Source organism: Micromonospora sp. L5, assembly GCF_000177655.2.
Classification (GTDB): Bacteria; Actinomycetota; Actinomycetes; order Mycobacteriales; family Micromonosporaceae; genus Micromonospora; species Micromonospora aurantiaca.
The window spans coordinates 2722740-2779129 of the sequence record NC_014815.1 but is presented as its reverse complement, the minus strand read 5'-3'; the positions used below and the strand labels follow the sequence as shown (position 1 = coordinate 2779129).

At 73.4% G+C, this 56390-nt stretch carries 53 protein-coding genes (2 of these 53 cut by a window edge); 20 read left to right on the top strand and 33 right to left on the bottom strand.

The features are described from left to right. The 4 genes from ML5_RS13245 to disA form a co-directional block, all read left to right on the top strand. A protein-coding gene (locus ML5_RS13245; protein ID WP_013288943.1) for a UbiA family prenyltransferase crosses the window boundary here: on the top strand, positions 1–257 show its final stretch. 574 nt of this gene lie to the left of the window's left edge; 257 of the gene's 831 nt are visible here — the last part of the coding sequence; the start codon falls outside the window, past its left edge; it ends in the stop codon at positions 255–257. A 141-nt stretch (positions 258–398) separates the two neighbouring features. Further along, positions 399–1148: a hypothetical protein gene (locus ML5_RS13240; protein WP_013475021.1), complete on the top strand. Its 750-nt coding sequence runs from the start codon at positions 399–401 to the stop codon at positions 1146–1148. A 104-nt stretch (positions 1149–1252) separates the two neighbouring features. Continuing rightward, the gene (radA, locus tag ML5_RS13235) at positions 1253–2701 is read left to right on the top strand and encodes a DNA repair protein RadA (protein WP_030272015.1); all 1449 of its coding nucleotides are present in this window, start codon (positions 1253–1255) and stop codon (positions 2699–2701) included. A gap of 138 nt (positions 2702–2839) precedes the next feature. Further along, complete coding sequence (gene disA / locus ML5_RS13230) at positions 2840–4030, top strand: DNA integrity scanning diadenylate cyclase DisA (protein WP_013288946.1); 1191 nt, start codon at positions 2840–2842, stop codon at positions 4028–4030. 8 nt (positions 4031–4038) lie between these two features. Here disA and ML5_RS13225 read toward each other — a convergent pair whose 3' ends face one another. The 3 genes from ML5_RS13225 to ML5_RS13215 form a co-directional block, all read right to left on the bottom strand. Further along, on the bottom strand, positions 4039–4809 hold the full coding sequence (locus tag ML5_RS13225; RefSeq protein ID WP_013475019.1) for a hypothetical protein: 771 nt from the start codon (positions 4807–4809) through the stop codon (positions 4039–4041). Positions 4810–4914: 105 nt separating this feature from the next. Next, the gene (locus ML5_RS13220; RefSeq protein WP_013288948.1) at positions 4915–5478 is read right to left on the bottom strand and encodes a peptide deformylase; all 564 of its coding nucleotides are present in this window, start codon (positions 5476–5478) and stop codon (positions 4915–4917) included. Beyond that, positions 5475–5987 carry a glycine cleavage system protein R gene (locus tag ML5_RS13215; protein ID WP_013288949.1) on the bottom strand — a complete coding sequence of 171 codons (513 nt, stop codon included), beginning with the start codon at positions 5985–5987 and terminating at the stop codon, positions 5475–5477. The genes ML5_RS13220 and ML5_RS13215 overlap by 4 nt, the downstream gene beginning before the upstream one ends. A 96-nt stretch (positions 5988–6083) precedes the next feature. On the opposite strand from ML5_RS13215, the gene ML5_RS13210 reads away from it, so the two are divergent. Beyond that, entirely contained in the window at positions 6084–6983 is a 900-nt protein-coding gene (locus ML5_RS13210; protein WP_041784511.1) for an A/G-specific adenine glycosylase, read from the top strand. A gap of 310 nt (positions 6984–7293) precedes the next feature. Here the strand turns inward: ML5_RS13210 and ML5_RS13205 are convergent, their stop codons facing one another. The 3 genes from ML5_RS13205 to lysS all read right to left on the bottom strand — a co-directional run bounded on the left by ML5_RS13205 (position 7294) and on the right by lysS (position 12328). Further along, positions 7294–9831: an ATP-dependent Clp protease ATP-binding subunit gene (locus tag ML5_RS13205; protein ID WP_013288951.1), complete on the bottom strand. Its 2538-nt coding sequence runs from the start codon at positions 9829–9831 to the stop codon at positions 7294–7296. Positions 9832–10348: 517 nt separating this feature from the next. After that, a complete protein-coding gene (locus ML5_RS13200; protein WP_013288952.1) occupies positions 10349–10699 on the bottom strand; it encodes an Lsr2 family protein in 351 nt (116 codons plus the stop codon). 120 nt (positions 10700–10819) lie between these two features. Further along, positions 10820–12328, bottom strand: coding sequence for a lysine--tRNA ligase (lysS, locus tag ML5_RS13195; protein ID WP_013475017.1), 1509 nt, complete (start codon positions 12326–12328; stop codon positions 10820–10822). A 93-nt stretch (positions 12329–12421) separates the two neighbouring features. Here lysS and ML5_RS13190 point away from each other — a divergent pair, with 93 nt between their 5' ends. Beyond that, positions 12422–13168 (top strand): class I SAM-dependent methyltransferase, encoded by a 747-nt coding sequence (locus ML5_RS13190; RefSeq protein WP_013475016.1) that lies wholly within the window; start codon positions 12422–12424, stop codon positions 13166–13168. 52 nt (positions 13169–13220) lie between these two features. On the opposite strand, the gene ML5_RS13185 is transcribed toward ML5_RS13190, so the two are convergent. The 8 genes from ML5_RS13185 to ML5_RS13150 all read right to left on the bottom strand — a co-directional run bounded on the left by ML5_RS13185 (position 13221) and on the right by ML5_RS13150 (position 21316). Next, on the bottom strand, positions 13221–13979 hold the full coding sequence (locus tag ML5_RS13185; protein ID WP_013288955.1) for a type III pantothenate kinase: 759 nt from the start codon (positions 13977–13979) through the stop codon (positions 13221–13223). Positions 13980–13988: 9 nt separating this feature from the next. Continuing rightward, positions 13989–14885, bottom strand: a complete 897-nt coding sequence (gene nadC, locus ML5_RS13180) for a carboxylating nicotinate-nucleotide diphosphorylase (protein ID WP_013288956.1) — start codon at positions 14883–14885, stop codon at positions 13989–13991. Beyond that, a complete protein-coding gene (locus ML5_RS13175) occupies positions 14882–16573 on the bottom strand; it encodes an L-aspartate oxidase (protein WP_013475015.1) in 1692 nt (563 codons plus the stop codon). Before ML5_RS13175 ends, nadC begins: the two co-directional genes overlap by 4 nt. A 61-nt stretch (positions 16574–16634) precedes the next feature. Further along, positions 16635–17528 (bottom strand): septum formation family protein, encoded by an 894-nt coding sequence (locus ML5_RS13170; protein ID WP_013475014.1) that lies wholly within the window; start codon positions 17526–17528, stop codon positions 16635–16637. A gap of 123 nt (positions 17529–17651) precedes the next feature. Beyond that, positions 17652–18731 carry an IS110 family transposase gene (locus ML5_RS13165; RefSeq protein WP_013473518.1) on the bottom strand — a complete coding sequence of 360 codons (1080 nt, stop codon included), beginning with the start codon at positions 18729–18731 and terminating at the stop codon, positions 17652–17654. A gap of 351 nt (positions 18732–19082) precedes the next feature. After that, the gene (gene panD, locus ML5_RS13160) at positions 19083–19514 is read right to left on the bottom strand and encodes an aspartate 1-decarboxylase (RefSeq protein WP_013475013.1); all 432 of its coding nucleotides are present in this window, start codon (positions 19512–19514) and stop codon (positions 19083–19085) included. A gap of 30 nt (positions 19515–19544) precedes the next feature. Then, a complete protein-coding gene (gene panC, locus ML5_RS13155; protein WP_013475012.1) occupies positions 19545–20387 on the bottom strand; it encodes a pantoate--beta-alanine ligase in 843 nt (280 codons plus the stop codon). Then, positions 20387–21316 carry a Rossmann-like and DUF2520 domain-containing protein gene (locus ML5_RS13150; RefSeq protein WP_013475011.1) on the bottom strand — a complete coding sequence of 310 codons (930 nt, stop codon included), beginning with the start codon at positions 21314–21316 and terminating at the stop codon, positions 20387–20389. Before ML5_RS13150 ends, panC begins: the two co-directional genes overlap by 1 nt. Positions 21317–21509: 193 nt before the next feature. Between ML5_RS13150 and ML5_RS13145 the strand changes: the two genes are divergently transcribed. Continuing rightward, the gene (locus tag ML5_RS13145) at positions 21510–22580 is read left to right on the top strand and encodes an SAM-dependent methyltransferase (protein ID WP_049800140.1); all 1071 of its coding nucleotides are present in this window, start codon (positions 21510–21512) and stop codon (positions 22578–22580) included. Further along, complete coding sequence (locus ML5_RS13140) at positions 22577–23746, top strand: NADH-quinone oxidoreductase subunit D (RefSeq protein ID WP_013288963.1); 1170 nt, start codon at positions 22577–22579, stop codon at positions 23744–23746. The genes ML5_RS13145 and ML5_RS13140 overlap by 4 nt, the downstream gene beginning before the upstream one ends. 9 nt (positions 23747–23755) lie before the next feature. Here the strand turns inward: ML5_RS13140 and ML5_RS13135 are convergent, their stop codons facing one another. From ML5_RS13135 to ML5_RS13120, 4 genes are all read right to left on the bottom strand, one after another. After that, positions 23756–25675, bottom strand: coding sequence for a hypothetical protein (locus ML5_RS13135; protein ID WP_013475009.1), 1920 nt, complete (start codon positions 25673–25675; stop codon positions 23756–23758). 124 nt (positions 25676–25799) lie between these two features. After that, positions 25800–26804, bottom strand: coding sequence for a glycine betaine ABC transporter substrate-binding protein (locus tag ML5_RS13130; protein ID WP_013288965.1), 1005 nt, complete (start codon positions 26802–26804; stop codon positions 25800–25802). 153 nt (positions 26805–26957) lie between these two features. Next, the gene (locus tag ML5_RS13125; protein WP_013475008.1) at positions 26958–27680 is read right to left on the bottom strand and encodes an ABC transporter permease; all 723 of its coding nucleotides are present in this window, start codon (positions 27678–27680) and stop codon (positions 26958–26960) included. Next, a complete protein-coding gene (locus ML5_RS13120; RefSeq protein WP_013288967.1) occupies positions 27677–28366 on the bottom strand; it encodes an ABC transporter permease in 690 nt (229 codons plus the stop codon). The genes ML5_RS13125 and ML5_RS13120 overlap by 4 nt, the downstream gene beginning before the upstream one ends. 2 nt (positions 28367–28368) lie before the next feature. On the opposite strand from ML5_RS13120, the gene ML5_RS13115 reads away from it, so the two are divergent. Further along, positions 28369–29361, top strand: a complete 993-nt coding sequence (locus ML5_RS13115) for an ABC transporter ATP-binding protein (protein WP_013475007.1) — start codon at positions 28369–28371, stop codon at positions 29359–29361. Positions 29362–29363: 2 nt separating this feature from the next. On the opposite strand, the gene ML5_RS13110 is transcribed toward ML5_RS13115, so the two are convergent. The 7 genes from ML5_RS13110 to folP all read right to left on the bottom strand — a co-directional run bounded on the left by ML5_RS13110 (position 29364) and on the right by folP (position 34039). Then, positions 29364–29855, bottom strand: a complete 492-nt coding sequence (locus ML5_RS13110; protein WP_013475006.1) for a hypothetical protein — start codon at positions 29853–29855, stop codon at positions 29364–29366. A gap of 83 nt (positions 29856–29938) precedes the next feature. Beyond that, the gene (locus ML5_RS13105; RefSeq protein WP_013288970.1) at positions 29939–30241 is read right to left on the bottom strand and encodes a hypothetical protein; all 303 of its coding nucleotides are present in this window, start codon (positions 30239–30241) and stop codon (positions 29939–29941) included. A gap of 61 nt (positions 30242–30302) precedes the next feature. Continuing rightward, a complete protein-coding gene (locus ML5_RS13100) occupies positions 30303–31529 on the bottom strand; it encodes an ABC transporter permease (protein WP_013475005.1) in 1227 nt (408 codons plus the stop codon). A gap of 114 nt (positions 31530–31643) precedes the next feature. Next, complete coding sequence (locus ML5_RS13095; protein ID WP_085983675.1) at positions 31644–32132, bottom strand: DUF3180 domain-containing protein; 489 nt, start codon at positions 32130–32132, stop codon at positions 31644–31646. Between the two features lie 85 nt (positions 32133–32217). After that, complete coding sequence (gene folK / locus ML5_RS13090) at positions 32218–32745, bottom strand: 2-amino-4-hydroxy-6-hydroxymethyldihydropteridine diphosphokinase (RefSeq protein ID WP_013475003.1); 528 nt, start codon at positions 32743–32745, stop codon at positions 32218–32220. Continuing rightward, on the bottom strand, positions 32742–33101 hold the full coding sequence (gene folB / locus ML5_RS13085) for a dihydroneopterin aldolase (protein ID WP_013288974.1): 360 nt from the start codon (positions 33099–33101) through the stop codon (positions 32742–32744). Before folB ends, folK begins: the two co-directional genes overlap by 4 nt. Then, positions 33098–34039 carry a dihydropteroate synthase gene (folP, locus tag ML5_RS13080; RefSeq protein WP_041784510.1) on the bottom strand — a complete coding sequence of 314 codons (942 nt, stop codon included), beginning with the start codon at positions 34037–34039 and terminating at the stop codon, positions 33098–33100. Before folP ends, folB begins: the two co-directional genes overlap by 4 nt. Before the next feature lie 358 nt (positions 34040–34397). Here folP and ML5_RS13075 point away from each other — a divergent pair, with 358 nt between their 5' ends. From ML5_RS13075 to ML5_RS13045, 7 genes are read left to right on the top strand one after another with little or no spacing between them, the layout of a single operon-like run. After that, complete coding sequence (locus tag ML5_RS13075) at positions 34398–34712, top strand: hypothetical protein (protein ID WP_013288976.1); 315 nt, start codon at positions 34398–34400, stop codon at positions 34710–34712. A 14-nt stretch (positions 34713–34726) separates the two neighbouring features. Beyond that, on the top strand, positions 34727–35089 hold the full coding sequence (locus ML5_RS13070) for a hypothetical protein (RefSeq protein ID WP_013288977.1): 363 nt from the start codon (positions 34727–34729) through the stop codon (positions 35087–35089). Positions 35090–35138: 49 nt separating this feature from the next. Continuing rightward, positions 35139–38510, top strand: coding sequence for an ATP-binding protein (locus ML5_RS13065; protein WP_013475001.1), 3372 nt, complete (start codon positions 35139–35141; stop codon positions 38508–38510). A gap of 1 nt (position 38511) precedes the next feature. Further along, positions 38512–40455, top strand: coding sequence for a hypothetical protein (locus tag ML5_RS13060; protein ID WP_013475000.1), 1944 nt, complete (start codon positions 38512–38514; stop codon positions 40453–40455). Further along, on the top strand, positions 40452–41012 hold the full coding sequence (locus ML5_RS13055) for a hypothetical protein (protein WP_013474999.1): 561 nt from the start codon (positions 40452–40454) through the stop codon (positions 41010–41012). Before ML5_RS13060 ends, ML5_RS13055 begins: the two co-directional genes overlap by 4 nt. Then, a complete protein-coding gene (locus ML5_RS13050; RefSeq protein WP_013288981.1) occupies positions 41009–42184 on the top strand; it encodes a M23 family metallopeptidase in 1176 nt (391 codons plus the stop codon). The genes ML5_RS13055 and ML5_RS13050 overlap by 4 nt, the downstream gene beginning before the upstream one ends. Before the next feature lie 10 nt (positions 42185–42194). After that, positions 42195–42794, top strand: a complete 600-nt coding sequence (locus tag ML5_RS13045) for a hypothetical protein (RefSeq protein WP_013474998.1) — start codon at positions 42195–42197, stop codon at positions 42792–42794. 7 nt (positions 42795–42801) lie between these two features. Here the strand turns inward: ML5_RS13045 and ML5_RS13040 are convergent, their stop codons facing one another. After that, positions 42802–43359 (bottom strand): hypothetical protein, encoded by a 558-nt coding sequence (locus tag ML5_RS13040; RefSeq protein ID WP_013474997.1) that lies wholly within the window; start codon positions 43357–43359, stop codon positions 42802–42804. 213 nt (positions 43360–43572) lie between these two features. Here ML5_RS13040 and ML5_RS13035 point away from each other — a divergent pair, with 213 nt between their 5' ends. Beyond that, positions 43573–46155, top strand: a complete 2583-nt coding sequence (locus ML5_RS13035) for an FtsK/SpoIIIE domain-containing protein (protein ID WP_201766742.1) — start codon at positions 43573–43575, stop codon at positions 46153–46155. After that, entirely contained in the window at positions 46152–46853 is a 702-nt protein-coding gene (locus ML5_RS13030) for a hypothetical protein (RefSeq protein ID WP_013474995.1), read from the top strand. The genes ML5_RS13035 and ML5_RS13030 overlap by 4 nt, the downstream gene beginning before the upstream one ends. 52 nt (positions 46854–46905) lie before the next feature. On the opposite strand, the gene folE is transcribed toward ML5_RS13030, so the two are convergent. From folE to ML5_RS32335, 4 genes are all read right to left on the bottom strand, one after another. Beyond that, positions 46906–47523, bottom strand: a complete 618-nt coding sequence (gene folE / locus ML5_RS13025; RefSeq protein ID WP_013288986.1) for a GTP cyclohydrolase I FolE — start codon at positions 47521–47523, stop codon at positions 46906–46908. Positions 47524–47609: 86 nt separating this feature from the next. Next, positions 47610–49622, bottom strand: coding sequence for an ATP-dependent zinc metalloprotease FtsH (ftsH, locus tag ML5_RS13020; RefSeq protein ID WP_013288987.1), 2013 nt, complete (start codon positions 49620–49622; stop codon positions 47610–47612). A gap of 378 nt (positions 49623–50000) precedes the next feature. Further along, complete coding sequence (gene hpt, locus ML5_RS13015) at positions 50001–50576, bottom strand: hypoxanthine phosphoribosyltransferase (protein WP_013288988.1); 576 nt, start codon at positions 50574–50576, stop codon at positions 50001–50003. Between the two features lie 99 nt (positions 50577–50675). Continuing rightward, the gene (locus ML5_RS32335) at positions 50676–50813 is read right to left on the bottom strand and encodes a hypothetical protein (RefSeq protein WP_018786602.1); all 138 of its coding nucleotides are present in this window, start codon (positions 50811–50813) and stop codon (positions 50676–50678) included. A 150-nt stretch (positions 50814–50963) separates the two neighbouring features. Between ML5_RS32335 and ML5_RS13010 the strand changes: the two genes are divergently transcribed. Continuing rightward, complete coding sequence (locus ML5_RS13010; RefSeq protein ID WP_013474994.1) at positions 50964–51923, top strand: GlxA family transcriptional regulator; 960 nt, start codon at positions 50964–50966, stop codon at positions 51921–51923. A 119-nt stretch (positions 51924–52042) separates the two neighbouring features. Here the strand turns inward: ML5_RS13010 and tilS are convergent, their stop codons facing one another. The 3 genes from tilS to dacB all read right to left on the bottom strand — a co-directional run bounded on the left by tilS (position 52043) and on the right by dacB (position 55721). Beyond that, positions 52043–52993, bottom strand: a complete 951-nt coding sequence (gene tilS / locus ML5_RS13005) for a tRNA lysidine(34) synthetase TilS (RefSeq protein WP_013474993.1) — start codon at positions 52991–52993, stop codon at positions 52043–52045. Between the two features lie 106 nt (positions 52994–53099). Beyond that, on the bottom strand, positions 53100–54167 hold the full coding sequence (locus ML5_RS13000) for a zinc-dependent metalloprotease (RefSeq protein ID WP_041784509.1): 1068 nt from the start codon (positions 54165–54167) through the stop codon (positions 53100–53102). Between the two features lie 66 nt (positions 54168–54233). Beyond that, positions 54234–55721 carry a D-alanyl-D-alanine carboxypeptidase/D-alanyl-D-alanine-endopeptidase gene (dacB, locus tag ML5_RS12995; protein ID WP_201766741.1) on the bottom strand — a complete coding sequence of 496 codons (1488 nt, stop codon included), beginning with the start codon at positions 55719–55721 and terminating at the stop codon, positions 54234–54236. Positions 55722–56154: 433 nt separating this feature from the next. Between dacB and ML5_RS12990 the strand changes: the two genes are divergently transcribed. Beyond that, positions 56155–56390, top strand: the start of a protein-coding gene (locus tag ML5_RS12990) for an inorganic diphosphatase (protein ID WP_013288994.1). It continues 271 nt past the right edge of the window; 236 of the gene's 507 nt are visible here — the first part of the coding sequence; the start codon lies at positions 56155–56157; the stop codon falls past the right edge of the window.

The following is a 56390-nucleotide window of genomic DNA, read 5'->3' as shown; positions in this document are numbered from 1 at the left end:
ACCGGCTCGGGCCGGTGGGCAGCCGGCTGGCCGCCGCCGGGCTGCTGCTCGCGGCCACCGTCGCGCTGGTCCTCGGCCCGCCCGGGCCGCCGTCGTGGACCGGCCTGTCGGCGGTCGCCGCCGCCGTGGCCGTGCCGGCGGTCGGCTGGTACGCGGGACGCGCGACAGCCGGACGCTCGGCGACCGCCTTCCGGGCGGTCCTGGTGGTGGCGCTCATCGATGTGGTGCTGCTGGTGACGAGCGGCCGGGTGGTCTGAGGAGTCCACTCCGAGGTGGCATTGCCGGGTCCGCGTGCGGGCCTCGATCAGCTCCAACTACCCTGGAGCGCGGTCTGCGCGGGTATGGCCACCCCGTGCCCGGTGGTCGACCGGGCGGGGATCGTGACGAGGAGGACCGACGTGACGCGCTCGATCAGGGGTTCCCGGGGGCCGGCCCTGCTGCTGGCCGGCACGGCGGCGGCGAGCCTGCTGCTGTCCGGGTGCGGCGCCGGGCAGATTTCCGAGACCGCCAACAAGATCCCGTCGGTACAGGGCGTCAACGTCCAGACCTCCGACAACCTCTTCAAGGTGCGCGGGCTCTACGTGCAGTTCCCGGGCCCGAAGGGCTACGAGGCCGGGTCGAACGCGCCGGTCAACGTGGTGATCTACAACGACAGCGAGAAGCCGGTGACAGTGACGGTCACCACCGACAGCGCGCGGGAGATCGTGCTCACCGGCTCCGGCGCGGGTGAGAGCGGCGCGGCCACCCCGACCGGTTCGCCCACCGAGCCGGTCACCACCTCGCCGACCGCGAGCGACCCGAGCGCGTCGCCGAGCCAGTCGCTGGAGGTGACCGGGTCGCCGTCGGCCAGCCCGTCGCCGAGCGAGAGCGAGTCCGCGCCCGCCGGTCAGCCGGCCCGGATCGAGATCCCGGCCCTCAGCTACGCCCAGCTCAACGCCGGCAACCCGCGGTTCCTCCAGCTCGTCGGCCTGAACGAGAAGCTGCTCGTCGGCCAGCAGGTCAACCTGACCTTCGACTTCGGCGACGGCAGGGTCGTCAAGACCCCGGCGCCGATCGGCATCCCGCTGACCCCGGAGGCCACGCCGTCGAAGATCGTGAACCCGCGTGAGCACGCGGGTGAGGACGGCGGCGCCGAGGGCGGCCACTGACCTCTCCCCTCCTTCCGTCGGCACCGCCGCCGTGGCCAGCGCCACGCCGGCGGTGTCGCCGTTCCGGGTGGGCTTTCGTCGTACGGGCCGGTTAGCGTCCGGTGGTGACCACGCCCCGATCGACCCCCTCCCGTGCCGGCGCCGGCCGCGGTCGCGCCGCCACCCGCGAACCCCGCCCGGCCTACGAGTGCGACGCCTGCGGCCACCAGCCCCCGAAGTGGGTGGGCCGGTGCCCCGAGTGCGGCGAGTGGGGTTCGGTGGTCGAGTGCACGGTCACCGGCCCGATGGTCTCCGGCCGGGTAGTCAGCTCGCGGATGCCGGCCGAACCGGCCCGGCCGATCGCCACGATCAGCGCCGCGCCGGCCCGGGCCCGTCCCACCGGTGTGAGCGAGCTCGACCGGGTGCTCGGCGGCGGCCTGGTCCCCGGCGCTGTGGTGCTGCTCGCCGGTGAGCCCGGGGTGGGCAAGTCGACGCTGCTGCTCGACGTGGCCCAGCAGTGGGCGGCCGGTGCCGGCAGCCCGTCGCTGGTGGTCAGCGGCGAGGAGTCGGTCAGCCAGGTGCGGCTGCGCGCCGAGCGGATGGGCACCCTGCACGACCAGCTCTATCTGGCCGCCGAGAGCGACCTGTCGGCGGTGCTCGGCCACCTCGACGCGGTCAAGCCGGGGCTGCTGGTGCTCGACTCGGTGCAGACCATCTCGACCACCGGCACCGAGGGCGTGCCGGGCGGCGTCACCCAGGTCCGCGCGGTCACCGCCGCCCTGGTCGCGGTGGCCAAGGAGCGCGGCATCGCCACCGTGCTGGTCGGGCACGTCACCAAGGACGGCCAGGTGGCCGGTCCTCGCGTGCTGGAGCACCTGGTCGACGTGGTGCTGCACTTCGAGGGCGACAAGCACTCCTCGCTGCGCATGGTGCGCGGCGTGAAGAACCGCTTCGGCGCGGCCGACGAGGTGGGCTGCTTCGAGATGCACGAGGGCGGCATCAGCAGCCTGGCCGACCCGTCCGGCCTGTTCCTGACCCGCTACTCCGAACCGGTGCCGGGCACCTGCGTGACGGTGGCGATGGAGGGGCGCCGGGCGCTGGTGACCGAGGTGCAGGCGCTGATCGGGGCCACCGTGGCCGGCTCGCCGCGGCGTACCGTCTCCGGCCTCGACAGCGCCCGGCTCGCGATGGTCCTCGCGGTGCTCCAGCGCCGCACCGAGCGGCTCACGCTGCACGACCGGGAGGTCTTCGCCGCCACCGTCGGCGGCATCCGGGTGGTGGAGCCGGCGGCCGACCTGGCGGTGGCGCTCGCTGTCGCCTCCGGCGGGCTCAACCTGGCGCTCAACCCGCATCTGGTGGCCATCGGCGAGGTGGGTCTCACCGGCGAGGTCCGTCGCGTCGGCGCGGTGCCCCGGCGGCTGGCCGAGGCCGCCCGGCTCGGCTTCCGGCTGGCCCTCGTGCCGCCCGGGTGCGGGCCGGAGAGCAGCGGCGCCGGGCCGGAGAACATGCGCGTGATCGAGGTCACCGACGTGCGTGCCGCACTCCAGGCGGCCGCCCGCGCGTCGGCGGAGTGACACGGTGGCATCCGCCGGGCGTTTCCGGGCAGGCCACGCAGGCCACGCAGGCCACGCCGACCCGCCCGAGCCGGGCATCGTGACACATCACAGTAACCACGAGAGCACCCACCGCATGGCAGTCCGTAGACTGTGCCCGTGCCGATCGACCGCGATGCCACCAAGCCCGCAACGGCGACGCCGCACGCCCGTACCGGCGCCGTGAGCGGCAACCCCGCTCGTGCCATCAGCGTGAGCGTCAACGGAAGCGTCGGCGGCGGGGCCGGCGCCGATCCGCTGCGCGCCAACCTCGCCCTGATGGCTCCCGGCACCGCCCTGCGGGACGGCCTGGAGCGGATCCTGCGCGGCCGCACCGGCGCGCTGATCGTGCTCGGCTACGACAAGGTGGTCGAGCAGATCTGCACCGGCGGCTTCCCGATGGACGTGGAGTTCTCCGCCACCCGGGTCCGTGAGCTGTGCAAGATGGACGGCGCGGTGGTGCTGTCCAGCGACGGCACCCGGATCGTGCAGGCCGGCGCGCACCTGATGCCGGACCCGTCCATCCCCACCGAGGAGTCCGGCACCCGGCACCGCACCGCCGAGCGGGTGGCCCGGCAGACCGGCTACCCGGTCATCTCGGTCAGCCAGTCGATGCGGATCATCAGCCTCTACGTCAACGGTCAGCGGCACGTGCTCGACGACTCGGCGGCCATCCTGTCCCGCGCCAACCAGGCGCTCGCCACGCTGGAGCGCTACAAACTGCGGCTGGACGAGGTCTCCGGCACGCTCTCCGCGCTGGAGATCGAGGATCTGGTCACCGTCCGCGACGCGGTGGCGGTGGTGCAGCGGCTGGAGATGGTCCGGCGGATCGCCGACGAGATCGCCGGCTACGTGGTGGAGCTGGGCACCGACGGCCGCCTGCTGGCCCTTCAGCTCGACGAGCTGATGGCCGGCGTGGACGCCGACCGCACTCTGGTCATCCGCGACTACCTGCCGACCGGCCGCAAGTCGCGCACGCTCGACGAGGCGCTCGTCGAGCTCGACCTGCTCAGCGCCACCGAGCTCATCGACCTCGTGGCGGTGGCGAAGGCGATCGGCTACCCGTCCGCCTCGGACGCGCTCGACGCGGCGGTCAGCCCGCGCGGGTTCCGCCTGCTGGCCAAGGTGCCCCGGCTGCCGGTCGCCGTCGTCGACCGGCTGGTGGTGCACTTCGGCAGCCTCCAGCGGCTGCTCGGCGCGACTGTGGAAGACCTCCAGGCGGTCGAGGGCGTGGGCGACGCCCGCGCCCGCGGTGTCCGCGAGGGCCTGTCCCGGCTCGCCGAGGCGAGCATCCTCGAACGGTACGTCTGACCGACCGCTCAGCCGGTGATGGTCAGCTTCACCGGCTCGCTGATCTTGGTGCCGACGCGGGCGAACACCTGGTACGCGCCGATCGCGGCGAAGTCGCCGCCGGCCAGCCCGCTCGCGCACCTGTTGTCCAGCCGCCCGTTCCAGCCCAGCTCGTAGGAGCGCTCGAAGTTCGGCGTGAACGACTGGACGTCCGAGCCCTTGCCGGTGCCGCAGGTGTCCGACGACCAGATCTTCTCCGCGCCCGACTTGACGTACAGCTCCTGGAGGTCGGCGCCGACGTCGCGGCTGCACGTACGGTTCGACACGTTCTTGACCTTCAGGCGCAGCGTGACCACGGTGCCCCGCTGGGCGGTGGGCGGCACCGCGACCGGCGTCACCAGCAGCTCGGAGTCGGTGCAGGTGCCGTCGTCGGAGACCGGCTGACCGGTCGCGCCACCGTTGCCGGTGCCGCCCCCGTTGTTCGCGCCCCCGCCGTCGTTCCCGCCGCCGGTGTTCTCGCCGCCTGTGTTCCCGCCGCCGTTGTTCGCGCCGCCGCCCCCGGTGTCGCCCGGTGCCGGCGACGGGCTGCCCGACTGCGGAGTCAGCACCGAGCCGGACGGGTCGGGCTGAGCCCCGGCGGAACCGGTCGGGGACGGGTCGGTGCCCGGCGCGCCGGTGTTGCGATCCGTACCGGTGCAGGAATACAGCAGGACAATCAGGAAGAGCAGCCCCGCTCCGAGCACGACGGCACGACGCCGCCAGTACACGGCAGGGGGCAGGGGGCCGACCGTCAGACGCATGATGCGCCTACCGTAGCCGCGCGGCGCACGGCTCGCCGGTCCGACGCGCCGGGAACCCGCCGCCGTACGGCCACCGTCGTCCACACTGGATTCCTACCGCCACCGTCAGAGGTAGACCTTGCGCTGGTAGATCGCGTGCGCGCCGGCCACCCGGTCGAGGAAGAGCAGCCCCGCGCAGTGGTCGATCTCGTGCTGGAGCGCCCGCGCCTCGAAGCCGTCCGTCACCAGGCGGACCGGCTCGCCGCTGCCGGGAAGCGCACCCTCGACGACCAGGCGGCTGGCCCGCTTCACGTCGCCGGTCAGGTCCGGCACCGACATGCAGCCCTCCCGGCCGGCCTTCCACCGGGACGCCTCCACCACGCGCGCGTTGCAGAGCACGAACGTGCCGTGCACGGTGACCGCCTTCGGGTGCCCCGTCACGTCCACCGCGAACACCTGCGCGCTCACCCCGACCTGCGGCGCCGCCAGTCCCACGCAACCGGGCGAGACGCGCATGGTGGCCACCAGGTCGGCGGCGAGGCGCACCACCTCGGCAGACGTCGGGTCGACCTCCGGGCCCGGTCGGCTCAGCACCGGCTCCGGCGCGGTGACCACCGCCCGTACCGCGCCGGGGATGCCGAGCTTCTCCGGGGTCCAGCCGCCCAGGCCCGCGTACTCCGGCCCGGTCACAGCAGATCCGTGTCCGCCGGGCGGAGGCTGACCCCCACGCCCAGCTCCGCGGCGACCCGGGTGAGCCGGCCGGCCACCTCGTCCGACACACCGGGCGGCAACTCGACCTCGGCCACCACCACGTAGAGCGAACCGGTGAGCCGGGTGCTCAGGTCGGTCACGTTCCCGCCCGCGTCGGTGAGCACCCGGGTCATCGCCGCGACGATGCCCATCCGGTCGGCGCCGTGCACCGCGAGCACGTACGGCTCCCCGGTGGGCTCGCTGCCGCCGTCGGGCGTGACCGCGCGTACGGTCGCCAGCAGGTGCCCGTCGGCGGCGAGCGGGGCCAGCGCGGCCTCGACGTCGGCGGCGGCCGGGCCCACGCAGATCAGCGTCATCGCGAAGTGTCCACGCAGCCGGGTCATCGTCGAGTCGGTGAGGTTCGCGCCGAGCCGGGCGAGGACCTCCGCGACGTCGGCCACGATGCCCGGCCGGTCCCGGCCGATGACGGTGATCGCGAGCTCGTTCATTCGGACATTCTGCCCCGTCGCCCATGATCGATCGCGCCCGGCCACCCGGCCCGCCCAACCTGCGGGAAAGACAGCCGTGACATGATCGGCGACGCGATGTCCGATCCCACATTCGCCACCCAGGTCAGCCGGTGGTACGAGCGCAACGCCCGCGACCTGCCCTGGCGCAAGCCCGGCATCGGCGCCTGGGCGATCCTGGTCAGCGAGGTCATGCTCCAGCAGACCCCCGTGGTCCGGGTGGTACCGGCCTGGGAGGCGTGGCTGGCGCGCTGGCCCGAGCCGCGCGCGCTCGCCGAGGACACCCCGGCCGAGGCGATCCGGATGTGGGGACGGCTCGGCTACCCCCGCCGGGCGGTACGCCTGCGCGAGTGCGCGGCGGCGATCGTGGAGCGCCACGGCGGCGTGGTGCCCGACCGGCTCGATCAACTGCTGGCGCTACCCGGTGTCGGCACGTACACGGCCCGCGCGGTCGCCGCGTTCGCGTACGGGCAGCGGCACCCGGTGGTGGACACGAACGTCCGGCGCGTGGTGTGCCGGGCGATCGCCGGAGAACCCGACGCCGGCCCCACCACCCGCCCGGCCGACCTGGTCGCCACCGAGGAACTGCTGCCGATCGAGCCGGCTGACGCCGCGCTGGCCAGCGCCGCCTTCATGGAACTCGGCGCTGTCGTCTGCACCGCCCGCGCGCCGCGCTGCGCGATCTGCCCGGTCGAGTCGAGCTGTGCCTGGCGGGCTTCTGGACAGGCCGCCCCCACGGGACCGACCCGCCGGCCGCAGCGTTACGCCGGCACCGACCGGCAGGTACGCGGACTGCTGCTCGCGGTGCTGCGGGAGTCCACCGGCCCGGTGCCGCACCAGCGGCTGGACCAGGTCTGGCACGACGACGTCCAGCGGGCGCGAGCGCTGGCCGGCCTGGTCACCGACGGCCTGGTGGAACCGGTGGGCGAGGAGTCGTTCCGCCTGGCCGGAGACGGCCCCGCCGTCCCCCTCCCCTGACCGCCCCCGCCCCGCCCCGCCCCGCCCCCGCCCCGCCCTCGGCTCGCCCCGCCCCGCCCCCGCCCCGCCCTCGGCTCGCCCCGTTGATCATGAAGTTAGCGGCGACAAATAGGGCGCCAAGTGCGGTCAACTTCATGATCGACCAGGGCTAGGGCGGGCGGGGCTGAGGCGGGTAGGGCTGGGGCGGGCGGGCGGCGGCGGCAGCAAGGCTGGGCGGCCGGCACCCTGGGGAGCGGTGGGTGGGCATGGGAAAGGCGACGGCCCCGGTGGCTTTCGCCTACCGGGGCCGTCGCCCTCGAACTGTGCGGACTTATGCGGCGTCGTCCGCGCCGGTGGCGGCGGTGCCGCCGAGGTCCGCCGGGACCGCGTCCGGCACGGCGTCCGGCCGGTCCGCGCCCCGGAAGACGAGCTTGGACTTGTCGATGTCCTCCGGGTCGCCCTCGCAGTCCACGACCACGATCTGACCCGGGGTCAGCTCGTTGAAGAGGATCCGCTCGGACAGGTTGTCCTCGATGTCGCGCTGGATCGTGCGGCGCAGCGGCCGCGCACCCAGCACCGGGTCGAAGCCCTTCTTCGCGAGGTACTTCTTCGCGTTGTCGGTCAGCTCCAGACCCATGTCCTTGTTCCGCAGCTGGGTCTCGATCCGGGCGATCATGATGTCGACGATCGACAGGATCTCCAGCTGACGCAGCTGGTGGAAGACGATGGTGTCGTCGATCCGGTTCAGGAACTCGGGCCGGAAGTGCTGCTTGAGCTCGTCGTTGACCTTCTGCTTCATCCGGTCGTAGTTCGACTCGGAGTCCTCAGAGGCCTGGAAGCCCAGCGACACCGCCTTGGCGACGTCACGCGTACCGAGGTTGGTGGTCAGGATGATGACCGTGTTCTTGAAGTCCACGATCCGGCCCTGGCCGTCGGTGAGGCGCCCGTCCTCCAGGATCTGGAGGAGCGTGTTGAACACGTCCGGGTGGGCCTTCTCGATCTCGTCGAAGAGGACCACCGAGAACGGCCGGCGACGCACCTTCTCGGTCAGCTGCCCGCCCTCGTCGTAGCCGACGTAGCCGGGAGGGGCACCGACGAGCCGGGACACCGTGTACCGGTCGTGGAACTCCGACATGTCCAGCTGGATGAGGGCGTCCTCGCTGCCGAACAGGAACTCGGCCAGCGCCTTGGACAGCTCGGTCTTACCGACACCGGACGGGCCGGCGAAGATGAACGAGCCGGAGGGGCGCTTCGGGTCCTTCAGGCCGGCGCGGGTACGCCGGATCGCCTTCGAGACGGCCTTGACCGCGTCCTCCTGGCCGATGACGCGCTTGTGCAGCTCGTCCTCCATGCGCAGCAGGCGCGAGGTCTCCTCCTCGGTCAGCTTGTAGACCGGGATACCGGTCCAGTTGCCGAGCACCTCGGCGATCTGCTCGTCGTCGACCTCGCTGACGACGTCCAGGTCACCGGCCTTCCACTCCTTCTCCCGCTGAGCCTTCTGCCCCAGCAGCTGCTTCTCGGTGTCGCGCAGCTGGGCGGCCCGCTCGAAGTCCTGCGCGTCGATCGCGGACTCCTTGTCGCGGCGCACCTGGGCGATGCGCTCGTCGAAGTCGCGCAGGTCCGGCGGCGCGGTCATCCGGCGGATGCGCATCCGCGCGCCCGCCTCGTCGATCAGGTCGATCGCCTTGTCCGGCAGGAACCGGTCGGAGATGTACCGGTCGGCGAGCGTGGCGGCGGCGACCAGCGCGGCGTCGGTGATGGAGACGCGGTGGTGCGCCTCGTAGCGGTCCCGCAGGCCCTTGAGGATCTCGATGGTGTGGGCCAGCGACGGCTCACCCACCTGGATCGGCTGGAAACGACGCTCCAGAGCGGCGTCCTTCTCCAGGTGCTTGCGGTACTCGTCGAGCGTGGTGGCGCCGATGGTCTGCAGCTCACCACGGGCCAGCATCGGCTTGAGGATGCTGGCGGCGTCGATCGCGCCCTCGGCCGCGCCCGCACCGACGAGGGTGTGGATCTCGTCGATGAACAGGATGATGTCGCCGCGCGTACGGATCTCCTTGAGCACCTTCTTCAGGCGCTCCTCGAAGTCACCGCGGTAGCGGGAACCGGCGACCAGGGCACCGAGGTCGAGGGTGTAGAGCTGCTTGTCCTTCAGCGTCTCGGGCACCTCGCCCTTGATGATCTTCTGGGACAGGCCCTCCACCACGGCGGTCTTGCCGACGCCGGGCTCACCGATCAGCACCGGGTTGTTCTTGGTGCGGCGGGACAGCACCTGCATGACCCGCTCGATCTCCTTCTCGCGCCCGATGACCGGGTCGAGCTTGCCCTCGCGGGCGGCCTGGGTCAGGTTGCGGCCGAACTGGTCCAGCACGAGGCTGGTCGACGGCGCGGCCTCACCCGGGGCGGCACCGGCAGCGGCCGGCTCCTTGCCCTGGTAGCCGGAGAGCAGCTGGATGACCTGCTGGCGCACCCGGTTCAGGTCGGCGCCCAGCTTCACCAGGACCTGGGCGGCGACGCCCTCGCCCTCGCGGATCAGGCCGAGCAGGATGTGCTCGGTGCCGATGTAGTTGTGGCCGAGCTGCAGCGCCTCGCGCAGCGACAGCTCCAGCACCTTCTTGGCCCGCGGCGTGAACGGGATGTGCCCGCTCGGCGCCTGCTGGCCCTGGCCGATGATCTCCTCGACCTGCTGGCGCACGCCCTCCAGGGAGATGCCGAGGCTCTCCAGGGCCTTGGCCGCGACACCCTCACCCTCGTGGATCAGGCCCAGCAGGATGTGTTCCGTACCGATGTAGTTGTGGTTGAGCATCCGGGCCTCTTCTTGGGCCAGGACGACAACCCGTCGCGCTCGGTCGGTGAACCGCTCGAACATGCCCTCGTGCTCCTCACGTGCCGTGCGCCTTGATGGTCAGATCTCGGCGGGGCCGGTGCGCGGACGTCCGGGACGGGCGTCCGTGCCTCCTTACTCTATCGCCGCGGACCGTCTTCGCTGAGGTCGTGTGCCCCCGCGAATGCCCGTTCCGACGTCGTTTCTGACAACCGTCCACGCTCAGGAGGTGTTCCGGGGCCCCTGCCTGTACGCGCAGAGCGAAATTCGACCGGCACCCGAACGGCCGGCCGAGTGAACCGGAGGCGGCAACCGATGCGTCCGCCGGGTCGTCCACAGCCTGTGGATGAAGTCTCCACCGCCTGTGGACAACCATCCCCGGCGGGGGTTTCTTCCCGTCCGCCGCGAGCGAGGGCGGCACGGTGGGCCGGACCGGACATCCGGCACAGGGGCGACGGGAACGGGACGGCTGGGCGCAACCGTGACCCCGGTACGGAAACGGCGACGCCGGCCCGGGGTGGCACTCCGGTCCGGCGTCGCGTCGCCCGTGACGAGGGTGGGGTCAGTGCCCCGCCTTCGCGTGGTACTCGTCCACGATCTCCTGCGGGATCCGCCCCCGGTCGGAGATGTCCTTGCCGGCCTTCTTGGCCCACTCGCGGATGGCCCGGTTCTGCTCGCGGTCGGCGGTCGCACCGCCCCGGCCCCGAGCGGCCCGGCCACCGACGACCACACCCCCGCGACCGACCTTCGTTCCGTTCGCGATGTACGGCGCGAATACGTCGCGCAATTTCCCGGCGTTGGAAGCGGAGAGGTCGATCTCGTACTGCACGCCGTCGAGCGCGAACTTGACGGTCTCGTCAGCGTCCCCGCCGTCCAGGTCATCGACCAGCTTGTGAATGATCTGCTTGGCCACGTCCCACATTCCTTTCGAGCAGGGTTGTACTCCTGCAATACACCGAGCACAATAACCCGTCCGGCGCTTGTTCCGTCAATAGGACGGGGTAACGAGCCGGAGAAGGCTTGCGGGGAGCACCTACTCGGGCCGGACCAACGGGAACAGGATCGTTTCCCGAATTCCGAGCCCCGTCAGTGCCATCAGCAGCCGGTCGATTCCCATTCCCATGCCGCCGGACGGCGGCATTCCGTACTCCATGGCCCGGAGAAAGTCCTCGTCCAGCCGCATCGCCTCGTCGTCGCCGCGCGCCGCGAGCTGCGCCTGGGCCACCAGCCGTTCCCGCTGCACGACCGGGTCGACCAGCTCCGAGTACGCGGTGCCCAGCTCGAATCCGAGCACGTAGAGGTCCCACTTCTCGGCCAGGCCCGGCTCGCTGCGGTGGGCCCGGGTCAACGGGCTGGTCTCCTCCGGGTAGTCCATGACGAACGTCGGCGCCCGAAGGGAAGGCACGACCAGTTCCTCGAACAACTCCTCGGCCAGCTTGCCCGGTCCCCACTTCGGGTCGACGGAGAGACCGACCTTGTCCGCGTACTCGACCAGGCGTGCCCTTTCGGTGCGGACGGTGACCTCCTCACCGAGCGCTTCGGAAAGAACACCGAACAGCGTCACCGACCGCCACTCGCCGCCCAGATCGAACTCACGCCCGTCGGCGTGGGTCACCACCGTGGAGCCGGCGACCGCCACTGCGGCCTGCTGTACGAGATTTCGGGTCAGCTCGGCCATCGTGTGGTAGTCGCCGTACGCCTGGTACGCCTCCAGCATCGCGAACTCGGGCGAGTGCGAAGAGTCGATGCCCTCATTACGGAAGTTGCGGTTGATCTCGAAGACGCGGTCCACGCCACCGACCACCGCACGCTTGAGAAACAGTTCCGGCGCGATTCGCAGATACAGATCCGTGTCGAGCGCATTGCTGTGGGTCACGAATGGGCGGGCCGCCGCGCCGCCGTGCAGCAGTTGCAGCATCGGCGTCTCGACCTCGATGAAGTCCTGCCCGTGCAGGGTGTCGCGCAGACTGCGGACGGCGGTGGCCCGGGTGCGGACCATCTGCCGGGCCTGCGGGCGGACCACCAGGTCCACGTAGCGCTGGCGGACCCGGGACTCCTCGCTGAGCGGCTTGTGCGCCACCGGCAGCGGGCGCAGCGCCTTGGCGGTCACCGCCCACTCCTCGGCGAGAACGGACAGCTCGCCGCGCCGGCTGGTGATCACCTCGCCGGTCACGCCCACGTGGTCGCCGAGGTCGACCAGACGCTTCCAGTCCCCCAGCCGCTCGGCGCCGACCCGGTCCAGCGAGAGCATCGCCTGGACCTCGGTGCCGTCACCGTCCCGCAGCGTCGCGAAGCAGAGCTTGCCGGTGTTGCGAATGAAGATCACCCGGCCGGTGACCGAGACCCGGTCGCCGGTGGCGGTGTCGGTGGGCAGGTCGCCGTAGCGCTCCCGCAGCTGCGCGAGCGTGGTGGTCCGCGGGAAACCCACCGGGTACGGCTCGACGCCCTCGGCGAGCATCCGGTCCCGCTTCTCCCGGCGGACCTTCATCTGCTCGGGAAGGTCGTCGGCGGGGTCTGTTGGCAGGGCGTTCTGCTCGGTCACGGCACGCTTCCTCAGGCCTTGGGGACATCGGCGGGGTCAGCACATGAGCGTACTCAAGCGCCGTGGCGGCCGTTACGGGATAACCTGCCCGCCATGACCGACCCCACTGCGGCGCTCTCGTTCGGTGCGGCCGCGGCCGAGTACGACCGTTTCCGTCCCCGTTATCCGGAGGCGGCGCTGCGCTGGGCGCTGGACGGACTGCACGACGCGCAGGTCGTGGACCTCGGCGCCGGCACGGGCATCCTCACCCGGGGACTGCTGGCGCTGACCGGGCCGGTGGCTCAGGTCGTACCCGTGGAACCTGATCCGGGGATGCGGGCGCAACTGGCCGCCGCGACGCCGGGTGCGACGGCGCTGGCCGGCAGCGCCGAGGCGGTGCCGCTGCCGGACGGGTCGGCGGACGCGGTGCTGGCCGGGCAGGCCTACCACTGGTTCGACAGGGAGCGGGCGCACGCCGAGGTGGCCCGCGTGCTGCGCCCGGGCGGCACGTTCGCGCCGGTCTGGAACATCCGGGACGAGCGGGTCGGCTGGGTCGCGGAGCTGACCCGGATCGCCCACCTCGGCGACAACGCGGGCGACGTGACCCAGCGGTACGCGGACTTCGGCGCCGCCTTCACCGCTGTCGAGGTGGGCGAGTTCCCGCACGCCACCACGCTCACGCCGGACGAGGTGGTGGGCATGCTGCACACCCGCTCGTTCTGGCTGACGGCCGACGCGGACGAGCGGCGGCGGGTCGACGCGGAGCTGGCGGAGCTGTTCGCCGGCCACCCCGACCTGGCCGGCCGGGACGCCGTGGAGCTGCCGTACCGCACGATGGTGCTCCGGGCGCGCCGGCGTTAAGAAGGGGCCCCTCCTCTACCGGAGGCGTTAACAGGGGGCCCTTCCTTGCACCTCAGACGTTGCGGTCGTAGACCATCCGCAGGCCGATCAGCGTGATCATCGGCTCGTGGTGGGTGATGGTGTGGCACTCGCCGAGCACCAGCGAGGCCAGGCCGCCGGTGGCGATGACCGCCTTCACGCCGCCCAGCTCCTCGGACATCCGCTCGACGATCCGGTCCACCTGGCCGGCGAAGCCGAAGTAGAGCCCGGCCTGGAGGCACTCGACGGTGTTCTTGCCGATCACCGAGCGCGGGCGGGTCGCCTCCACCTTGCGCAGCTGGGCCGCGCGGGCGGCCAGCGCGTCGAAGGAGATCTCGATGCCGGGCGCGAACGCCCCGCCGAGGAACTCCCCCCGGCTGCTGACCAGGTCGAAGTTGGTGGTGGTGCCGAAGTCGACGACGATCGACGGCCCGCCGTAGAGCGTGTACGCGGCCAGCGTGTTCACCACCCGGTCCGCGCCCACCTCCTTCGGGTTGTCGATGGCGAGCTGCACACCCGTCCGGACGCCCGGCTCGACGATCACGCTGGGCAGGTCCGCGTAGTACCTGTCGAGCATGGTGCGCAGCGAGCGCAGCGCGGCCGGCACTGTCGAGCAGGCGGCCACGCCGGTGATCTCCACGGCGTCCCCGGCGAGCAGTCCGCGGAACATCAGACCCAGCTCGTCCGCTGTGGAGCGGGCGTCGGTCTTGATCCGCCACGAATGCACCAGCTTGTCGCCGTCGAAGGTCGCCAGCACGGTGTTCGTGTTTCCGATGTCGATGCAGAGCAGCACAGCGGCAGCCTAGACGTCACGCAGGTCGAGGGCGATGTCCAGGATCGGCGACGAGTGGGTGAGCGCGCCGACCGAGAGGAAGTCGACGCCCGTCGCGCCGTACTCGGCGGCCATCGGCAGCGTCAGCCCTCCGGTGGCCTCCAGCTCCGCCCGGTCGCCCACCGACGCCACCACCTCGCGCAGCTGCGCCGGGGTCATGTTGTCCAGCAGCAGGAACCGCGCCCCCGCCTCGACCGCCTCCACCGCCTCGGCCGGCGTGTCCACCTCCACCTGCACCGCGACGTCGGGGAACGCCTCCCGGACCCGGCGGAACGCGGCAGCGATCCCGCCCGCGGCGACCTTGTGGTTGTCCTTGATCATGGCGACGTCGTACAGGCCCATCCGCTTGTTGGTGCCGCCACCGGCCCGGACCGCGTACTTCTCCAGTGCCCGCAGGCCCGGCGTGGTCTTGCGGGTGTCCAGCACCATCGCCTTCGTGCCGGCCAGCGCGTCGGCCCAGGCCCGGGTGTGTGTCGCCACCCCGGACATGCGGGACAGCAGGTTCAGCGCCGTCCGCTCGGCGGTCAGCAGCAGCCGGGTCGGCCCGGTCACGGTGGCCAGCACGTCGCCGCGCGCCACCCGCTGTCCGTCGTGAGCCACGAGCGAGACCTCGACCGTACGGCCCGCGCCGGTCACCTCGCCGACCAGCTCGAACACGGCGGCGGCGACGGGCAGCCCGGCCACCACGCCGTCGGCGCGCGCCACCAGATCGGCCGTGTCGTGCTGGTCGTCAGGGATGGTGGCCACGCTCGTCACGTCGAGGAAGTCGGGCCCCAGATCCTCGTGCAGCGTGTCGACGATGACGTGCCGGACCCGCTCCGGGTCCAGGCCGCCGTCCCGCAGCGCCCGCTCCGTCGACTCCCTCATGAGTGGTTCTCCTCCCAGCGCTCGGCCACCCGGCCGTCCGTACCCACCTCGGCCACCAGGTGGCCGAGCCACCGCTCGTCGGCCGTCGGGAAGTCCTCCCGCCAGTGGCAGCCCCGCGTCTCCTGGCGCGCGTACGCGGCGGCGACCAGCGTCGACGCCACAGTCAGCAGGTTCGTCGCCTCCCAGTCGGCGGTACGCGGCACGCCCCGGCCCGCGCCCAGCCCGGTGAGCGTGGCGGCGGTGGCCTCCAGCGTCTGCGCCGACCGGAGCACTCCCGCGCCCCGCGTCATCGCCCGTTGCAGCTCCGCCGTGCCCGTAGCCGGCACCAGCGCGCCCGGCCCGCCCACCCAGGCGCCGGTCTCCGCCGGGCGGGCCTGCTCGGGCAGCCCGGCGGCGATGTCCTCGGCGATCCGGCGGGAGAAGACCAGCCCCTCCAGCAGCGAGTTGCTGGCGAGCCGGTTGGCGCCGTGCACGCCGGTGCAGGCGACCTCGCCGCACGCGTACAGGCCGGGGATGGAGGTGCGCCCCCGCAGGTCGGTCCGGACGCCGCCGGAGGCGTAGTGCGCGGCCGGCGCAACCGGGATCAGGTCGGTCGCCGGGTCCACGCCGATGGCCAGGCAGGACGCCACGATGGTGGGGAACCGCCGGGCGAGGAAGTCGCCGCCCAGGTGCCGGGCATCCAGGAAGACGTGGTCCGCGCCGGACGCGAGCAGCACCCGGTGGATGCCCTTGGCGACCACGTCCCGGGGCGCCAGCTCGGCCAGTTCGTGCTGACCGACCATGAACCGCTTGCCGTCGCCGTCGACCAGGTGGGCGCCCTCGCCGCGCAGCGCCTCGGAGACCAGCGGCTGCTGGGCCAGCCCCGCGCCCGGCCCACCGGCCGGCACGATGAGCGCGGTCGGGTGGAACTGGACGAACTCCACGTCGGTGACTGCGGCGCCCGCGCGCAGCGCCAGCGCCACCCCGTCCCCGGTGGAGACCGCCGGGTTGGTGGTGGCGGCGAAGACCTGCCCCATGCCGCCGGTGGCCAGCACCACCGCGCGGCCGAGGATCGCGCCGACGCCGTCCTCGCTGCCCTCGCCGAGCACGTGCAGCGTGATGCCGCAGGCCGGGCCGAGCCCGCCCGGCCCGTCCCCGGGAGCGCGCAGCAGGTCCAGCACCAGCGCGTGCTCGACCAGCCGGATCCACGGATCGCGGCGGACCGCGTCGTGCAGCGCCCGCTGCACCTCCGCACCGGTGGCGTCGCCGCCCGCGTGCACGATCCGGTCGGCCCGGTGGCCGCCCTCCCGGGTCAGCATCAGCGAGCCGTCCGGGTTGCGGTCGAACTCCGCCCCGATCCGCATCAGCTCACGCAGCCGGGTCGGCCCCTCGGCCACCAGTGCGCGGACCGCCGCCGGGTCGCAGAGGCCGACGCCGGCGACCTCCGTGTCGTACGCGTGCGCGTCCGGCGTGTCCGCCGGGTCCAGCACGGCGGCGATCCCGCCCTGCGCCCAGCGGGTCGAGCCCTCGTCCATGTCGACCTTGGTGACCACCGTGACGTGCAGGCCGGCCTCGCGCAGGTGCAGCGCGGCGGTCAACCCGGCCACGCCGGAGCCGACCACGATCACGTCTGTCGTCTCCACCCAGCCGGGGGCGGGCGCGGCGAGCAGCCGGGGCAGCGCCGGCAGGTCGACGGTCGGTAGGTCCATGAGCACAGTCAACCCGAAGCGAACTCGACTCGGGCGCGGGGGGCGTGACGAGTGCGGTCCGCTACCTCGTCCGGCGCGGGAGGCCGGCCGGTCCGGCGCCCTTGAGCGAGGTGGTGACCGTACGGTCGCTGAGCCACAGGTAGCAGCGGACGCCCCGGTCGCCGACCGCCCAGCGACCGGCAGCGGGCGGACGGACCACCACGTCGCTGCGGTAGCGCAGCAGCCCGTCGGCCGGCACCCCGGCGTACCGGGCGATCACGCCGAAGCAGCCGTCGTAGAGCGGCACCCAGTCCTCCGGCTTCTTCGGATACGGGCGGTCCGGCGCGGCCCACACGCCGACGAACTCGGCGTCGTGCGCGGCAGCACAGTCGACCGGGTTGAGCCGCTCCACGCGGTTCGTGTCCCGCACCGAGCGCTGGCAGCCCAGCCGCAGCGGGGAGGGCGTCTTGAGCGCGTCGCGCAGGCTGCCCGTCCGGGTGACCACGGTGGCCGCCGCCTCGACGGTGGTCAGCTCGGTCAGGTCGCACCGGTACCAGCGGGAGCCCGCCGTCCAGCCGGTGCCCGTCGGTACCGCCACTGCCAGCCGGAGCCGCCCGGCGCGCCAGTCGTCACCCACGTACCCGGCGGCCCGCTTGTCGCAGTCGGCGAACGCGGTACGCAGCTCGGGCGAGGCGAGCGGCGGCGGGGTGGGCCGGTCGGTGGTGAACGCCCCGACGTGCACGGTCTCCACCCGGTGCGGCAGCTCGCAGCCGACCGGCGCGTACGCGGCCAGGCCGACGCTCGCTGTGAAGTCGGCGACCTGGCAGACCTCGGCCGCCGGGGTGAACGGCCCGGGTGCGGCCATCGCGGCCCAGTCGTCGGTGAGGTCGCCGTCCAGCCCGCCGGCGCCGGCGCAGCCGGTCAGGGCGGCGCTCGCGACCATCGCGGCGACCAGGAAGCTCATCGCACGGCGCATCGCGGCCTCCCCCAGCCGACGACCGTCGATCCCCGACGGTCCGCCCAGGGTAGCCGAAAATGACCTTCCGGTGACAGACCGCGTTTCCCACCCGTCCGCCCCGTCGATCTGTGAGTGGGGTTGTCAAGGGGTTTGGTGGTGGGTGGTGATGGTGCGGTAGAGCTGTCGGGCGATGTAGCGCTTGAGGCAGCGGGTGATTTCTCTGGTGGTGCGGCCTTCGGCGTGGCGTCGGGTGATGTAGTCGCGTGTTTCGGGGTGGATGCGTCGGCGGGTCAGGGCGATGGTGTGCAGGGCGCTGTTGAGGGTTCTGTCGCCGCCGCGGTTGAGGCGGTGTCGGTCGGTGCGGCCGCTGGCCACGGGGATGGGGGCGGCGCCGGCGAGGGTGGCGTAGGCGGCTTCTGAGCGGACGCGGCCGGGGTGGGACCAGGCGGTGAGGGCGATCGCGGCGGTGACGGGTCCGACTCCGGGTTGGTCGAGCAGGGGCGGGCACAGTTCGGTGACGAGGGCTCGTAGGCGCTGGTGGTTGTCGGCCAGTGTGGCGTCGAGGATGTGGATGTGCCGGGCGAGGGTGACCAGTTCGCGGCGGCGGGTGTGTTCCTCGCAGGGCAGGGCGGTGGTTTCGGGCAGTTCGAGGGCGGCCAGGCGGGCGATCTGGATGGTGGTGGACAGCCCGCGTAGCGCCTCGCGCAGAGTGTCGTCAGCGGTCAGGATCAACGCTTTGACCAGGTTGACCGCGGCGGTGCGGGCATCGGTGTGGTGCCGGCGGCAGATCAGCAGCAGACGCAGGGCCTCGCGTGGGCCGTCGCTGCGGGGCACGGCGATGCGCTCAGCGGGCAGCGCCAGCACCGTATGGGCGGCGGCGACCGCGTCCAGCTGGTCGGACTTGCCGCCCCGACGACGGGCCGCAGCGGGGGGCTTGGGTGCCTCGCAGACGGGTTCGTCAGCAGCGGTCAGCAGCCGGCACAGCCCTTGCCCGTGTGACCGGGTGCCCTCCACCGCCCACAACCGGCGCCCCTGCGGTGGGGTGTGCGCGACGGCGAAGGCCAACAACCGGCTCAACCCGTCCGGGTCAGTGGACACCGTGACCTGCGCCAACACCCCACCGAGTCGGTCCACCACGGCGGCGGTATGCGTATCGGTGTGAGTATCGACCCCCACCACCACGTCATAGCGATCCGCGACCCGTTCTACGATCCTTCTCATCTCGGATTGTTGCTCCTTTGCCAGCGACGACCGGGACAGTCGGCGTCGGCTCGGGAAGACATCACCTCGGCGGCAAATCTGTGATGGGCCACGTGTGCTCGCACGGGCAGGCTTCTGATCAGGCCAGCAGGGTGGGCCGGGCCGGCGCCGACGATCACCCGGGGACAGGTCTTGCACAAGGCACACCCACACCACAGGCGGCCGGATCAACGAAGAGCCACCCAAGTGATCACCAACGCCGAACCCTAACGGCAATCAGCCGAACCGATCACCACAGACATAGAAGCGTCTTGCACTAGCCGCCCTCGCAAACCCGACAAAAGGGGCGACGAGGGGGCCGCAACTGCAAGATCAACGGTGAGACGCGGCGGCGAGGGGGTTGGGGACGGGGGCGCCTGCGGTGCCGGGGGCCGCGGTCGCCGGGTCCGCCGAGAGGTCGACGACCTTGTTGTCGGCGTCGACGTGCACCACCCGGGGGCGGTACGCGCGGGCCTCGGCGTCGTCCATCTGCCCGTACGAGATCAGGATGACCAGGTCACCGGGGTGCACCAGGTGCGCGGCGGCGCCGTTGATGCCGATCACGCCGCTGCCCCGCTGCCCCGGGATCACGTACGTCTCCAGCCGGGCGCCGTTGGTGATGTCCACGATCGCGACCTGCTCGCCGGGGATCAGGTCCGCCGCGTCGAGCAGGTCCTCGTCCACAGTCACCGAGCCGACGTAGTGCAGGTCGGCCTGGGTCACGGTGGCCCGATGGATCTTCGACTTGAGCATGGTCCGCAGCATCGGGGTGCCTTTCCGCATTCGTGGTGGGGTTCAGGGACGCGGCGCGAGGTGGATCGCCGTGTTGTCGATCAGGCGGGTGGCGCCGACCCAGGCCGCGATCAGCAGCCGGGCCGGGCCGGCGACCGGGCCGGGTTCCAGCTCGGTGTCGGTGAGCACCAGGTAGTCCAGGCGCGCGTCCGGCGCGTCGAAGGCCCGGTGCGCGGCGGCCAGCACCGCGCCCGCGTCCTCACCCCGCTCGGCCGCCGTCGCGCCGGCCCGCAACGCGGCGGACAGGCTCAGCGCGGTCTCCCGCTCGGGCGCCGACAGGTACCGGTTGCGGCTGGACATGGCCAGCCCGTCCGGTTCCCGTACGGTCGGCACGCCGACGATCTCGGTCGGCACGTCGAGGTCGCGGACCATCCGGCGGACCAGGGTGAGCTGCTGGTAGTCCTTCTCGCCGAAGAACGCCAGGTCGGGGCGGGTGAGCTGGAGCAGCTTCATCACCACGGTGAGCACGCCGTGGAAGAAGCCGGGACGGCTCAGGCCCTCCAGGTCCTCGCCGAGCGGACCCGGGTCGAGCCGCACCGTCGGGCGGCCCTCCGGGTACATCTCGGTCGCCGAGGGCGCGAACACCACGTCCACCCCGGCCCGGCGGCAGATCTCCAGGTCGGAGTCGAGCGTGCGCGGGTAGCGGTCGAAGTCCTCGTTCGGGCCGAACTGCAGCGGGTTCACGAAGATCGTGACGATGACGTGGCCGGCGCGCTCGCGGGCGGCCCGCAGCAGCGCCTCGTGCCCGGCGTGCAGCGCACCCATGGTCATCACCACGCCGACCTGGCCGGCCATCGCCTCGCGGGCGGCCGCCAGTTCCTTGCGCGTGTGCAGCACCTCGGCCATCAGGCCGCCACCTCGATTCCGTCGAGCACGTTGCGCAGCGCGGCCGCGTCCGCCGGGCGAAGGCGGCCGACCGCGACGGCACGGTCCGCCGTCCGTCGTGCCAACGCCAGATACGCGGGTACGGATTCCGGCGCGGTCCGCGCCAGCCGGTCCAGATGCCGGCGTACGGTGCCCGCGTCGCCGCGCGACACCGGGCCGGTGAGCGCGTCGTCGCCCAGCCGCAGCGCGTTCTCCAGGGCGGCCCGCAGCAGCGGGGCGAGCACCTTCTCCGGCCGCTCCACCCCGGCGTCGCGCAGCCGGTCGGCGGCCTCGTTGACGAGCGTCACCAGGTGGTTCGCGCCGTGCGCGAGGGCCGCGTGGTAGAGCGGCCGGTCGTTCTCACCGACCCACTCCGGTACGCCGCCCAGGTCGGCCACCAGCCGGGCCGCGAACGGGCGCAGCTCGGCCGGGGCGGTCACCCCGTAGGAGATGCCGGGCAGGCGGGACAGGTCGTCCGGCGTACCGGTGAAGGTCATCGCCGGGTGCAGCGCGAGCGGCCGGGCGCCCGCCTCGACGGCCGGGGCCAGCGCGGCGAGCCCGTGCGCGCCGGACGTGTGCGCCACCACCTGGCCGGGGCGCAGCGCGCCGCTCGCGGCCAGGTCCGCTACCACGCCCGCGAGCGCGTCGTCCGGGACCGCGACGATCAGCAGGTCGGTGGCGGCACGCGCCACCTCGGACGCGGTGCGGTGCGGGGTCTGCGGCAGCAGCAGCGCCGTCCGGGCCCGTGTCGCGCCCGAGGCGCCGGATGCGGCGACGACCCGGTGACCGGCTGCGGCGAGGGCCGCGCCCAGCACGGCGCCGACCCGGCCGGCGCCGAGGACGCCGACGGCGAGGGTACGCGGGAAGACGAGCGGGGCAGCGGTGGCCCGGGGGCGCAGCGGTGCGCTCATGGCAGCGATCCAGTCCTCGAAGGGGGTACCGGTCGATGGCAAGTATGCGCCCGGGTGACAGACCCGAAACAAGAAGGTGTGAAAACCTTCACCGACCGCCGGAAGCCGCTGCTGCGGTGGCGGGCAAACCGCCCGTTCGGGTACGTCCCGTAGGGTCGGCCCGGTGACCTCCCCGCTGCGCTGGCGCGACGCGATGGAGCGGGCGCTGTACGGGCCGGACGGCTTCTTCGTCTCCGGTGCCGGGCCCGCCGCGCACTTCCGCACGAGCGTGCACGCCTCACCCGTCTTCACCGCGTGCCTGCTGCGGCAGCTCGAGACGGTGGACGCGGCGCTGGGCCACCCGGCCCGGCTGGACGTGGTGGACGTGGGCGCGGGCCGGGGCGAACTGCTCCGGGCGCTGCTGGCGCAGGCCGCACCCGAGCTGGCCGCCCGGCTCCACCCGGTAGCCGTGGAACGGGCCACCCGCCCGCCGGACCTGCCGCCGGAGATCGCCTGGCGCCCCGACATCCCCGACGGCATCACCGGCCTGCTCCTGGCGACGGAATGGCTGGACAACGTCCCAGTGGACGTGGCAGTCCACACCCCCGAGGGCTGGCGCCTCCTCCTGGTGAACCCGAAAACCGGCGAGGAGACGGTCGGCCCGCCCCCGTCCCCCACCGACACCACCTGGCTCACCCACTGGTGGCCCTCGGCCGCCCCGCCCAACGCCCCGGTGATCAAGGAGTTTGTGGCCTCGGAGGGCCCGGATCAGGACACAAACTCCTTGATCAACGGGGCGGGTGAGGGCGAGGGCGGGGGCGGTTGGAGGGCGGAGATCGGGTGGTCGCGGGATCTGGCCTGGGCTGGGGCCGTGGGGAAGGTGGCGCGGGGGCTGGCGCTTGCGGTGGACTACGGGCATCTGCGGGACTCGCGTCCTGCCGACGGGACGCTCACCGGATATCGGGGCGGGCGGCAGGTGCCGCCGGTCCCGGACGGCTCCTGCGACGTGACGGCGCACGTCGCCATGGACTCGGTCGCCTCCGCCGGTGAGCGGGTCGCGCGGTGCGCGTACTCCCTGGTCTCTCAGCGGGAGGCGCTGCGAGCGCTCGGGGCCGACGGCGGGCGACCACCACTGAGCCTGGCCGGTCGCGACCCGGCCGGCTACCTGCGGGCGCTGGCCGCCGCGTCGGCGGCGGCCGAACTGACCGACCCGGCCGGGCTCGGCGGGCACCTGTGGCTGCGGCAGCCGGTCGGCGTCGCGCTCGACGCGGTCGTGGCACGATGACGGGCATGACCACGGACGCCGCCGACCTCCGCGAGCTGACAGTCGGTACCGGCGCCGGCGGTGAGCAGCTCGGCACCGACATGGTGCTCAACATCGGGCCGCAACACCCCTCGACGCACGGCGTGCTGCGGCTGAAGCTGGTGCTCGACGGGGAGCGGGTGGTCGCCGCCGAGCCGATCGTCGGCTACATGCACCGGGGGGCGGAGAAGCTCTTCGAGGTACGCGACTACCGGCAGATCATCGTGCTGGCGAACCGGCACGACTGGCTGTCGGCGTTCTCCAACGAGCTGGGCGTGGTGCTCGCCGTCGAGCGGCTGATGGGCATGGAGGTGCCGGAACGCGCCACCTGGCTGCGGATGGCGCTGGCCGAGCTGAACCGGGTGCTCAACCACCTGATGTTCCTCGGCTCGTACCCGCTGGAGATCGGCGCGATCACGCCGATGTTCTACGCGTTCCGGGAACGGGAGACCATCCAGGCCGTGATGGAGGAGGTCTCCGGCGGCCGGATCCACTACATGTTCAACCGGGTCGGCGGCCTGAAGGAGGAGGTGCCGTCCGGCTGGACCGGGCGCGCCCGCGCCGCCATCGCCGAGGTACGCCGCCGGATGCCCGACCTGGACAACCTGATCCGGCGCAACGAGATCTTCCTGGCCCGTACCGTCGGCGTCGGTGTGCTCTCCGCCGCCGACGCCGCCGCGTTCGGCGCGTCCGGGCCGGTCGCCCGCGCCTCCGGCCTCGACCTCGACCTGCGCCGCGACGAGCCGTACCTGGCCTACGACCAGCTCGACGTGCCCGTGGTGACGAAGACCGCCGGTGACTGTCACGCCCGCTTCGAGGTGCTGCTCGACCAGGTGTACGTCTCGCTCGACCTCGCCGAGCAGTGTCTGGACCGGGTGGACCGGATCAGCGGGCCGGTGAACACCCGCCTGCCGAAGGTGCTGAAGGCGCCCGAGGGGCACACGTACGCCTGGACGGAGAACCCGCTCGGCATCAACGGCTACTACCTGGTGTCCCGGGGCGAGAAGACGCCGTGGCGGATGAAGCTGCGCACCGCCTCGTACGCGAACGTGCAGGCGCTGTCGTCGCTGCTGCCCGGCTGCCTGGTGCCGGACCTGATCGCCATCCTCGGCTCGATGTTCTTCGTGGTGGGCGACATCGACAAGTAGCCGGCGGCGTCAGCGCCAGCGGTCGGCGGTGTCCCGATACGGCTCGCCGTGTCCACCGCGCTCCGGGCTGCGCCACTCCGGTTCCGCCGGCCGCCATTCCGGCTCGGGCCGACGCCACTGTGACTCGCCCTGCCGAGTCTCCGGCTGACGCCACTCGGGCTCGGCCTGACGCCACTCCGGTTCCGGCTGACGCCATTCCGGGGGTGGCTGGCGCCATTCCGCCTGGCCGCTGCGCTGCGTCGGTGGCCGCCACTCGTCCGGCACCGGCACACCGCCGGCCGGCAGCGCCGGGTGGCTCTCCCCGGACCAGCGGGCGTCCGGTACGTCCGGTCCGCTCGCGTCCGCTCCACCGCCGCGTACTGAGGCCCACCGGTCCTCGACCCGGTACTCCGTGCCGCCGCCGTCGGCGTGCACTGCGGCTCGCCGTTCCCCGAGGCGGATCTCCCGGCCCGCGCCGTCGTCACGGACCGCGGCCCACCGGTTGCCGGCACGCATCTCGGACCACTGGTCGCCGTCGGTGCCCGCCCGGCCGGGCGGCACGTCCGGTACGCCCGCTGCGGCCGCGGGCCAGGCGGCCGCCGCCCGGCCGGCCCGGTCGTCACCGCCGCCGGACCAGGGCCGCTGCTCCTCCGCCGCCGTCCGGCCCTGCTCGCTCGACCAGCCGCCCCCGGCGGTACGCCCGGACCAGCCCTGTTCCCCGGCAGTGGCCCGGCCGACACCTGCCCATGGATGCTCGGCACCGGGACGCCCGGGGTCGGTCCACGAGTGCCCGTCGTCGCCGGAGCCGGCACCCCGGCCGCCGTCGTCCGACCCGGCGCGGCGGCCCGGCCGGTCGCCCGGGTCGCGGTGTCCCGCGTGCCGGTGGTCGGCCGCGTCCGCGCCCCGGGACCGGTCCTCGTCCGGCCAGCCGCCAGGGAATCCGCCGTACCGTGTGCCGGTCGGCTCACCGCCGACGATCGTGTGCCGGGTGGTGACGTGCACCGTCTCGGTGTGGTGGACCACGCCGACCGGGCGGGTCTCCGGCCGGGCCACCGGCTCGGACACCCGCGCCGCGCCGTACACCCCGCTCGCGGGCCGGTCCGGACGTACGGTGGCCCGCGCCGCCGGTTCGGCGTCGTGCCGACCGGTCCGTGCCGGTTCGGAGTCGTAGCGACCGGCCCGGGGCTGTTCGGTTTCGTAGTGGCCCACCCCAGGCGACTCAGTGCCGTAGCGGCTGGTCCGGAGCGGTTCGGAGTCGTAGTGGCCTGCCCCAGGCGAGTCGGCGTCGTAGTGGCCGGTCCGGGACGGCTCGGCCTCGTATCGGCCCGTCCGGGACGGGTCCGGGGTGTGGTGGCCCGTCCGGGACGGCTCAGCGGCGTAGTGGCCCGTCCGGGACGCGTCGGCGTCGGTTCCGTAGCCGCCGCCGAGGTACGCCGGCCGGGCCGGTTCGTCGTCGTCCCGGCCGACCGGTTGCGGCCGGCCGACGTCGGGCGTGCCGGTTCCCGGCACCCGGGCCGCACCGCTCGGGCGCTCCGGCGCCGACGCCAGGGCGGACACGGGCGCGGAGGCCAGTCCGGCGGCGGCCGCGTCGAGCCGGTGCCGTACCGCGCCGGCCACCTCCTCGGCCCGTCGTGCCTGGTCGAGCGCCTGGTTGCCGCGCTGGGCGGCGGCCACGATCTCGGCCCGCAACTCCCGCCGCAGCTGCGCCAGCTCCTCGCGCATCTCCTCGGACGCCGCGCCCTCGGAACCGCTCTCCGGCCGCAGCGCGATGGACAGACCGATGAGCACGACCGCGAGGATCGCCAGGACCGCGCCGAACCGGAGCGAGCCGTTGCCGTCGGCGATCAGCAGGATGAGCGCGGCCAGGGGCGCCAGCCCCACACCGACCCAGAACAGGACGGTGAGCAGGGCGGGCGTGCTCTTGTCGGCGGGCGCGACCGAGGCTGGCATGGCTGAGCAGAGTACCGAGAGTTCCACCGGAGGGGAACGGGTCGGCGCCACCCGATGAGCGGCCCGCCGAACGGGCTGCCCGTGCCGCCGGCCGGCACGCGTGGCGCCGGCCGGCGGTGCTGCGTCAGCTCGTGGCCAGCGCCGCGTCGGAGGAGAAGACCAGGCCGACGCTCGCCGAGCCGGTCTTCAGCGCGTTCTTGGTCTGCGGGCCGCCCGCGTCCAGCGAGCTGAACGAGCCGGCCTTGAAGTCGTAGACCTCGACCAGACCGGCCTGGCACTTCGGCCGCTGCGGGCACTCCGGCGGCCCGGCCAGCACGGTGGCCTGGCCGGAGCACTTGGCGGCCAGGTCGGAGAGCGTGGACACGCCGTACTTGTCGGCGAACGCCTTGGTGACCGCGAACGCGTTCTGGTCCTGCGCCTGGGACGGCTGGCCGAAGACCAGGCCGGCCTTGTCACCCTCGGTCTTCAGCGCCGCGACCGTCTTGTCCAGCTCCGGCGAGGAGACGGGCTGGGCGTCCTTGCCGTTGGCCTTGGTGTTGAGGAACTCCGCCATGGTGGCGGCGTACTCCGGGACGACCTGGATCTGGCCCTTCTCCAGGGCCGGCTCGTAGAGCTCCCGGTTGCCGATGGTCTGCACCTTGACCTGGTAGCCGGCCGCGGTGAGCGCGATCTTGTAGAGCTCGGCGATGGTCTGGCTCTCGCTGAAGTTGCCGGCACCGACGGTGATCTGACCGCCCGGGCCCTTCTCGATCCCGTCGGTCACGCCGTTGGCGGAGGCGAACTCCTGCGCCGCGACCTGGGGCGTCTTGCGGTCGACGTCGACCGCCCGGTTGAGCTGGATCAGCTTCGGGGTGTCGAGCTTCGCGGAGACCTTGTCCAGCGCGGCGACGAGCTGCGGCGTGGCCGCCTTCGCGTTGATCGCCGGGATGACGTTGTCGGTGTTCTGGAGCTTCTTGTCGTCGGTCAGGACGACGAGCTGGTCACCGGCCACCGGTGCACAGCCGGCCCCCGAGGCGCCCTGCTCGGGCGCGTCGGTGCCGGACGAGCCGGCGTCGCCGCAGCCGGTGAGGAGAACAGCCGCAGTGAGTGCGCCGAGCGCCCCCGCGGCCAGTGTCGTACGCGCGCGCATCAGTGCCCGCCTTCCGTGTCCCGGCGCGACCCCCTCGGGCCGGCCGCGTGTCCGACGGGCGATCCGGACGGCCACCCGCGACTCCAGCCAATATCCTCCGGACCCGACCGACAAACTCGGAGCGGTTTTCGTCATCCGATCGTCACCGACGGCTCAGTTGCCGGTCGTCGCCGCCGTCGCGCGGCGGTTCGCCCGCGTGCGTTCCCGGCGCAGCGGGCGGGGCGTGACCACCCGCTCCACCAGCGCGAGCACCCCCTCGACGAGCAGCGCCAACCCGGCCACCAGCACCCCGCCGGCGATGATCTGACCCCCGCCGGCGGCGATGTCGAGCCCGAACCCGGCCCGGATGATCTGGCCCAGCCCACCGCCGTTGACGAACGAGGCGAGCGCGGCGGTGGCCACCACCTGCACCGCCGCGGTACGGAAGCCGGCCGCCAGGTAGGGCACCGCGAGCGGCAGCTCCACCCGCCGCAGCACCTGCCCGCCGGACAGACCCATGCCCCGGGCCGCGTCCCGGGCCTCCGGGTCGGCCTGCCGCACCCCGGTGAACGCGTTCGCCAGCAGCGGCGGAACCGCGAAGACCGCGAGCGCCACCACCACGGCCGGACGGCCGAAGCCGAGGAACGTCAGCGGCAGGATGGTCAGCAGCGCCAGCGTCGGGATCGCCAGTGTGACGTTGGAGACCAGCAGGACCAGCCCGCCGCCCCGGCCGCTGTGCCCGAGCCACAGCCCGATCGGCCAGGCCACCAGGCAGCCCAGCAGCACCGCCAGCGCGGACATGCTCAGGTGCTCGCCGAGGCGGTCCAGCACGCCGCCGGGGTTGGTCCAGTTCAGCGGGTCGTTCAGCCAGACCACTGCCTGCTCGACGGGGTTCACCGGGCGGACCTCCCGCGCAGCCAGGGGGTGAGCAGGCGGCCCACGCCCGCCAGCACCAGGTCGAGCACCAGCGCCAGCAGCACGCACAGCACCGTGCCGGCCATGATCTGCGCCTTGTAGAAGTTGTTCTGGAAGCCCGCGAAGATGAGCTGCCCGAGCCCGCCCCGGCCGACCACCACTCCGACCGTGACGAGCGCGACAGTGGACACGGTCGCCAGCCGTACGCCGGTGAGGATGCCTGGCAGCGCCAGTGGCAGCTCGATCCGGAACAGCCGGCCCCACCTGCCGTACCCCATGCCCTCGGCGGCCTCGCGCACCTCCGGGGGCACCTGGTTCAGCCCGGCCAGCGCGTTGCGCACGATGACCAGCAGCGCGTACAGCGCGACCACTGTGAGCACTGTGATCGCGCCGATGCCCAGGTACGGCGCGAGGAACGCGAACAACGCCAGCGACGGGACGGTGTAGAGCACCCCGGTCACCGCCAGGATCGGGGCCGACAGCGACCGGAACCAGTACGCGAGCACCGCGAGCGGCAACGCCACCAGCGCGGCGATCACCACGGCGCGGGCGGTCAGCCAGGTGTGCTCCCGCAGCGCGGCGAGGATCGTGTCAGAGTTGTCCCGCACGTACTGCCAGGAGAACCACGGATTACCCGGGTCGGCCCGGTAGCTCAGGTGGAGGGACACACGTGGACGGTACCCCGGGAGGCACCGCCGGAGGCGGCGCGGCGTCGATCACGCTGGAGGGCATCCGCAAGCGCTACCCGGACGGCACCGAGGCGGTACGCGAGCTGAGCCTGGAGGTCGCCGCCGGCGAACTGGTGGTGCTGATCGGCCCGTCCGGCTGCGGCAAGTCGACGGTGCTGCGCATGATCAACCGGTTGATCGAGCCGACCGACGGGCGGATCCTGCTCGGCGACGACGACGTCACCCGGGTCGACCCGGTGGCGCTGCGCCGCCGCATCGGGTACGTCATCCAGAACGTCGGCCTGTTCCCGCACCAGACCGTCGCCGCGAACGTGGCGACCGTGCCGGGGCTGCTGGGCTGGCCGAAGCAGCGGACCCGGGACCGGGTCGGCGAGCTGCTGGAACTCGTCGGCCTGGACCCGGCGCAGTTCGGCCGGCGGTACCCGCACGAACTGTCCGGCGGGCAGCGGCAGCGGGTGGGCGTGGCCCGGGCGCTGGCCGCCGATCCGGTGGTGCTGCTGATGGACGAGCCGTTCTCGGCGGTGGACCCGATCGTCCGGACCCGCCTGCAGGAGGAGTTCCTGCGGTTGCAGGCCGAGGTACGCAAGACGATCGTGCTGGTCACCCACGACCTCGACGAGGCGGTCCGGCTGGGCGACCGGATCGCGGTGCTGTCCGAGGGCGGCCGGCTGGAGCAGTACGACACGCCCGCCGCGCTGCTCGGCTCGCCCGCCTCGGCCTTCGTCCGCGAGTTCGTCGGCGCCGACCGGGGCATCCGGCGGCTGGCCGTGACCCCGGTGACCCGCGCGGTACTCGACCCGCTCCCGGCCGACGGCGGCACCGGCCTGCCCACCGTGGCGCTCGGCGACTCGGCGTACGACGCACTCGGCGCGCTGCTCACCTCCGGCGCGGAGCACGCGGTGGTGACCGAGGAGGGCCGGGCGGTGGGGCTGCTCACCCGCAACCGGGTGCTGGCGCTGGGCGCCGTGGACTGAGGTCAGGCCCGGCCGCCGAGGCTGGCCAGCCCGACGATCCAGCCCGCGAAGAAGCCGTACGTGACGCCGGTGCTGGCGGCCTGGAACGCGGCGAACAGCGAGCCGTGCGGGCCGAGGAGCGTGGCGAGCAGGGCGCTGAGCCCGCCCGCGAGCGCGTACGCGCCCCAGCCGGAGAGGAACTGGCTGCCCGAGGACGTCACCCGGTCGACCTGCGGCCCGGGCAGCAGGTACAGCAGTGCCGCCGCAAGCACGAGCAGCAGGATCGCCCGCAGGTTGGTGGCGAACACGCCCTCGTCGGCCTGCCACCGCCAGAACGGCCAGGCGAGCAGCCGCAGGAACCAGCCACCCGCGCCGGTCGGGTCGGTGCCCCGCTGCGCCCAGTCGACGTACATCGGACTGCCGCCGACGGCGACGAGCAGGAACGCGGCGAGCGTGCCGGTGCCGGCGGCCGTGCCGTACCGGGGGACGGTGCGGGGGCGGTTGCTCAGAGCCATGCGGCGGTCAGTTCCCGGCCGGTCCCGCCGGGCAAACCTGCGCAACCGGTCGGCAGCCGTCGGCCGACGGGCAGTCATCGACCTCAGTGCTTCATCAGGTAGTCGATGAAGGCGGCGCGCAGCAGCGGCGCGGACTCGTCGTAGCCGTGCCCGGTCAGCTCACGCCAGAGCGCGTTCGCCTCGTCGATGGTCGGGCCGATCGAGTTCGGCGCGCCGTCCAGCGCGGCGGCCTCGTCGGCGTTGGGCAGGTGCCGCAGGACCGACCAGAAGAAGCCCACGTCGCGGCGGTCGCGCGCCAGGTTGAACGCCTGCTCGCGCAGCTCCTCGGTGGAGAGCTTGTCGAGCTCGTCGAAGGTGCGGCCACCGGGGGCAGGAGTTTCGGTCATGCCGCCGAGCCTAACCGGAGAGATCAGTCCGGGCGCGCCGGACGCACGGCCACCGCCGGGGTCAGCGGTCGTCGGCGTCCCAGCGCCGGGGTTCGTTGTCCCAGCGCGGGGCCTCCCATGCCTCCACCGGGGTGTCGTGCTGGCGTACCGGGAGCACCGACGGCCAGGCGTCGGCCGGCTCGGGCGGCGGAGTCATCGTCCAGCCGCCGCTCAGCGCGCCGTCCCGGGCCGGGCGAACCGGGCCGAGCGGACCCGGCGGTGCCGGGCGGGGACGGCCGAACGTCTCGACCAGCCGGGTGACGAGCAGGCCGACGCCGAGCACGGCGCCGCCGAGCGCCCACCGGCTGACCGTCCAGCCGTGCGGCACGGTCCAGGCCAGGAACACCACCACCAGGCAGACCGCGAACAGGGTGCCGAAGATGCCGCCGCGCCGCCCGTACGCGCTGGTTCCGGCGAGCATGACGGTGCCGACCGCCAGCACGGTCCAGTCCAGTCCGGTGCCGGGCGCGACCTGGCCGTTTCCGTTCGCCGCGATCAGCACGCCGCCGAGCATCGCCAGCACGGTGGATCCGACGAGCGCCAGCGCGGTCACCGTGGCGGCTGCCACGCCGCGCCGCCGGGCCGGATCGGCGACCGGGCGGAACCGGCCGATCAGCCGGCGTACCGGTTGCATCGCGGCGAACAGGCCACCGAGGACGGCGACCGCGGCGAAGCCGACGAAGAAGTACAGCGCGCTGCCGCGCGGGTCGTAGTCGCCCTGCACCGTCACCGGCGCGGTCCGCCGTTCCAGGTAGACGATCACGCCGGCCGCCCCGGCCAGGCTCGCCGCCCATCCGGGCACGTGCAGCACCACCACGGCCAGGGCGAGCGCCAGCCCGGCCGCGGCCGCGATCGCCAGCGCCGGCAGCAGCGCCTCCCGCGTGCCCCGGTCGCCCTGCTCGGCGAAGTGCAGCGCGGCGGCCAGCGCGACCGGGCCGATCGCCAGGTTCACCGCGCCGGCCCGCAGGCTCAGGCCGGCGGCGAGGGTGAGCAGGCCGAGCGCCGCCACGTCGACGAGCAGCGTCTTCAGGGAGCCGCCGCGTAGCGCGTCCGAGTCCTCCCGCCAGAGCAGCCAGGCCATCGCGACCAGACCGGCGAGCAGCACGAACTCCCAGAGCACGTGCACCGCGATCCGGTCCCGGCCGGGTTCGCCGTGGGCCGGGTCGTCGAAGACGTGCTCCAGTACGGCAGCGGGCACCCCGGACGACGTCTCCGGCGGCGCTGTCCGGCCCGCATCGTCGTACGCCATTGGCTCGCGCCTCCCCCAGGTGGCCGCGTCCGGCCCACGGGCGGGCGGACCGGTGGCGGCCGTCGCTCTCCGGTCGCCAGGGACGGTACCGCCGGGCCGGGGTGGGGGGAACCCTCAGAGACGCCCGCGGGGCGTCTCCCGGTCACCCGGCTCGCGGTCCTCGTCGTCCTCCTGCTCCGGCACCCGGCAGGAGCGTTCCAGCCAGAGCGCGGCCGCGACCAGCGCCAGCGCGGCGATGAGGCCGCCGAGCGCGGCCGGCCGATCGTTCATGGCCGCGTTGGTCTGTTCCACGAACAGCCAGCCGGTCAGCCCGGCGTAGAAGCCGGCGAAGATGGCCCCGGCCAGCGCCGACGCCTTGGCCAGCACGACGAACCGGGCGACCAGCAGCGGGTTGACCGGCTCCCGGCCGGGCCGCCGCTCGATCCGGCCCCGGGTGTTCACCGCCGCGTAGCCCTCCAGCACGGCCAGCCCGGCCAGCGTGATCACCGGCAGCCAGGGCAGGTCAGAGCCGAGGTCGCCGTAGAAGCTACTGATCAGCAGCCAGGCCACCGCGGCGGCGGCCAGGCCGGCCACCACGAGCGTGGAGGCCCGGGTCGGCCCCATCCGGAAGCGGTCGGGCCCCTGCGGGGAGCGGTCGGTGCTCACCGCACCTCCTCAGCTCGCCACTGCCGGGCCACGATCCACCGGGTCATGTGTCCGACTCTAGCGCCAGATCGGGTCGCGGGCTCAGTTCCAGGGCGTCCCCGGCGAGCGGCTCGGCGTTGAGCAGATCGGTCAGCCAGCCGTGCCCGGGCAGCCGGCCGTGCGGCTCGATGTCGATCCACGGGCGCAGCACGAAGGCGCGCAGGTGGGCCCGGGGGTGCGGCAGGATCAGCTCGGGGTCGTCGCGGAGCACCGGCTCGCCGGCGTCGTCCCAGACCGCGATCACGTCCACGTCCAGCGTGCGCGGCCCGTACCGTCGTTGCGGGTCGCGGTCGCGCCCGGCCGCCGCCTCCGCGGCCCGGGCGCGGGCCAGCCAGTCCTCCGGCGCCGCCGCCGGGTCCGCGACCATCACCGCGGCGTTCAGGTACGCGGGCTGGTCGGCGTCCCCCCACGGTGGAGTCTCGTAGACGCCGGAGACCACGAGCACCCGGTCGCCGAACGCGGCCACCGCGCCGCGCAGGTGGCCGAGGCGGTCGCCCAGGTTGCTGCCGATCGACAGCACGGCCCGGGTCATCGGGTACGCCTCATCGTGACGGCGACGTCCCGGAAGGCGTGCGGGATCGGGGCCTCCGGCTTGTGCACAGTCACCGTGGCGGCGGCCACCAGCGGCTCGGCCAGGCAGACCGCGAGCAGCCGGTCGGCGAGCGTCTCGATGAGGTTCACCGGCTCGCCGGTGATCACCGCGACCAGGCGTTCGGCCAGTTCGCCGTAGTGCACGGTGTCGGTCACCTCGTCCGAGCGCGCGGCCGGGCCCAGGTCCAGTTCGAGCACCGCGTCGACCACGAACTCCTGCCCCTGGGCGCGCTCGAAGTCGTAGACGCCGTGGCGGCCGTGCGCCCGCAGGCCGGTCAGCTCGATCCGGTCGCTCATCTGTCGCCTCCGCTCGTGCCGGTGGCCGCTTCCGCCGGCCGGGTACCGCCCATGGCCGCTGCGGTCCGCGGCGCTGTCGCTTGCCGTGGGCCGGTCGCGGTGGCGAGCCGGGGGCTGCCGGTGGCACGCCAGACGGCGAGCGCGTCGGCGGTGCCGCGCACGTCGTGCACGCGTACCCCCCAGGCGCCGGCCGCGACGGCGAGCACGCTCGTCGCGACGGTCGCGGCCTCCCGCCCGGCGGTGGGGCGGGGTTCGCCGGCCGGGTCGGCGAGCAGCCGGCCCAGGTAGGACTTGCGGCTGGCCCCGAACAGCACCGGGAAGCCCAGGTCGACCAGCTCGGGCAGGCGGGCGCTCAGCGCCCAGTTGTGCGCGGCGGTCTTCGCGAAGCCCAGGCCCGGGTCCACGATGATCCGGTCGGCGGCCACCCCGGCGGCGAGCGCGGCGTCGACGCGCCGGCTCAGCTCGTCCCGGACCTCGGCCACCACGTCGGTGTAGGTGGCCAGCTCCCGCATCCCCCGCGAGTGCCCCCGCCAGTGCATGAGCACCCAGGGGCAGCCGGCGTCGCGGACCACCCGGGCCATGTCCGGGTCGGCGAGGCCGCCGGAGACGTCGTTGACCACGTACGCGCCGGCGGCGAGGACCGCCTCGGCGACCCGGGCGCGGCTGGTGTCGATGCTGACGAGGATGCCGGCGGCGCTCAGCTCGCGGACCACGGGCAGCACCCGGGCGGTCTCCGTCTCCGCGTCGACCCGCTCGGCGCCGGGCCGGGTGGACTCGCCACCCACGTCGATCAGGTCGGCGCCTTCCCCGCGCAGTCGCACCCCGTGTGCGACTGCCGCGTCCAGATCGGCGTATCTGCCGCCGTCGGAGAAGGAGTCGGGCGTGACGTTGAGGACGCCCATCACCACCGGGGTCTCCGCCCGTACCAGATCGGTCACGGACCCGACAGTACCGTTCGCCGGCAGGGCTTCCGGCCACCGGGCGAGCGCCCGACGCGGCACCCCTGACGTGCGCATTGGAACAGGTGTACGATCGGTCATCCGGGCCGTCGGGGGTCGACTCTTCACGGCTTGTCGCAAAGGTGGCCGGGCCGTACGCTTTGGAATTGCCCAGCATCGAGATGGCGAAGCCTGGAGGGAGGGCCGAAGCGGGAAGAATCCCCCCAAAACTCACCACTCTGCGTGGTGGGTGACGGACTCAGCGTTGACGGCGCTGTCTCTGACGAGCACCATCCCGCCAGGCTTGCCTACTTGCACCAACGCGGCGCCGCCGGCCGCGACCTTGGGGAGGTTTCCAGTGATCGCCATCGAGCTCATGGCAACGGCGTCCAGTGCCGTGGACCACGCGCTCCACACCCTGGCGTCGACTCCACTCGCCGAGCCGGCACCGAAGGGCATCGACACCGACAACGTCGTCACCTTCTTCGCCAGCAAGATCGCGCCGATCCTGCTCGCGGTCCTCGGGGTGATCTTCATCGGCCGGGCCAGCCGGGGTGAGATCTCCAAGGTGCTGACCAGCTCGGCCATCGCCATCATCGGCCTGGCCTTCATCGCCGGAGCGGCAACACTCTTCTTCGTCGGCGACTACCTGATCAACCTGATCTTCGAGTAGGGCGCTGGGCGACGATGCGGCTGCGCACCGACGACGACATCTACCGGGCACGCCTCGTCTACCTGGGGCCGCCCGGGTACACCCTTCCCGTCCACCTGCCGTACGCCCAGTACGGCCTGTTCATGCTGCTCGTACCCCTCTACATGTTCATCCACTGGTTGTTCACGCTCCAGGTCGAGCTGTTCCCCGCCTGGGAGATCTCGCTGGCGATCGTGACGACCTCGTTCATCTTCCGGTACGTCGACCCGGACCGGCCCGCGCGCATGGTCATCCGGACCGCGCTGACCGACTGGCGACGCACCCGGGAACCGGCCACCGAGCAGCGGGATCCGCGGCTCGTCGCGAGCCGGATCAGGATCCGGGAGGAACTGGCATGACCGGGCGTACGACAACCGTGCAGACGAACGACGCGGGTGAGGCGGTCGCATGAGTCGCTCTTCCACGCCGGGTTCCCCGGCCGGGCGCCCGGCCGGGCCCAACGGTAACCGTGCGCGATCGTTCGACTACCCACCGGACGAGGATCTGGACGAGGTCGTCCTCGACAGCGCGCTCGTCACCAGCCCCGGGCACAGCCGCGTCGGCGTGTTCCAGCCGCCGCGACCGATGACCCCGCGCGAGCCGGTACGCCCCGACGGCGACATCGACTCGCCCTTCCTCGACCTGTTCGGCGGTGCGCAGCCCCGCCGGCGGCCCGCCGCGTCCACGCCGCCCGCACCGGTCGAGCCGGTGGTGGCGCCACCCCGCCGCGGCGTCGGCCGCGAGCCCCTGCCGATCCCGCACCAGCCCGCCGTGCCGGTCGAGCCGGCGCCCCGGGCCGAGCCGGAACCGCCGGTCCGCGAGCAGACCCCTGGGGTACGCGCGGTCGGGCGCCCCCGGCCCGAGCCCGTGCACGCCGCGCCGCTGCCGGTCGAGCCGCCCCTGCCCGACCCGCCGGCCGCGCTCGCCCCGCCGCCGCCGTCGCGTAGCCGGGTTCCGCAGCAGACCGGTGACCGGCTGCCCGCTCTCCGCCCCCCGGCCGAGCCCGAGCCGGCGCTCCCGCCGCCCCCGCAGATCCCCGCCCCCGCGCCCGCCGAATACCGGGAGCCGGATCTCGCTGCGGCGGACCCGCTCGCGGCCGGCGCGGCGCCGTCGCGGGAGGTCGGCCGTCCGGCGCACCGCGAGGTGACGCCGCCCCGGCAGCGCACGCCGGAACGCCGCAACCGGCCGACCAAGCCGGTCCGGGTCCGCGCCCCGAAGATCAAGTTCGGCGACCGGGATCCCTCGGTCGAGCTGGCCATCACCGAGATCGCCGGGCACCTCACCTTCACCCCCAACACCGTCACCGCCTGGTACTGGCTGCCCGAGGTGCGGTGGGCGTTCCGGCCGGACGCCGAACGCGAGGCCCTGCTCTCGGCGATCTCCGAGCAGTACGCCGGACTCGCCGGGTTCCGGCTGCACCTGCGCCGCACCACCCGGCCCTTCCCGGCCGACGAGTGGGCCCGCACCATCGACGCGCACACCGCCGCGCCGCTGCCCGACGTACCGGGCACCACCGGCTGGGCCGACCACCTGGTCGCCGCCCAGCGGCACCTGATGGCGGTCAACCACGCCGAGGGCCAGACCTACCTCGGTGTCACGTTCGCCCGCCGGTCGCTCGGCGACTCGCTCACCGAACGACTCCTGCGCACGTTCGGCCGGGGCACCGCCGACGGCGAGCGGCGCCGGCTGAGCCGTACCGTCGAGCAGTTCGACGAGGTCCTCGGCGCGTTCGGCATGCGCGGGCGCCGGGTCACCGCACCCGAGCTGGAATGGCTGCTCTACCGCTCGGTGGCGCTGTGCATGGCCCCGCCCGGCGTCCTGTCCCCGATCACCAACGGCCGGTGGGAACGCGGCGACCTGCTGGCCCTCACCGAGCAGGTCGAGCGCTACCGCACCCCGTACGGCTCGACGGTGAAGCTGGTCAACCGGATGACCGGCGAGGAACGCCATGTCGCCGTGCTCGCGGTCGGCCGGATGGAGCCGCTGGAGATCCCCGAGCGGCACGAGCCCTGGCTGCACTTCCACGAGCGCCTGCCGTGGCCGATGGAGCTGTCCACCCGCGTCGACATCCTCGGCCCCAACGACTCCTTCCGGAACCTCGAACACCGGCTCCGGATGATCCGCTCCCAGCAGCTCGACTACGCCGAGCACGGCATCGACGCCCCGCCCGAGCTGGAACGGCTGGCCAAGCGCGCGCTGGTGATCGGCGACGAGATGACCACCGGTCTGCCCGTCGACTCGGCCCGGGCACACGGCTGGCACCGGATCGCGGTCGGCGGGCGTACCCGGGAGGAGTGCCTGGAACGGGCCCGGCGGCTCATCCAGCTCTACTCCCGCGAGCTGCGGATCTCGCTCCAGCACCCGAAGAACCAGGACTGGCTGGCCCGCGAGTTCATCCCCGGCGAGCCGATCGCCAACACCGGCTACGTCCGACGGATGCCGGTCAACCTGCTCGCTGCCGCGCTGCCCCAGGCCGCGTCCACAGTCGGCGACCGGCGCGGCGACCTGATCGGGCGGACCGCCGGCACCTGCCGCCGGCCGGTCTTCCTCGACCTGCACTTCCCGATGGAGGTACGCGAGCGCTCCGGCCTCGCCGTCTTCGTCGCAGAACCCGGCGGTGGCAAGTCGACGCTGCTCGGCGCGCTCGGCTACCTGGCCGCGCGCCGCGGCGTGCAGGTGACGCTGCTCGACCCGTCCGGCCCACTGGCCCGCCTCTGCGCCATGCCCGAACTGGCTCCGTACTCCCGGGTGCTCAACCTGACCGGCTCGGAACAGGGCACGCTCGCGCCGTACGCGCTGATCCCGACGCCGCTGCGCAGCGAGTTCGGCGCCGGTCCGGCGGGCGACCGCGAGTTCGAGATCGCCGTGTCGAACGCCCGCGCCGAGCGCCGGATGCTGGTGCAGGACATCTGCATGATGCTGGTGCCGCCGCAGGTGGCCCGGGAGGCGTCCACCGCCACGCTGTTCCGGCACGCCGTACGCCAGGTGCCGGCCGAGGAGACCTCCACGCTCGACGACGTGGTGACCTGCCTCCAGGGGCTCGACGACGACGCCGGGCGCGAACTGGCGCACCTGCTGCTCGACACCGCCGAGATGCCGCTGGCCATGCTCTTCTTCGGCCGGCCGCCGGAAGGGCTGCTCGGCGCCGACGCCGCGCTCACCGTCATCACCATGGCCGGTCTGCGGCTCCCCGACCTCAAGATCGAGCGGGAGTACTGGTCGGCCGAGGAGGCGCTCGCGCTGCCGATGCTGCACACCGCGCACCGGCTCGCCGTACGCCGCTGCTACGGCGGGTCGATGTCCTCCCGGAAGCTGGTCGGCCTCGACGAGGCGCACTTCATGGAGGGCTGGCGGTCCGGGCGCTCGTTCCTGGTGCGGCTCGCCCGCGACTCCCGCAAGTGGAACCTGGCAGCGCTCGTCGCGTCGCAGAACCCGAAGGACATCCTCGGACTCGACGTGCAGAACCTCGTCTCCACCGTCTTCGTCGGCCGGATCGCCGAGGACAGCGAGATCGCCTCCGAGGCGCTGCGCCTGCTGCGGGTGCCTGTCGACGACGGTTACGAGGCCACACTCGCCTCCCTCTCCCAGGCGGACAGCGGATCGGCCAACCGGCTCGGCTTCCGCGAGTTCGTCATGCGCGACGTCGACGGGCGCGTGCAGAAGGTCCGGGTCGACGTGTCGTACGTCGACGGGCTGCTGGAGCACCTGGACACCACCCCCGCCGCGGTCGCCCAGGCCGCCGGGATACTGCCGACCGTCCTGGCTGATCTGGAGGCGTGACATGGCGAGGGCCCGGGCACGGATCGCGGCGCTCCTCCTCGCGCTCGGCGTACTCGCCGGGGCCACGATCTCCTGGCCGGTGATCGGGGCGGCCACACCCGCGTACGCCGCCGCGCCGGTCACCCAGGCGCGGGCCGAGCTGTGCACCACCAAGGAGTGGCAGGCCGACTTCCGGTCCTGCGTCGGCAGGCTCAAGGCGGTCAGCGAGGACCAGGTCGAGTGCCGCAACGCGCCGGTGCCCGCCGCGCCGGACTCGGGCCTGGCCGGCTGGTTCGCGTCCCGGCCCGACTCGGCGAAGGAGCCCGGCCCGAAGGGCCTCTACAGCGACTACGGGTACGCCGGGTACAGCTACAACACGTACGACATCGACGGCGGCTGCGCTTCCTCCGTGCTGCATCCGGACTACCGCTTCACGACGATGGTCGCCAACGGCGAGTTCATGTTCGCCAACGCGGTGATCGGTGCCTCGAACGCGCTGCGCGAGCGCGCCTGGGATCCGCGGACGATGTGGAGCTGGGCCGACCCGCTGGTGGAGCAGGCCACGAAGGCCGTCTACCAGAAGGTGTTCAGCGTCTTCGGCATCATCACCGTGTGCGTGGTCGGCCTCTACCTGCTCTGGCGGTCCCGCCAGTCGGACATGAGCAACGCGATGACCACCGCGGGCTGGGCGCTGCTGGTGATGGTGGCGGTGACCGCGCTGGCCGCATGGCCCGTCAAGTCCGCGAACATCGCCGACAACACGCTGATCAGCACTCTGGGCGTGGTGCACGACGCGGTCGGCCCCTCCTCCAAGACCGTCCCGCCGGACAAGTGCGCGCTGCCGAACCCGAGTGCCTGTGTCGACAAGCGGCCACCCGCCGTGCGTGCCAGCGACACGGCGACCGAGACGATGCTCTACCGGAACTGGCTGCGCGGTGTGCTCGGTTCGGCGGACAGCGAGACCGCGAAGAAGTACGGCCCGGCCCTGTACGACGCCAAGTCCCTCACCTGGGAGGAGTCGGAGAAGCTCCGCCAGAACCCGGCAACCCGCGAGGGCACGATCAAGGCCAAGCAACAGCAGTGGGCCCGTGTCGCCCAGCAGATCGAGACCGAGGACCCGGAGGCGTACGAGTACCTCAAGGGCACCAAGGACATGGACCGGATCGGCGCCGGTTTCATCGCGGTGCTGGCCTCGGTGTTGTTCGCCATGTTCGACCTCACCGCGTCGCTGCTGGTGCTGCTCGGCTTCCTGATCTTCCGCTGGGCGGTGATCGCCGCGCCGATCCTCGGCACTGTTGGCCTGATGCGCCCGGCCAGCGCCGGCCTCCGGCGGCTGGCGAACGCGGTGGTCGCCGCCGTCTTCAACATCGCCATCTTCGGCACCGGCGCGGCCATCTACCTCTTCGCCGTCGACCTGATCATGAACACCGCCACGCTGCCCGGCTGGCTCCAGGTGGTCCTGGTCTGGCTCTGCGGTGTGGTCGGCTGGTTGCTGCTGCGGCCGTACCGCCGGATCACCCAGCTCGGCGGCAAGGACAGCAGCGAGGCGGTCAGCTCGGCCGGCTCCTGGCACCGCCGGTTCTTCCGGGACATGCGCATCGCCGCACGGCTGGACGTGGCCGAGCCCGGCGGCACCAACGAACCGGCGATCGGCAAGCGCCGCACCGTCACGGCCGACCAGCGCAGCCTCCGGCCGGAGGCCCGGCACGAGGATCCGGCGCACAGCGCCACACCCGCCGAGCGGGAACGGCCGGACGGGCGGGAAAGGCCGGAAGAGGCGCCCGCGAGCGGACGGCCGGGTGAGCGTCCCGGCGGCACTCCCCGCCCCCGGCGCGCACAGTCGACCTGGACCGAGCCGGACGTGCCGGAGGAGGCGCCCTCCTACGCCGTCTACCGGCCGGACTCGGCGGGCCGCGGCACCGCACCGGCCCGGCCGGCGCCGCGCATCCGCTCCGAGGCCCGGTGAGTCCGGTGCGACGCGCGCTGGAATTCCTCTTCACCCGGATCCTCCGGTCCCGGATCGGGGTCGCCCTCATGATCGCCGTGCTGGTCTTCGGTGTGATCGGCGCGGCCCGCCTCGTCGCCGGACCCGGCGATCCGGGCCTCGGCCTGACCAGCCGCCCCACCCAGCCGATCAGCACCGCGGACCCGGAGGCCGGTGACGACGGCGTACTCGCCAGCCCGCCGACTGCGGTCGCCCCGAAGACCCGGCCGGGCGAGGACACGCCGGAGCAGGTCGCCGGTCGCTTCACCACCGCGTGGCTGAGCGGCCCGGGCAGCAGCGGCGACGCGTGGCAGACCCGCCTGCGGCCGCTCTCCACCCCGGCGCTGGCCGAGAAGATGACTGATGCCGACCCGGAGACAGTGCCCGCACGGAAGACCACTGGTGCCCCGACGCTCCGGCCCCGCACCGAGTCCTTCGTGGAGGCGGTGGTTCCGCTGGACAACGGCACGCTCCGGCTCGAACTCGTCGCACCGGACGGACCCTGGCTGGTGGACGCGATCGACTGGGAGCGGTCGTGACCGCCGGCCCGGCCGTCGCCGGACAGGTCCGCCGGAAGCTGCGCCTGGGCGTGGTCGCCACCGTCGTCACGAGCGTGCTCGCCCTGCTCTGCTGCGTCGGCGGGGCCGGCGCCTTCCTCCTCACCGAACTCGGCGGCGACGAGGACGACCCGAAGCTCGCGGCCCTGAACTGCGACCCCGCCTACCAGGTGAACCTGACCGGCGACATGCCGCGCTTCGCCGAGTACGGCGAGCGTCAGCTGCGCAACGCCGCGGTCATCATCAAGGTTGGCCAGGACATGAAGCTTCCCGCCCGCGGCTGGGTGATCGCGCTGGCCACCGCGATGCAGGAATCAGCGCTGCGCAACCTCGCCAACAGCACGGTGCCGGCGTCGCTCGCGCTGCCGCACGAGGGGGTCGGCGCCGACCACGACTCGCTGGGCCTGTTCCAGCAGCGGCCCGGGTGGGGCAGCGTCGAGCAGCGGATGACGCCCTCGTACGCGGCCCGCAAGTTCTACCAGAAGATGGAGAAGGTGCCGGACTGGCAGCAGCGCCCGCTCACTGTGGTCGCCCAGAAAGTCCAGGTCAGCGCCTACCCCGACGCCTACGCCAAGCACGAGGAACTGGCCGGAGCCATCGTCGACGCGCTGGCCGGCGGCGCCGCCCGGACCGTGGAGATCGCCGGCAAGGCGGTGTGCGACGCCGCGGCTGGAGACCGGATCGCCGCCTCCGGCTGGACCGCGCCGCTGCCCGGCGGTGTGGTCTCCGGTTTCCGCACCACGGCCCGCCCCAGCCACCACGGCGTGGACCTGGCCGCCTCGAAGGGCACGCCGATCCACGCCGCCTCGGCGGGCCGGGTGCTGGTGGCCCGCTGCGACCCCGACCGCTCCGGGCGGCGGGACTGCGACCGGGACGGCTGGCCGAACAAGGGCGGCTGCGGATGGTTCGTGGACATCCTGCATGCCGGCGGATTCATCACCCGCTACTGCCACATGGTCGAACGACCTCGCGTGGTGCCGGGTCAGGCGGTCGAGGCGGGCGAGGTCATCGGGATCTCCGGCAGCAGCGGCAACTCGTCCGGCCCGCACCTCCACTTCGAGGTGCACAAGAACGGCGACCGGTCCAGCAACGGGGCGGAGAACCCGGTGCCCTTCATGCGCAAGCGGGGCGCGCCCCTCGGCGAGACCGGGTGAGGCCGGGCGGATGAGCAACCCCCTGCCCGACCCGTTCGCCGACCGGCCCGACTGGGCGCCGCTGCCGCCCCGGCCGGTGGAGACAGTGCCCGCCACCGGCGGCACCGAGCTGCGCGGCCGCCGCGTGCTCATCGGCCTGCCCGGCCTCGGCTGGCGTGGCGACCTGCGGGCCGACGAGCGGGTGGTGCAGGGCAGCCGCACCTACGTACCGGTGATCCCGGAACACGAGTGGTACCGGGCCGAGGCCGAGCAGGTGGAGGTGTTCGCGCCGCTGGTACCTGTGGAACGGGTCTGGGTGGAGACCATCGGTGAGCGGCGGCCGGCTGCCGGGGCGAGCGCCCCGGGTCTCCGGCTGGTCTCGCTGGACGTGCCGGAACGCCGGCCACCCACGCCGGTGTTCGAGGCCGACGCGGTGACCGGGCGGCGCGTGGTGCACGTGGACAACGGCGTGGAACGACGCGACCTGCGTGCCGTCACCGAGACCTACTCCGGCGCGGACGGCGACATCTGCGTGCGGGTGGCCCCGGAACTGGAGTGGTACCGATGGGCATGGCGCGGCCAGGCGCCGACCACGTTGGAGGTGCCGGTGCACCTGCTCTGGCTGGAGTAGCCGGGAGTCAGTCGGCGCGCTGCGCCGAGCAGACGCCCCAGCCGTCGTCGCGTCTCGTCTCGAAACGCCACCTCTGCCGCTCACTCTGCGTGATGCCCTCGACGGAGGCGGAGATGATGAGGTCGACCTCGACCACCGCGACCTCGCCGGACTCCTGAACGGCCAGCGGGCCCCAGCTCACCGAGATCGTCGTGTTGAAGCGCTGCTCCCGGGCCGCAAGGTCGTCGCGAAGCGCACGCAATGCGTCAGCGTCCACCCTTCCAGCGCAGTCGAACTCCTCGGCTTTCGTGTCGTTGCGGTCCACGAGGAAGGCTCGGAGATAGTTGTCCACCACGACGTCGGGGGCGCTTCGGTCCGGGGCGGTCGCGCGGTCGTACAGCACGAACCCGACCACACCGCCCACGGTGCACAGCACCGCCAGCACCCCCGCGACGACAGCGAGCACTGTGCGCACCGGACGCTTGGGTCGCACCGGGGCGGGAGCGGGCGCGAGGGGCGCCAACTGCTCCGGCGGGGTCCGCTGCGCCGGTACTCGGGACACCTGGGAACCGGCGGGGGGCTGCACTGATTCCACCTCCTGAGGCTATCGGCTGCGCGTCGCGTACCCAATGCCTGGAACCGGCGGATCGTGGCGAACCGCCGGGCGGACGCCGACCGGCGGCGGGGTGAGGCTGCTCACCGCCGACCAGCTCACCGCGCCGACCGACATCCCGGTGGACGGCCGCCGCCTGGGTTACCGTCACACCTCGGGGAGGACATGTCGGCCTCGGAAAGAGAGGTGGACGCGGTGGCGACTCCGAAGGCGCGCGCCGGCCGGGCCGCCGCGCTGCACCGCCGGGCCGAGGCCGCCGCGACGGCGGCGGCGGGCATCCTCGACGAGATCCGGCCCGCGCCGGCCGACCACCACCGGCAGTACGAGCTGGCCGAGCGCCTGCGGGCGGCTGCAGAAGTAGCTGCGCCGGGTTGGGCCGGCGGACCGCTGGAGTCGCTGAGCGCGACGACGCCTCCCGGTGACGGCCTGCCGCCGCTGGTCCGGGTGGGCACCGCGGCGCCGCTCGACGACGCCCGCTTCCCCGCGCTGGTGCCGTTGCTCGGCAGCGGCCATGTGAGCCTCGACGCCGACGCCTCCGACGCCCGGGTGGCCGGGCTGCTCCGCGCGCTGCTGCTGCGCATGTTCGCCGCGACCCCGGCGGGCGCGCTGCTGGCCCGCGCGGTCGACGACGGTTCCGGTGCGACGTTCGCCGGGTACGCGCCGCTCGCCGACGCCGGCCTGCTGCCACCGCCCGCCACCGACCTCGCCGGGATGCGTGCGGTGCTGGCCGAGGCGGAGCAGTGGGTGGCGGCCGGAACGGCCCGGCAGCGCGGGCACGACCGGACGCTGCTGCTCGTGGTGGCCGCGCTGCCCGACGGTACGACCACCGCCGACCTGGACCGGCTCGCCGGACTGGCCGAGGGCGGGCCGCGCGCCGGGCTGCATCTGGTGCTCGCCGGCTGGCCGGACGGCAGTCCGCTGCCGCGCGCCACCCCGGTCACGGTCCGCACCGCGTACGCGCTGGTCGGCGACCCGCCCGGCGCCGGCTTCAGCAGTCCCGGCGCCGAGCCGCCGGTCGGCTTGAACTCGCCCGTGTTCCTCGACGAGGATCCACCCGCCGATCTGGTCGCGGACGTGTGCGCGCGGTTGGCCCGGCAGATCGAGGACGGCTCCCGCCTCTCGCTGCGTGACCTGCTGCCGGCCGACGGCTTCTGGACGGCCGGCTCGGCCGACGGACTGAGCACCACTGTGGGTGACGCCGCCGGGCGCCCGGTCAGCCTGGGCTTCACCGAGCTGACGCCGCACTGGCTGGTGAGCGGCCGGGGTCAGGCGGGCCGGTCGGCGTTCCTGACCGACGCACTGTTCGGCCTCGCCGCCCGGTACGGCCCGGACGAGCTGGCGCTCTACCTCGCCGACCTGGCCGACGGCGAGTCGTTCGTGGAGTTCCTCCAGACCGAGCGGGACCGTTCCTGGGTGCCGCAGGTGCGCGCCACCGGGATGGCGGCCGACCGGGAGTACGTGGCCGACCTGTTCGGCGAGCTGGAGGCGGAGCTGCGCCGCCGCGAGGAGGCGTCCCGGCGGGCCGGTGGGCAGCGCTACGCCGAGCTGCGCCAGCACCAGCCGCTCCCACGCATCGTCTGCGTGGTCGACAACTTCCCGCTGGCGCTGCGCGAGCGGGACCGGCTCGCCGCCGACCTGCTGGCCCGGCTGGACGCGCTCGCCCGCGCCGGCCGGTCGTACGGGATACACCTGGTGCTGGCCGGCGAGGGTGACCTGGGCATCGGCGGCCCACGTGACCCGCTGCTCGGCCAGTTCCCGGTGCGGGTGGCGCTGCCCGGCGGCTCGGCGGTGCTGGAACCGGCGAACGACTCGGCGGCCGGGCTGCCGGTGGGCAGCGCGGTGGTGAACACGGCGGGTGGCCTGGGCGGTCCGCGCGGCGCGACCCGGGGGCACGAGCGGATGATCCGTTTCCCGGATCCGTACGAGGATCCCGCGGTCCTGACCGACCTGCGGCGACGGCTCTGGGAGGCGCGGGGCGAGTCGGCGACGCCGCCTGTGGTCTTCGCCGGGTACGCCCGCCCGCTGCTCGCCAACGATCCGCGGCACCGGGCCGCGCTCGCCGGCCGGGCCCACGCGCCCGCCGCGTTGCTGGGCCGGGCGGTGGACGTGCGGCGGTCCACTGTGACGGTGCCGCTGGGGCCGGGCGCGGGGCGGAACCTGGCCGTCCTGGGGCGGGACGAGGAGGCCGAGCGGCTGCTGGTCACGGCGGTACGCAGCGCGGCGGCAGCGCATCCGGGAGCGGCCCGGTTCGTGCTGGCGCCGCTGGCGAACGGCTCGGCCGAGCCTGCCGGGGTGCTCGCCGCCGAGCTGGCCGGACGCCACCGGGTGGAGACCGTCGACGCGGCCGGGCTGCGGACCGCTATGGAGTCGGACGAGCCGGGCTATCTCGTCGTGTTCGGGCTGGACGTGCCGGACGCCACCGAGCTGCCGCCGGACCTGCTGCGGACGCTGCTGCTGGAGGGCCCGCCGGCCGGTCGGCACCTGCTCGGCTGGTGGCGGACACCGGCACCGCTGGCCGGACTGCTCGGTCCGGAGGGCGAGGTGGACAAGCTCACCGCCGTGGCGGTCACCGACGTGCCGGGCGGCCGGCTGGAGCAGCTCTTCGACCGTCCGGTCTGGTGGCGGCCCCGCCCGGGTCGCGCGGTGCTCTGGGACGGCCCTGATGAGCAGGGCACGGTCTTCGTGCCGTTCGGCACGGCCGAAGTGGCGACCGCGCGGGTCGAGCCGGACCCGCGGGCGGCGGAGCGCACCGGGGAGGGGGCCGCATGAGCGAGACCGGCACGACCGTACCGGGGCCCCGCGCGGGTGGGCCGACCACAGTGGCGGACCCTGCCGAGTCGGCCTGGGCGGAGTACGTCGCCGCCGCGCGGGCGCTCGACGGCGTACGCCGGGCGGCGGCCACCGCCGCCGGGGAGCAGGCGCGGTCGGTGGCCGCGGCCCGCGAGGAGCTGACAGCGGTACGGGAACGGCTGGCGCCGCAGCAGTCCCGGCTGCGTGAGCTGGGCGTACCGGCGATGTCGCTGGTCCCGACGCCGCCGGAGGTGACCGAGGCGGCCCGGTCGATGGCGGGCGGGCCGTCGGCGGTGCTGGCGGCGCTGCGCGCGGCCGGGGACTGGGCGGACGCGGCGGACGACACGTTGAGCGCGCGCGGCCTGCCGCGGCTCGCCCGGTGGCCGGCCCGGCCCCGCAACCTTTTGGTGTACGGGCCGCTGGCGCTCGTGGTGCCGCTGCTCCAGTTGCTGTTGTACGCGATCGCCGGCCCGGGGCCGGTGACGGTGCTGGCGCTGCTCGTGGGGCTGCCGCTGCCGGCTGTCGCGTTCATGCTGGGCTGGCTCGCGGTGGGACGCGTCTTCCGCCCGCGGCCCACCGACCGGGTGGACCGGACGCCCCGCTTCGGCGCCCTGGTCTGCCTGGTCCCGGCGGTGCTCACCGCCGCCGGTCTGTTGCTCGCCATGCTGTCCGACTGACGACGGCCGCGCCTCCCGGGCGGGAGTACGCGGCCGTCGGTGCCGGTCGAGGTCAGCGGGCCATGATCAGTGCCATCGCCTCGGCCCGCGACTTCGCGTCGTTCTGCAGTCCGCCGCGCACGGCGGACGTGATGGTCTTCGCGCCCGACTTCTGGATGCCGCGCATCGCCATGCACATGTGCTCGCACTCCAGCACCACGATCACGCCGCGCGGGGCGAGGCTGGACATCAGCAGGTCGGCGATCTGCGAGGTGAGCCGCTCCTGCACCTGCGGTCGGCGGGCGAACACCTCGACCAGCCGGGCCAGCTTGGACAGGCCGGTGATCCGGCCGTCCGGGCCGGGGATGTAGCCGATGTGCGCGCTGCCCCGGAACGGCAGCAGGTGGTGCTCGCAGAGGCTCATCACGTCGATGTCCCGGACGAGCACCAGCTCCTCGTGGTTGGCCTCGAACGTGGTGCGGAGCACCTGCGCGGGGTCGACCCGCAGGCCGGCGAAGAGTTCGGCGTACGCGCGGGCGACCCGGGCGGGCGTCTGCTGGAGGCCGTCACGGTCCGGGTCCTCGCCGACAGCGATGAGGATCTCGCGGACCGCCTTCTCGATCCGGGCGAGGTCGACGCTGTCCTCCACCGGGCCACCGGTGAGCTTGCCGCTGATCAGGCGCGCGGCCACGTAGTCGAGCGCGTCGTCCCCGTCGGGCTCGGTCGCGGAGACGGCCGACTCCCTGTGGTGGGAGCCGGCCGTCGTCGGATCGCTGTTCAGTGCGTACCGTCCGAGTTGTTGCTGGAACCACCGATCGAGGCGGCGGCGTCGGCGCGGGACTGCGCTGCCAGCGCCTCCTTCTCGGCCGGCGTGAGCACCGGCGGCTCGGTGGAGGGCAGACGCTTGCCGAAGCCGTGGTACGGCGCCATCGGCGGGCGCTTGACCACCCGCGCGCAGATCCGGGCCATGTCGGCGGTGGAGAGCGTCTCCTTCTCCATCAGCTCCAGGACCATGTTGTCCAGGACGTCCCGGTATTCCACCAGGATCTCCCAGGCCTCGTCGTGGGCCAGCTCGATCAGCGCGCGCATCTCGCCGTCGATCTCGGCGGCCACCGCGTCGGAGTAGTCCCGCTCGTGGCCCATGTTGCGGCCGAGGAACGGCTCGTCGCCGCTGGTGCCGTACTTGATCGCACCGAGCTTGGAGCTCATGCCGTACTGCGTGATCATCGCGCGGGCCAGCTGCGTGGCCTTCTCGATGTCGTTGCCGGCGCCGGTGGTCGGCTCGTGGAAGACCAGTTCCTCGGCCGCCCGGCCACCCAGCGCGTACGCCAGGGTGTCGATCATCTCGGCCCGGGTCTGGGTGTACTTGTCCTCCGTCGGGAGGACGAGCGTGTGACCCAGCGAGCGACCCCGGGACAGGATGGTCACCTTGTGCACCGGCGCGGCGTGCGGCAGCGCCCAGGCGACCAGCGCGTGCCCACCCTCGTGGTACGCGGTGATCTTCTTCTCCTGGTCGCTCATCACCCGGGTCCGGCGCTGCGGGCCGGCGATCACCCGGTCGATCGACTCCTCCAGGGAGTCGTTGGTGATCGCCCGCTGCTCCTTACGAGCGGTGAGCAGCGCGGCCTCGTTGATCACGTTGGCCAGGTCGGCGCCGCTGAAGCCCGGGGTACGCCGGGCGACCGCGTCGAGGTCGACGTCGGGCGTGAACGGCTTGCCCTTGGCGTGCACCCGCAGGATGGCCTTGCGGCCCTCCATGTCGGGGGCGTCGACCGGGATCTGCCTGTCGAACCGGCCCGGGCGCAGCAGCGCCGGGTCGAGGATGTCCGGCCGGTTGGTGGCGGCGATCAGGATGACGCCGCCCTTGGTGTCGAAGCCGTCCATCTCGACCAGCAGCTGGTTGAGCGTCTGCTCCCGCTCGTCGTGACCGCCGCCCATGCCGGCGCCACGGTGGCGGCCGACCGCGTCGATCTCGTCGACGAAGACGATCGCCGGGGCGTTCGACTTGGCCTGCTCGAACAGGTCGCGGACGCGGCTGGCGCCGACACCGACGAACATCTCGACGAAGTCGGAGCCGGAGATGGAGTAGAAGGGCACCCCGGCCTCGCCGGCGACCGCGCGGGCCAGCAGCGTCTTACCGGTACCGGGCGGGCCGAACAGCAGCACGCCCTTCGGGATCTTGGCGCCCAGGGCCTGGTATTTCGCCGGGTTCTGCAGGAAGTCCTTGATCTCGTGCAGTTCCTCGACGGCCTCGTCCGCACCCGCGACATCAGCGAAGGTGGTCTTCGGCGTGTCCTTGGTGATCATCTTCGCCTTGGACTTGCCGAAGTTGAGCACCCGGGAGCCGCCGCCCTGCATCTGCGACATGAAGAACAGCAGCAGGAGCACGAGCAGCGCGATGGGAAGCAGGTTGACCAGCAGGCTGACCCAGATGCTGTCCGACGACACCTTGGTGTCGACCGGGCCGGTGATGCGGTCCGCCGCCTCGGCCTCGCGTACCTGGTTCCAGACCTGGCCGCCGACCTCGTACGGGAACTGCGCCTCGATCTTGTCAGTGGTGGTGTCGCCGTCGAACTTGGCCTTGTCCTTCAGGTCGAGCTGGAGCGTCTGCTCCTTGTCCTGGAAGACGACCTTCTCGATGCCACCCTTGTTGAGCTGGTCGAGCGCGACGGACGTGTCCACCCGGTGGTAGCTGGGACCAGCGGTGAACAGTTGACTGAGCACAACGGCGCCGAGGATGACCAGGATGATCCAGACCACCGGTCGGCGGAAGAAACGCGTACGTTCCATGCTGTAGTCGGGTGCCGAGGCGCCCGCATCCTCCTGATCGACGTCCTGACCGTCTGAATGGTGTCGCCGCCTTGAGCGGCGGCCGGGGCCGCCGTGCGGGCCGGCCCGACCCCCGGGGCACGCAAACTGCCGCACCACGGTCATTCGACGGTACACCGTACGCGCGACGAGTGAGCTTGCGAGCCCGGCACTTACGCGTAGGGCGAACCCGGGTTTGAGCCGGCGTGGCGGGGAGCTCCCACCCGGCCCGCCCACACCGCACGGTCACGCGGTTCGAGGGGCCGGGCGTGGAGGGTGCCTCCACGTCACCGGTCCCTACCGTAGACCGGAAGACTGAGAGCCCGCTGAATGTCAGCTGACGAAGGGCTCGGCAAACCCTCAGGCCCGCGCGTACACCTCGGGCTTGAGCACCCCGACGTAGGGCACCTCGCGGTACCGCTCGCCGAAGTCGAGCCCGTAGCCCACGACGAACTCGGTGGGGATGTCGAACCCGACGTACTTGACCGGGACCTGCACCTTGACCGCGTCCGGCTTGCGGAACAGCGCGACCACCTCGACGCTCGCCGCGGAGCGCGATTCCAGGTAGCGCAGCAGCCAGGACAGCGTCAGGCCGGAGTCGACGATGTCCTCGACGACCACCACGTGGCGGCCGGCGATGTCCCGGTCCAGGTCCTTGAGGATGCGGACCACGCCGGACGAGGTGGTGCCCTGGCCGTAGGACGAGACGGCCATGAACTCCAGCTCGGCGGGCGGGCCCTGGCGGCCCAGCGCACGGGCGAAGTCGGCCATGAACATGACCGCTCCCTTGAGCACACACACGAGCAGCAGGCCGTCCTCGACGTGGGCGTAGTCCGCCGAGACCTGCTTGGCCAGCTCCGCGGTCTTGTCGCGGATCTGCGCCTCCGAGATGATCACGTGGTCGATGTCGGCGTCGTACCAGGAGCCGTCAGCCATGCTCCTAGCCTGCCGTACGCCCCCGCGCCGCCGTCGGCGGGGCCGCCCCTTTTGGCGCGGTCCCGCCGGGGATTTTCGGCGCGAACTGAATAAATCACCTCAGCAGGTACGGGAGCGCCAGCGCTGCCCGTCGTCGCTCGGCTTCCAGTCGGCCGAGTCGCGGGTGTCGGCGGTGAACCCGAAGGCGCTGGCGCCGACGAGAAGGAGCAGGAAGAGCAGGAGCAGCAGAACGGTCATGGCGGCGCTCGCTTTCGCATGGTTGAGACTGTTTTCGCCGCCGGTGCGCACCGGACACCATTGATTCTGCGGGCCACCGACCGATCCGGACAGTGGCAGGAATGTCATCGGGCATCGATTTCCTGCCACCTGTCGGGTTACCCTCGTCACATGCTCCGCTCGGTCGCTGTCATCGCCATGGACCACGTCGCCGCGTTCGAACTCGGCGTGCTCGCCGAGGTCTTCGGCACCGACCGCACCGCCGACGGCTTCCCCGGATACCGGTTCGACGTCTGCACCGCCGACGGCGGCGCGGTCCGCAGCCGCTCCGGGTTCCTGCTCACCCCCACCGCCGGCCTGGGCCCGGTCGAGGACGCCGACCTGGTGGCGGTCCCCGCGCACGCCGACGGCACCCCGGTCCCCGAGCCGGTGCTCGCCGCGCTGCGCCGCGCCGCCGACCGGGGCGCCTGGCTGCTCAGCGTCTGCGCCGGCGCGTTCGTCCTCGGCGAGGCGGGCGTACTAGACGGGCGCGACTGCACCACCCATTGGCGGTACACCGACGAACTCCAGCAGCGCTTCCCGGCCGCCCGGGTCCAGTGCGACTCGCTCTACGTGCAGGACGACCGGCTGCTCACCAGCGCCGGCACCGCCGCCGGCATCGACGCCTGCCTGCATCTGGTACGCCAGGAGCACGGCTCCGCGGTGGCGACCCGGCTGGCCCGCCGGATGGTGGTGCCGCCGCACCGCGACGGCGGCCAGTCGCAGTACGTCGAGGCGCCGATCCCCAAGGCGCCGGAGGCACCCACGCTGGAACCGGTGCTGGAATGGTTGATGGGACACCTGCGGCGACAGGTGACAGTGGACGAGCTGGCGGCGCGCGCCGGGATGGCCCCACGTACGTTCGCCCGCAGGTTCCGCGCCGAGACCGGCACCACCCCGCACGACTGGGTGACCAACCAGCGGGTGCTGCTGGCCCGGCACCTGCTGGAGGACACGTCACTGAGCGTGGAGGGCGTCGCCGAGCAGGCCGGTTTCGGCGACGCGGCGGCGCTGCGGCACCACTTCACCCGTCGCGTGGGCACCACCCCGCTCGCCTACCGCACCACTTTCCGAGACCGCCAGACCACCTGACCCGCCCACACCGCCGGCACCTCTGGAGCGGTGATCAAGGAGTTTGCGGGCTGGGGAGGGCCGGAACGTGACCAAAAGGCCTTGATCAACGGGGGGCAAGGGGGGGCCGCCCGCTCGGGTCAGGGCAGGAGGTGACCCGCGTGGCGGCGTACCTGGTGGTTGCCGGGCAGGTGCACCGGGCCCTGTCCGCGCCACGCCGTGACCAGGGCGTCCAGCGCGGCCACGTGCCTGTGGGACAGCGCGGCCGGCGTCGCGCCCAGCTCGCGGGCCCAGGCGTGCAGCACCCGGGTACGAACGGCGGCCGGCAACTCGGCGAGCCCGGCTACGGACAGCCCACGGTCAGCGGTACGGACGTCGGCGAGCGCGGCGTCGGCGAGCGCGTCGAGCGCGGCGTTGTCGGCCGCGAGCAGCCCGGCGGTCCGGGCCAGGTTGGCCACCACCCCCGGCCCGAGCGCGTCGACGAGTCCCGGCAGCACGTCGGACCGGACCCGGGCCCGGGCGTACGCCGGATCGGCGTTGTGCGGGTCCGCCCACGGGTCGAGCCCGAGCGCTTCGCAGGCGGCCCGGGTGTCGGCGCGCGGGACGTCGAGCAGTGGGCGCAGCAGGGGTACCCCGTCGACGTCGCGCCGCTCCGGCATCCCGGACAGCCCGCGCGGTCCGGCGCCCCGGGCCAGCGCCAGCAGGACTGTCTCGGCCTGGTCGTCGCGCGTGTGCCCGAGCAGCACACCGGCTGCGTCGTAGCGGCGGGCGGCAGCGATCAGCGCCTCGTACCGGGCCTCGCGGGCGGCCGCCTCCGGACCGCCGGGCCGGCCGTCCACGCGTACCGGAAGCACCTCGACCGGGTCGAGCCCTTCGGCGCGGGCCCAGTCGGCGACCGCCTCGGCCCGTTCCGCCGACCCGGCTTGCAGGCCGTGGTCGACCGTCACCAGGCCGGCCTGCCGTCCGAGCCGGGGGGCCACGAACGCGGTGGCGGCGGCGAGCGCGAGCGAGTCGGCCCCGCCGGAGCAGGCCACCAGCACCGGGCCGCCGCCGGGCAGGCCGGTCAGCACCCGGCGGACGGCGAGCCGCACGGCGGCGACGGCGGGAGCGGGCGACGGCGAGCGGCGCGACCGGGCGCCGGAATCCGCCCGGCCCGCGGAAGAAGCCGGACCGAGCGGACCAGCCGAACCGGCCGGATCAGCCGACGGGCGGGGTGGCACCAGCGGGCCCGTGTACGCGTGACACCCAGGCGTCCGGGTCGCCCAGCTCGTCCAGGCGGGGCAGCGTCAGCGGCGACGAGAAGATCTTGTTGAAGCCCTGCATCCCCACCCGGTCGACGACGCCGTGCACGAACTTGCGGCCCTCGGCGTACTGGCGCATCTTGACCTCGATGCCGAGCAGCCGCCGGATCGCCTTCTCCAGCGGGTTGCCGGACTCGCGGCGGCGGTTGAACGCCGCCCGGATCGACTCGACGCTGGGGATGACCTGCGGGCCGACGCCGTCCATCACGAACTCGGCGTGGCCCTCCAGCAGCGTCATCAGCGCGGTCAGCCGGTCCAGCACCGCGCGCTGCGCCGGGGTCTGCACGATGTCCAGCACGCTGGCCCGGCTCTCCGGGTCCTTGACCGCGTCGGAGAGCGTCGCCACGCCGCGGCGGACCCGCTCCAGCAGGTGCTCGCCGCCCTGGGAGGCGTCCACGAACGCCTGCACCTCGCCGAGGAAGTACGCGCGCATCCACGGCACGGCGGTGAACTGGGTGCGGTGGGTCACCTCGTGCAGGCACACCCAGAGCCGGAAGTCACGCGAGTCGGCGCCGAGCTTCCGCTCGACCTCCAGGATGTTCGGGGCCACCAGCAGCAGCTGGCCGGGGTCGCCGGCGAAGACCTCGTACTGGCCGAGCACGCGGCCGGAGAGGTACGCCAGCACGGTGCCGGCCTGCACACCCGTGACCCGGGAGCCGATCGCCTCGGTGAGCGCGCCCGGCCGCTTGTCCCCGGAGAGGCGCTCGACCAGCGGGGAGACCACCTCACGCAGCCCGGCGATGTTCGCCGCCGCCCAGTCCCGGCGGTCGACCACGCGTACCGGCGGGTGCGCGACCTGCGCACGCAGGCCGGTGTAGTCGGCGACGTGACCGGCCGCCTCCTCGGTCAGCCGGCGCAGGTCGCCGACCACGTCGGTGGCCTCGGCGTACGACACCCGGGGGCCCGACTTGCTCAGCGCCCCCGCTGTCGCGGCGGCCAGATCCCAGTCCACGAACTGCGCCATGAACCCACCGTACCCGCGCCGGAACACCCCCACCCGGGCTCGCGCCGGCCTATCGACGCCCGTCGGTCAGCGGCAGCCGCACCCGGCCAGCGCCGAGCTGATCCGGTCCAGCGCCGCCCGGGTGTCGTCCAGCGAGCCCTGGGTCCGGTCGGTGAGCACGGCGAACGTGAGCAGCCGGCCGTCGGCTGTGGTCACCGTGCCAGCGATCGCGTTGACGCCGCTCAGCGTGCCGGTCTTGGCCCGGACGACGCCCGCTCCGGCGCGGGTCGCCGCCGCGCGGTAGCGCTCGTCGAGCGTGCCGGACCAGCCGCCGACCGGCAGACCGCCGAAGATCGCGGCGAGTTCGGGGTGGCTGCCGTTGCCGGCGAGCGTGATCAGGTCGGTGAGCAGCGAGGGGCTGATCCGGTTGGTGCGGGACAGCCCGCTGCCGTCGGCCAGGCTGATCTCGCCGGCGGGCAGGCCCAGCTCGCCGAGCACCTGGTCGGTGGCGGCCGCGCCGCCGGCGAACGAGCCGGGCTTGCCCTTGGCGAGCGCCACCTGGCGGGCCATCGCCTCGGCGATCACGTTGTCGCTGTCACTGATCATGATGTCGACCAGCCGGATCATCGGCAGTGATTCGACCTTTCCGAGTTCGGCGCCGGGGGCCGTACCCGTGGCGCCGGACGCGGCCGGCGCGGTGCCCCGGGTCACCTGGGCGGCGCCGCCGGTCAGGCCGAGCAGCTTGGCGAACTGCCGGCCGGCGGTCAGGTCGGGCTGCGGCACCCGCTCGGCGGCGTGATTGGTCTGCTCGGCGGTGCGCCGCGCCTCAGCCGCGTTCTTCCGGGCACCGTCGGTCATCAACGCGGTGATCGCCGCGCCGAAACCGCCGGTGGGGATGTCGGCGTCCCAGCCGGGCTCGAAGACCGGGCCGCTGAACAGCGACGAGTCGACGATCACCTTGGTCGGCGCGGTGCCACCGAGCGCGTCGCGCACCTGGGCGGCGAGGTCGTCCAGCCGGGCCGCGCCCGGGTAGAAGCCGTTCTTGTCCACGGCGAGCGTGGGGTCACCGCCGCCGACCAGGACCACCTCGCCCGGGTTCGCCCCGGCCACCGCGCGGGTCGGGATCCGGTAGGCCGGGCCGCGTGCGGCGAGCACCGCCACGCCGGTCGCCAGCTTGGTCACCGAGGCGGGCACGGTGGGCGTGTCCTGACCGCTGCCGTAGAGCGCCTGGCTGGTGCTCACGTCGGCCACCGACACGTGCACCCGGTCGCCGAGCGCGGCGGCGCGGACCAGCGGGTCCAGCGCGGAGCGGATACCGGCCTCGGTGGGCAGCGGGGCGTTGCCGTCCGGCCCGGCCAGCACGGCCTGCGGGGAGGGCTCGGGCGGCGCGGCGACCGCCGTACCCGTGCTGTCGTCGTCGCCCAGCCACCCGGCGACCGGGCCGGGGCGCAGCACGGCGAGCCCGGCCACCGCCAGGGCCAGCACGAGCACGCAGGCGAGCGCCGCGACGAGCCGCCGGCCGCGTCGCGGCCGGCCCGGGGGCGGCCCGGAGGGTACGGGCGGCGCGGCGCCGATCGGCGGGACCGGCGGGCTGACCGGGATCGAGTCCTGCGCGCCGGGCCAGTTCAGCGGAGCCGTCGGGTCGTGGGACGGGCCGACGCGGGCCGAGCCGCTCGCCGGGCCGGAGCCGTGGTGCGGCGGGCCGACGCGGGCGGACCCGGTGGCCGGAGCCGGACGATGGGGGACGTTCGCACCAGGGACGGACACCCGCCCGGTGGCCCCGCCGGAACCGGAACCGGCGGACCCGCGCCCGTCAACCCTCTCGGGGCGGTAGTGTGAATCTTCCCTCCCCACGGCCCCCTCCTCCCCGCTCGAAATCGCCTTGGGCGACACTACTTCGGTCCGAACACTATGCGGCGGCCGGAGCCGACGGGGGGCGTTCACCCCGCGCCGGGGGTGAGCCGCTGGTTGCCGTTAGCCAGCGTGGGCAAACGAGGGAGCGTGGAAGATGGATTTCGACGTCACGGTTGAGATCCCCAAGGGTCACCGGAACAAGTACGAGGTAGACCACGCGACCGGCCGCATCCGGCTGGACCGCACCCTCTTCACCTCCACGCAGTACCCGGCCGACTACGGGTTCATCGAGGGCACCCTGGGCGAGGACGGCGACCCGCTGGACGCGCTGGTGCTGGTGCCGGAGCCGACGTTCCCGGGCTGCCTGATCCGCTGCCGCACCATCGGCAT

Excerpts from the sequence above, each read along its gene's own strand:
- ML5_RS13225 (WP_013475019.1), bottom strand. The coding sequence starts at position 4,809 with ATGCGTCTGACGGTCGGCCCCCTGCCCCCTGCCGTGTACTGGCGGCGT.
- ML5_RS13215 (WP_013288949.1), bottom strand. The coding sequence starts at position 5,987 with ATGAACGAGCTCGCGATCACCGTCATCGGCCGGGACCGGCCGGGCATC.
- ML5_RS13210 (WP_041784511.1), top strand. The coding sequence starts at position 6,084 with ATGTCCGATCCCACATTCGCCACCCAGGTCAGCCGGTGGTACGAGCGC.
- ML5_RS13205 (WP_013288951.1), bottom strand. The coding sequence starts at position 9,831 with ATGTTCGAGCGGTTCACCGACCGAGCGCGACGGGTTGTCGTCCTGGCC.
- ML5_RS13190 (WP_013475016.1), top strand. The coding sequence starts at position 12,422 with ATGACCGACCCCACTGCGGCGCTCTCGTTCGGTGCGGCCGCGGCCGAG.
- nadC (WP_013288956.1), bottom strand. The coding sequence starts at position 14,885 with ATGAGGGAGTCGACGGAGCGGGCGCTGCGGGACGGCGGCCTGGACCCG.
- ML5_RS13175 (WP_013475015.1), bottom strand. The coding sequence starts at position 16,573 with ATGGACCTACCGACCGTCGACCTGCCGGCGCTGCCCCGGCTGCTCGCC.
- ML5_RS13170 (WP_013475014.1), bottom strand. The coding sequence starts at position 17,528 with ATGCGCCGTGCGATGAGCTTCCTGGTCGCCGCGATGGTCGCGAGCGCC.
- ML5_RS13165 (WP_013473518.1), bottom strand. The coding sequence starts at position 18,731 with ATGAGAAGGATCGTAGAACGGGTCGCGGATCGCTATGACGTGGTGGTG.
- panD (WP_013475013.1), bottom strand. The coding sequence starts at position 19,514 with ATGCTGCGGACCATGCTCAAGTCGAAGATCCATCGGGCCACCGTGACC.
- panC (WP_013475012.1), bottom strand. The coding sequence starts at position 20,387 with ATGGCCGAGGTGCTGCACACGCGCAAGGAACTGGCGGCCGCCCGCGAG.
- ML5_RS13150 (WP_013475011.1), bottom strand. The coding sequence starts at position 21,316 with ATGAGCGCACCGCTGCGCCCCCGGGCCACCGCTGCCCCGCTCGTCTTC.
- ML5_RS13145 (WP_049800140.1), top strand. The coding sequence starts at position 21,510 with ATGGAGCGGGCGCTGTACGGGCCGGACGGCTTCTTCGTCTCCGGTGCC.
- ML5_RS13140 (WP_013288963.1), top strand. The coding sequence starts at position 22,577 with ATGACGGGCATGACCACGGACGCCGCCGACCTCCGCGAGCTGACAGTC.
- ML5_RS13135 (WP_013475009.1), bottom strand. The coding sequence starts at position 25,675 with ATGCCAGCCTCGGTCGCGCCCGCCGACAAGAGCACGCCCGCCCTGCTC.
- ML5_RS13130 (WP_013288965.1), bottom strand. The coding sequence starts at position 26,804 with ATGCGCGCGCGTACGACACTGGCCGCGGGGGCGCTCGGCGCACTCACT.
- ML5_RS13110 (WP_013475006.1), bottom strand. The coding sequence starts at position 29,855 with ATGGCTCTGAGCAACCGCCCCCGCACCGTCCCCCGGTACGGCACGGCC.
- ML5_RS13105 (WP_013288970.1), bottom strand. The coding sequence starts at position 30,241 with ATGACCGAAACTCCTGCCCCCGGTGGCCGCACCTTCGACGAGCTCGAC.
- ML5_RS13100 (WP_013475005.1), bottom strand. The coding sequence starts at position 31,529 with ATGGCGTACGACGATGCGGGCCGGACAGCGCCGCCGGAGACGTCGTCC.
- ML5_RS13095 (WP_085983675.1), bottom strand. The coding sequence starts at position 32,132 with ATGGGGCCGACCCGGGCCTCCACGCTCGTGGTGGCCGGCCTGGCCGCC.
- folK (WP_013475003.1), bottom strand. The coding sequence starts at position 32,745 with ATGACCCGGGCCGTGCTGTCGATCGGCAGCAACCTGGGCGACCGCCTC.
- folB (WP_013288974.1), bottom strand. The coding sequence starts at position 33,101 with ATGAGCGACCGGATCGAGCTGACCGGCCTGCGGGCGCACGGCCGCCAC.
- ML5_RS13070 (WP_013288977.1), top strand. The coding sequence starts at position 34,727 with ATGCGGCTGCGCACCGACGACGACATCTACCGGGCACGCCTCGTCTAC.
- ML5_RS13065 (WP_013475001.1), top strand. The coding sequence starts at position 35,139 with ATGAGTCGCTCTTCCACGCCGGGTTCCCCGGCCGGGCGCCCGGCCGGG.
- ML5_RS13060 (WP_013475000.1), top strand. The coding sequence starts at position 38,512 with ATGGCGAGGGCCCGGGCACGGATCGCGGCGCTCCTCCTCGCGCTCGGC.
- ML5_RS13045 (WP_013474998.1), top strand. The coding sequence starts at position 42,195 with ATGAGCAACCCCCTGCCCGACCCGTTCGCCGACCGGCCCGACTGGGCG.
- ML5_RS13030 (WP_013474995.1), top strand. The coding sequence starts at position 46,152 with ATGAGCGAGACCGGCACGACCGTACCGGGGCCCCGCGCGGGTGGGCCG.
- ftsH (WP_013288987.1), bottom strand. The coding sequence starts at position 49,622 with ATGGAACGTACGCGTTTCTTCCGCCGACCGGTGGTCTGGATCATCCTG.
- hpt (WP_013288988.1), bottom strand. The coding sequence starts at position 50,576 with ATGGCTGACGGCTCCTGGTACGACGCCGACATCGACCACGTGATCATC.
- ML5_RS32335 (WP_018786602.1), bottom strand. The coding sequence starts at position 50,813 with ATGACCGTTCTGCTGCTCCTGCTCTTCCTGCTCCTTCTCGTCGGCGCC.
- ML5_RS13010 (WP_013474994.1), top strand. The coding sequence starts at position 50,964 with ATGCTCCGCTCGGTCGCTGTCATCGCCATGGACCACGTCGCCGCGTTC.
- ML5_RS13000 (WP_041784509.1), bottom strand. The coding sequence starts at position 54,167 with ATGGCGCAGTTCGTGGACTGGGATCTGGCCGCCGCGACAGCGGGGGCG.